Source organism: Streptomyces tauricus, from assembly GCF_014650955.1.
Lineage (GTDB): Bacteria > Actinomycetota > Actinomycetes > Streptomycetales > Streptomycetaceae > Streptomyces > Streptomyces tauricus.
Genome location: NZ_BMVY01000007.1, coordinates 157,504 through 214,536, shown reverse-complemented (window position 1 = coordinate 214,536; position 57,033 = coordinate 157,504). Strand labels below are relative to the sequence as shown.

The window sequence follows — 57,033 nt, the reverse complement described above, 5'->3', positions numbered from 1 at the left end:
CAGCGGGTGAGGTCGCCGCCGACCCCGAGCACCCCGGCCATCGCGCTCACGAACCGGAAGCGCAGCGAGCTGACACGTCCGTTGAGCTGCGTGTTCGGGCTGTCGGTGACCCACGCGGCCATGGCCCGCGCGGGATGCACCTGGCTGAAGCCGTACTGGATGGCGAGCCGGTCGAGCGGGTCCGTGTTGTCCGAGGTCCACACCTGGTCCGTACGGGCCATGATCCCGAGGTCGATCCGGCCGCCGCCGCCCGAGCAGGACTCGAAGGCGACGGTCGGGTGGGCCGCCCGCAGCCGGTCCAACAGCTTGTACAGGGCGTGCACATGGTCCACCCACAGCCGCTGCGGGTACGCCTCGCCGGGCCATCCCGCGTCCGTGAAGCAGCGGTTGAAGTCCCACTTCACGTAGTCGATCGGCGCGCTGGAGAGCAGCGCGTCGAGCTGTTCCCACAGGTACTCCTGGACGTCCTCGCGTGCGAGGTTCAGTACGAGCTGGTTGCGCAGCTCCGTCCTCTTTCGTCCCGGCTGGAACTGCACCCAGTCCGGGTGCGCGCGGTACAGCTCGCTGTCCGGGTTGACCATCTCGGGCTCGACCCAGATGCCGAACTGCATCCCGAGCCCGTGCACGTAGTCGCTCAGCGGCTTGAGGCCGCCGGGGAAGCGGTCCCGGTTGACCGTCCAGTCGCCGAGGCCGGCCCGGTCGCTGGTGCGCGCCCCGAACCAGCCGTCGTCGACCACGAACAGCTCGACCCCTGCCTCGGCGGCCCGGCGGGCGAGCGCCCGCTGCTGCTCCTCGGAGATGTCGAACTCCGTGGCCTCCCAGGAGTTGTAGAGCACGGGCCGGTCCTGCTCCGCGTCCGGGATCACATACGCGCGCTGGTACGCGTGCCAGGCGCGGCTCGCCCCGCCGAAGCCGCCGTCGCTCCACAGCCCCGCGAAGACGGGAGTGACGAAGGTCTCCCCCGGTTCCAGCCGCAGCAGGCCCGAGTCGTCGTACCCGGCCCCGCCGGTGATCTGCACGCGCGCGTCCGGCAGTTGGGCCACCGCGATCCGCCAGGTCCCCGACCAGGCGAGCGCGCAGCCGTAGACCTCGCCCAGCTCCTCGGTCGCCGTGCCGTCCGCGTCCAGGGCGACCCACGGCAGGTGCTGGTGCCCGGTGTGTCCACGCCGGCTGCCGATGATCTTCTCGCCGTAGGTGAGTTCGGAGCGCACCAGCCGGGACTCGGCCGCCCACCGTCCGTGCAGCTGGGACAGCCGCCACCCGTCGCGCAGCGGCAGCGTCCAGGTCGCGGAGTCGGCGCGCAGCACCTCCAGGGCGGGCCCTTCGTTGGAGAGGGTCACCCAGCGCTCGACGACGTCCGTGCCCTCCCGCATCCGGTAGTGCAGCGTGATGCCGAGCCCGGAGTCGGAGAACCGCAGCCGCAGCTCGTCGCCCTCGCTCTCGTACGCCTCGAAGCGCCACTCGGTGCCGCGCCGGTCCGGCGTACGCACGGACAGCGCGGGCCGTACGAAGCGGGGGCCGCCCTCGACCGGGTACTCCTCATGGCCGTCGAGGGTCGCCTCGAACGCCCAGTACTCGGGGCCCGGGCCCGCGGCGAGCGCCTCGGCGTCGGCGAGTGCGATCCTGGGGCCCCAGTGCAGATGAAGCAGCTCGTCCTCGTCACCGAGCCGCAGGCCGTAACTGCTCGTGGGTCCCGAAAGAAGCCACGTACGGCCGTCTGCGCCGATCTCTACCATCAAGCCCTCACATATTCGAACAGGCACGCTCAAGCCCCAACATCATCAGGGCCGACCTGCCCTTCGGGCAACGCCTGTGGACAACTCATTGGCCCACGAACCGATGTCGTATCGTCGGATACGCACCTCGCCGACGAGCCGCGTCGGTGGCCGAGGGGAGGAGCCCCCGTGACGCAGCAGGTCCCGTCGACCGAGCCCGAACTGGCCGGTGTACGCAACTTCCGCGATGTGGGCGGCCTGCCGACGGTGGACGGCCGGCGGGTGGCGTACGGACGGCTGTTCCGCAGCGGCCACCTCGCGCACGCGACGCCCTCGGACGCCGCGTTCCTCGCCTCGCTGGGACTGCACACGATCTTCGACTTCCGCAACGCGGCCGACCAGCGCCTGGAGGGCGCCGACGTCGAGCTGCCCGGGGTGCGCAATGTGAACCTGCCGCTGACGGACCCCGCCGACGGCGCCGAGTTCTGGAAGATGGTCCGCGACGGCAATCTGGACGAGCTGCGTGAGCTGCTCGCGGACGGCCGGGCGGCGAACCGCATGATCGCGTCCTACCGCACGATCATCAAGGAGCGCACGGCCGAGCACCGTCAGGTGCTGCACGCGCTGGCCGAGGACAGTGTCCCGGCCCTGATGCACTGCGCCGCCGGCAAGGACCGCGCCGGTCTCTCCGTCGCCGTGACGCTCCTCGCCATCGGCGTCGAGCGTGAGGCCATCGTGGCGGACTACCTGGAGTCGAACGCGGCGCACCGCCGCTACAAGGTGCACCGCAGCAGCTCCGCCTCCTCGGCGTACACCCCCGAGGTGATGGAGCTGCTCAGCCCGCTCTTCGACGCACGCGCCGAGTACCTGGCGGCGGCGTTCGACACGATCGAGGAGACCTGGGGCGGGGTCGACGCGTACCTGGAGCAGGCGCTCGGCGTGACCCCCGGGATACGGGAGCGGCTGCGGGCGCGTTTCCTCGACTGACCGCTCCGGGGGCTGGGCGCCGGGCTACTGGTTCTGGGCCCCGAGGGTGAACAGCAGGTAGATGAAGGCGGCGAAGACGTGCCCGACCGCCACATAGATGATGAGCCGGACCCACAGCGCGCGCGGGAACTTCTCCTCCAAGTCCTTCATGAGCCTTCTCCTGGAATCGTCGTCGGTCCGAGGCACAGGGCGGCCGTCGGACTCTGCAGCAGGGTGTGTACGAAGAGGAGTTCGGCCCCGTCCCGGTCCGCGGCGGCGATCCGGTGCGGGGTCAGCGAGTCGAAGTGGGCGCTGTCGCCGGGTTCGAGGACGTGCGCGGTGTCCCCGAGGCGCAGGCGCAGCCGCCCCTGGAGGACGTACAGCCACTCCTCACCGGGGTGGACCCGCACGATGTCGCCCTGCGCCCCGTAGGGGACGTGCACGCGCAGGGACTGCATGCCGCGGCCGGCGGCGCCGGCCGGCCAGTACGTCCAGCCGCCGGCCTTCGTGGGCTCCATGTCGGCGGAGCGGACCACGGCGTCCCGCTCGGTGACCGTCTCGCCGAGCAGGTCGGAGACGGTCGTGCCGTAGATGCGGGCCAGCGCGAGGAGCATGGGCAGCGAGGGCTGGCGCCGGCCGGTCTCCAGCCGGGAGAGGTGGGCGGGCGAGAGTCCGGCCGCGGCGGCGGCGGACTCCAGGGTGAGGGTTGCGCGGCGGCGCAGTGCGCGGAGCTGGGGGGCGACGGTGGGAAGCGGCGCCTCAGCCTCCGGCTCGGGCTCGGGTCTCGTACCCTGGTCAGGGTTCATGCATCCCATTGAGCCGCACTCTTGCCTGAGAGGCAAATAACTTGCCCGAGAGGCAAAAGCTCCGGCCAACGGGGGCGGGCTGCGCAGTTCCCCGCGCCCCTATCGGGGCGAAGGCGCAGCCGAGCCCTCAGGGGCGCGGGGAACGGCGCAATCTTTTAGGGGCGCGGGGAACGGCGCAGTCCTTTGGGGGCGCGGGGAACTGCGCGAACGGCCCGCAGGGGGCCCGGCCCCGCTACCGCCCGGCGACCGCCTGCTTCACCAGCGTCTTTCCGAAGTCCCACATCAGCCCACCCCCACTGTGTGCGTCATCCATGACGGCAGTGAACGCCTCCACGAACCGATCCACGTCCCGCTCCCCGATCACCAGCGGCGGGATCAGCTTGATCACCTCCAGGTGGTCGCCGGAGACCTGCGTGAGGATCCGGTGCCGCTGCAGCAACGGCACGACCACCATCTGCGCGAACAGCCCCTTGCGCGCCGCCTGCAGCATCGTCCACCGGCTGCGCAGCTTCAGCGAGGTCGGTCGGCCGAACTCGAGGCCGATCATCAGCCCCCGGCCGCGTACGTCGCTCAGCAGCTCGTACCGGTCGACGAGCTCCGTGAGCCGGGACTTGAGCCGCTCCCCCGTGGCGCGGGCGTTCGCCACGATCTGCTCGTTCTCCATGACCGACAGGACCGCGAGGCCGGCCGCCATGGCCTGCGCGTTGGATCCGAAGCTCGCGGAGTGCACGAGGACCCGGTCCATGGACGAGTAGACCTTCTTGAAGATCCAGTCCTTGCCGAGGGTGGCGCTCACGGGCACGTACCCGCCCGACAGCGCCTTCGCCACACAGACCAGGTCGGGTTCGACCCCGTCCTCGTGCTGGTAGGCGTAGAAGTCCCCGGTGCGGCCGAGCCCGGTCTGCACCTCGTCCGCGATGAGCAGCGCCTTGTACTTGTGCAGCAGTTCCTGGGCGTCGCGCAGATAGCCGGGCGGCGACTCGTGCACGCCCTTGCCCTGGATCGGTTCGACGATCAGCGCGGCGACGTCGCCCTTCTTGAGCTCCGCCGCCAGGGCGTCGAGGTCACCGAGCGGGACCGCCGTGTCGGGCAGCAGCGGGGCGAAGCCGTCCCGGAAGCCGTCCTCGCCGTTGACGGACAGGGATCCGGTGGTCAGCCCGTGGAAGGCGTGCGCGCAGTACAGGACGCGCGGCCTGCCGGTGGCGTACCGGGCGAACTTCAGGGCGGTCTCGACGGCCTCCGTCCCGCTGTTGCCGAAGAACACCCGGTCCAGGTGCGGGCTGTGCGCCAGCAGCTTCTCCGCCAGCAGGCCGGGCAGGGGCTGGCAGTCGAAGCGGGTGAGGTCGGCGAGCCGGGCGTCCAGGACGTCGTGCAGTGCCTTGCGGACGACGGGGTGATGGCGACCGAGGCCCATCACCCCGAACCCGGCGAGCATGTCCAGGTAGTCGTTGTCGTCCGCGTCCCAGAAGTGGGCGCCCTCGGCGCGCTCGTAGACCTTGTCGAAGCCGATGGTGCGCAGCATGCGCGGCAGCTGGTGGTTCAGATACTTGGCGTGCAGCTCGTAGCGCTCGGCTCCGCGCTCGGCGAGGAGACTGCCGAGGTCGAACTCCTGGGCCTTGCTGGTGGTCATTGCGGTTTCTCCTTGGGCATGGTGGTCTCCCGCACCGCGAGGCTCGCGCTGATCCGGCCCGCGATCTCGACGGGGGTCAGGCCGATGTCGGCCAGTACCTCGCCCCGTTTGGCGTGTGCGAGGAACTGTTCGGGGATGCCGAACCGCCGTACCGGCACGTCGACTTCGGCGTCCCCGAGGGCGAGCGCGACGGCCGCGCCCACTCCGGCGGCCCGGCTGTTGTCCTCGACGACGGCGACCAGTCGGTGGTCGGCGGCGAGGCCGGGCAGGGCGGGGTCGACGGGTTTGACCCAGCGCGGGTCCACCACCGTGCAGCCGATGCCCCGCGCCTCGAGGAGTTCGGCCGCGTGGAGGCACACCGGTGCCATGACGCCGACGGCGACGAGCAGCACGTCGGACCGCTCGCCGCGGTGCAGCACGTCCACTCCGCCCACCCGGTCGACCGCCGGGACCCGGGGTCCCACCGACTCCTTCGGAAAGCGGACCAGCGTGGGGGCGTCGTCGACGGCGACGGCCTCGCGCAGCTGGGCGCGGAGCTGGTCGGCGTCACGCGGCGCGGCGATGCGAAGTCCGGGCACGACCTGGAGGATGGACATGTCCCACATGCCGTTGTGGGACGCTCCGTCGGCTCCGGTGATGCCGGCCCGGTCCAGTACGAAGGTCACGCCGCAGCGGTGCAGCGCGACATCCATGAGGAGCTGGTCGAAGGCCCGGTTGAGGAAGGTCGCGTACACGGCGACGACCGGGTGCAGTCCGCCGGTCGCGAGTCCGGCCGCGGACACCGCGGCGTGCTGCTCGGCGATGCCGACGTCCCACACCCGGTCGGGGAACCTCTCGGCGAACTTCGCGAGGCCCACCGGGTGCAGCATGGCCGCCGTGATCGCCACGACGTCCTCGCGTTCCTCGCCGATGCGGACGATCTCGTCGCCGAACACCGAGGTCCAGGAGGGGCCGTTGGACGGTGCGAGCGGCTCGCAGGTGAGCGGGTCCATCACGCCGACCGTGTGGAAACGGTCCTCCTCGTGCGCGAGCGCGGGCTCGTATCCGCGCCCCTTCTCCGTCAGGCAGTGGATGAGTACGGGTCCGTGGAAGCGTTTCGCGCGCCGCAGGGCCGACTCGACCGCGCCCGTGTCGTGCCCGTCGATCGGCCCGACGTACTTCAGCCCCAGGTCCTCGAACATGCCCTGCGGGGCGAACGCGTCCTTGAAGCCCTTCTTCGCGCCGTGCAGCGACTCGTAGAGGGTGCCGCCGACGACGGGGGTGCGCAGCAGGACGTCCTTGCCCCAGGCCAGGACCTTCTCGTAGCTGTCGGTGGTGCGCAGGGTCGCGAGGTGGTTGGCGAGGCCGCCGATGGTCGGCGAGTACGAGCGTTCGTTGTCGTTGACGACGATGATCAGCGGGCGGTCCTTGGCGGCGGCGATGTTGTTCAGCGCCTCCCATGCCATGCCGCCGGTGAGCGCGCCGTCCCCGATGACCGCGACGACGTGCCCTTTCTCGCCCTGCACCTGGCGGGCCTTGGCGAGCCCGTCGGCCCAGCCGAGCGCGGTGGACGCGTGGCTGTTCTCGATGATGTCGTGCTCGGACTCCTCGCGCGAGGGGTAGCCGGAGAGGCCGCCCTTGCCGCGCAGCTTGGAGAAGTCCTGACGGCCGGTCAGGAGCTTGTGCACATAGCTCTGGTGGCCGGTGTCCCACAGGATGCGGTCGGTCGGCGACTCGAAGACCCGGTGGAGCGCGATGGACAGTTCCACCACTCCCAGGTTGGGTCCCAGATGCCCCCCGGTCCTGGCGACCGCGTGCACCAGGAACTCCCTGATCTCTTCGGCCACTTGGCCTATCTCGGTCTCGGACAGCGCCTTCAGGTCGCGTGGTCCCCGGATGGTCTCCAGAATCGTCACGCTCGGCCCCCTCTCGGTCCGTGCTGCAGCTAACTAGCGGTGCCGCCCGGTTGCCCCGGCACCGTGACCTCCGGCTCGCCCGATGCGACGCCGTCCGCCTCCATCTGCTCGGCGATCTTCATCGCCTCGTCGATGAGGGTCTCCACGATCTTCGACTCGGGGACGGTCCTGATGACCTCGCCCCGGACGAAGATCTGTCCCTTGCCGTTGCCGGAGGCGACCCCCAGGTCCGCCTCCCGTGCTTCTCCCGGCCCGTTGACGACGCAGCCCATGACCGCGACGCGCAGGGGCACCTCCATACCCTCCAGACCGGCCGTGACCTCGTCGGCGAGCTTGTAGACGTCGACCTGGGCCCGCCCGCAGGACGGACAGGACACGATCTCCAGGCGCCGCTGCCGCAGCCCCAGCGACTCCAGGATCTGGATGCCGACCTTGCACTCCTCGGCGGGCGGGGCGCTCAGGGACACCCGGATGGTGTCGCCGATGCCCTCGCTGAGCAGCGCCCCGAAGGCCACCGCCGACTTGATCGTGCCCTGGAAGGCGGGCCCCGCCTCGGTCACGCCGAGGTGCAGCGGGTAGTCGCACTGGGCCGCCAGTTGCCGGTAGGCGTTGACCATGACCACGGGGTCGTTGTGCTTGACCGAGATCTTGATGTCCCGGAAGCCGTGCTCCTCGAAGAGGGACGCCTCCCACAGGGCCGACTCGACCAGCGCCTCCGGGGTCGCCTTCCCGTACTTCTGGAGGAGGCGCCGGTCCAGCGAACCGGCGTTGACCCCGATCCGGATCGGCGTGCCGTGGTCCTTCGCGGCCCGCGCGATCTCCTTCACCTTGTCGTCGAACTGCTTGATGTTGCCGGGGTTGACCCGGACCGCCGCGCAGCCCGCCTCGATCGCGGCGAACACGTACTTCGGCTGGAAGTGGATGTCCGCGATCACCGGGATCTGCGACTTGCGCGCGATGGTGGCCAGCGCGTCCGCGTCGTCCTGCGTGGGGCAGGCGACGCGGACGATCTGGCAGCCGGACGCGGTGAGTTCGGCGATCTGCTGGAGCGTGGCGCCGATGTCCGACGTACGGGTCGTCGTCATCGACTGCACCGACACGGGCGCCCCGCCTCCGACCGCCACCGGCCCGACCTGGATCCGCCGTGAGACACGGCGTTCCGCGATCGGCCGGACCGGTACCTCGGGGAGGCCCAAGGAGATGGCGGTCATCACGTCACCCGCGGTTTCCCGAGACGGTCTCGCGGGCGGCCCGCAGCGACTCCTTGAGGGAGCCCATGGTGGCCATGACCGCCGTCGGCTCGTAGCCGCAGTGCGCCATGCAGTTGGCGCACCGCGGGTCCTTGCCGCGGCCGTAGGCGTCCCAGTCGGTCTTCTCGATGAGGTCCTTGTACGTCGTGACGTACCCGTCGCTCATCAGGTAGCAGGGTTTCTGCCAGCCGAAGAGCGAGTAGTTGGGGATCGCCCACGCCGTGCAGGGGAAGTCGACCTTGCCCTCCAGGAAGTCCAGGAAGAGCGGGGAGTGGTTGAGCCGCCAGCGCAACCGGTTGCCGCCCGCGAAGGCCTTCTTGAACAGTTCGCGGGTCTGCTCCACGCCCAGGAAGTGCTCCTGGTCGGGCGCCTTCTCGTAGGCGTAGGCGGGCGAGATCATCATCTCGTCCACCTTCAGGTCGTCATTGAGGTAGTTGAGCACCTCGATGATCGTCTGCGGGGTGTCGGTGTTGAAGAAGGTCGAGTTGGTGGTCACCCGGAAGCCGCGCCGCTTGGCCTCCTTGATGGCCGCCACCGCCTCGTCGAACACCCCCTCCTTGGCGACGGACTCGTCGTGCCGCTCCCGCAGCCCGTCGATGTGCACGGCGAACGCGAAGTACGGCGAGGGCGTGAACTTGTCCATCTTCTTGCGCAGCAGCATGGCGTTGGTGCACAGGAAGATGTACTTCTTCCTGGCCACCAACTGCCGCACGATCTCGTCGATATGAGGGTGCATCAACGGTTCGCCACCGGCGATGGAGACCATCGGCGCACCCGATTCGAGCACCGCCCCCACGGCCTGCGCCACCGGCATGCGCTGCTTGAGCACTCCGGCCGGGTGCTGGATCTTGCCGCAGCCCTCGCACGCGAGATTGCAGGCGTACAGCGGTTCCAGTTCGACGATCAGCGGAAACTTGTCCCGCTTGCGGAGTTTCTGTTCCATGAGATACGTCGCGACCTTGATGGTCTGGCGGAGCGGCATGGCCATCTGGCTCACCTCCTGGGGAGCAGCGAAGAACGGTGCCATTCATAGAAAACAGGGAGAACGGCACGAAGAACACGGAAGGCTGATATTCCACCGCGTACCGTGCCGATCCGGACGAGTTCATGTTCCGGGGCGTCCACGACCACCCGTACGGCGGCAACGGGGCGCTCCCCCGCGCGGACCGCGCTGCGGAGCGTCGCCGCCGACTCCATGTCGACCGCGATCGCCCCGGTCGCGAACAGCTCCGACCGTTCGGGACCGCGGACCACGTGATCGGAACCGGCGAGCGGTCCCGTGTGCACGGCGCGCCCGGGCACGGCACGCCGCAGTTCCCCGACGAGCAGGCCGGTTCCCACGCACGGCGTGCTGCCGCGCGGGTCCCGGGTCTCCTCGGCGACGACCAGGTCCCCGGGATGCATCCCGGGGGCGAGCCCGGCACAGAAGCCCGTGGCCAGGACGGCCGCCGAGCGCATCGCGGGATCGGCCAGCACCTTGCCGACCGCCCGCTCGGCGGCCGCCGGCCCCATGCCGGTACGCAGCACGGTGACCGGTCCTTCGGCGCCGCCCCGGTCGCCGCCCGTGCACAGGGCGAACCGCTCGATGCCCAGCGCGCAGGCGATCAGCAGCGGGGCGGCGTCCGGTTTCGCGCTCATCAGCTCGCCCTGCCGAAGGAGCCCTGGGTGCCCTGGGATGTGCGGGCGCCCTGGGCACTCTGCAGTTCGGCGAACGGTTCGCCGTTGACGTACCGGCCGAGCGCGGTGAGCGGGAACACCTGCCGGTAGAGGTGGTAGTTGATGGAGAAGTCCCACGGGAACCCGGTGCCGGTGAAGTACGGCTCGTCCCAGGAGCCGTCCGGCAGCTGGGTCTGCGCGAGCCAGGCGACACCGCGCTCGACGGCCTTGGACTCCCGCTCCCCGGCCGCGAGCAGCGCCAGCAGCGCCCACGCGGTCTGGGAGGCGGTCGAGGCGCCGCGCCCGCTCCACTCGGCGACGTCGTGGTAGGAGCGCAGGTCCTCGCCCCAGCCCCCGTCGTCGTTCTGCACGGTCTCCAGCCAGGCCACCGCCCGCCGGATCGCGGGATGCGAGCCGGGCAGTCCGGCGGCGACCAGCGCGGGCACCACCGACCCTGTGCCGTAGACGTAGTTGACGCCCCAGCGGCCGAACCAGGAGCCGTTCGCCTCCTGTTCGGCGAGCAGCCACTCGACGCCCCGGCGGGTGCGGGGATCGTGGGCCAGGCCCTCGACGGCGAGCATCTCCACGACGTGCGCGGTGACGTCGGCGGACGGCGGGTCGATGACCTCGCCGAAGTCGCAGAACGGCAGCCGGTTGGGGAAGGGGCTGGTGTTGTCGACGTCGAAGGCGCCCCACGCGCCGTTCTTCGACTGCATGCCGAGGTTCCAGCGCACCCCCCGCCCGATGGCCTTCTCCACGCGCTCCGGGTCGTGGTGCCTCACCCGGCGCAGCGCGAGGACGACTTCGGCGGTGTCGTCGATGTCGGGGTAGTTGTCGTTGTGGAACTCGAACGCCCAGCCGCCGGGCGGGAGTTCGGGCCTCTTGACCGCCCAGTCGCCGGGGCGGACGATCTCCTCCCCGAGCATCCAGTCCGCCGCCCGCACCATCTGCGGGTGGTCAGCCGGAACGCCCGCGTCGGCGAGCGCGATGGTCGCCAGGCAGGTGTCCCAGACGGGTGACTGACAGGCCTCGATCATCCGGGCGCCGTCCTCGCGCCACACGGCGAAGCGGTCCAGGGAGGCCAGTCCCTCGCGCATCACCGGATGTTCGAGGTCGTAGCCGAGCAGGTACAGGGCGATGACCGAGTACACGGCGGGCGGCTGGATGCCGCCCCAGCACCCGTCGTTCTCCTGGCGCTCGATGATCCAGCGGGCCGCGGTGTTCATCGCGGCCCTGCGCAGCCTGCGCGGCGCCACCTTGCGGTAGGCGTGCAGGGCCCGGTCCAGCCGCTGGAACGCCCCGTCCCAACTCGCCACCGGTGCGAAGGGTTTGACCGGGTTGGGGTTGCGGGGGTCGGCGTGCAGCTCGTCCAGCGCGAAGGGCGCCGGACGGACCGGGCGCTTCGCGGAGACCACGGTGAGCGGCACGATGGTCTGCCGGGCCCAGCAGCCGAAGTCGTAGATGTTGAGCGGCATCCACTTCGGGAAGTAGATGAGTTCCGGGGGCAGTTCGGGGAGGTCGTCCCACTTCCACCAGCCGAACAGCGCGAGCCAGATCCGGGTGAAGACCCGGGCCGCCGCGATACCGCCCTGCTCCCGGATCCACGCGGACGCCCGCGCCATGTGCGGGTCGTCCGGCGCGTCACCGGCCAGTCGCAGGGCCACGTACGCCTCGACGGTGGTGGAGAGTTCGCCCGGTCCGCCGTAGAAGGAGGCCCAGGTGCCGTCCTCGCGCTGCTCGCCGCGGATGAACAGCGCGGCGGCCCGCGTGGTCTTCTCGTCGTCGATGCCGAGGAACTGACGGAGCAGGAGGTCTTCGGCGTCCATGGTGACGTTGGTCTCCAGGTCGCCCTTCCACCAGCCCTCGGCGTCCTGCGTGGTCAGCAGGAAGTCGGTGGCACGCTGTATCGCGTGCGTGGCGGTCTCTCGGATATCGGCTGTCCCGGCCGCCGCGGGAGTCGATTCTGTCCGGATGTCGCTGGCCGAGGCTGCGCGGGGCGGGAGGGCCCCGGTGCTTCCGTCGGTCGTCGCTGTCATGGCTTCCCCTTCGTGCAGTGGCATGTCTCTGCTGGGTCCGCCGTCGGCCGGTGCTCGTTCTTCCGCAGCACCGGCCGGCGACTACGCGAGGGCTATTCGACCGATAGTGATCATCTCTTTCGTACGACGACGAAGTCGGCGAGCTCCACGAACTGAGCACGCACCTGGTCCGGCATGTGGATCGTGTCGAGCGCCTCGATGGCGACGGTGTGCTGGCGGCGGGCCTCCTGGGCGGTCCACTCGCGGCCGCCCGCCTCCTCGATGAGCGCGGCGCGCACGGCGAACTCCTCCTCGGAGAAGTTCTCGAAGTCGCTGCTCCTGGCGTCCGCGGCGAGCAGTTCGCCCAGGCGCTCGGAGGCGGGTCCGCCGGCCGCGAGCGCGGCCACGACGGGCAGGGACTTCTTGCGCTGGCGCAGGTCGCTCCAGGTCTGCTTGCCGGTGGCCACCGGGTCGCCCCAGATGCCGAGCAGGTCGTCGACGGCCTGGAAGGCGAGGCCGAGGTGGTAGCCGTACTTCTCCAGCGTGTCCGCCGTGCGGTCGTCGGCGCCGCCGAGGACCGCGCCGATGGAGCAGGCGCAGGCGAGCAGGGCGCCCGTCTTGTTGCCCTCCATCTCCAGGCACTCCTCGACGCTGACGCGGTCGCGGTGCTCGTAGGAGATGTCCTGGGCCTGGCCGTCGATCAGCGCGCGCGTGGCGGTGGTCAGCCGGCGGGTGGCGCGGCCCGCCTCGACGGTGCCGAGTTCCAGGAGCAGTTCGTTGGCCAGCGCGAACAGGGCGTCGCCGACGAGGATCGCCTGGGCGGGGCCGTGCACCTTCCAGACGGTGTCGCGGTGGCGGCGCTGCTCGTCGCCGTCCATCAGGTCGTCGTGCAGGAGGGAGAAGTTGTGCACCAGCTCGACGGCGACCGCGCCCGGCACGCCCACCTCCGGGGCGGCGCCGGCGGCCTCGGCGGACAGGACGGCGAGGGCGGGGCGTACGGCCTTGCCGCCGTCGCCCTCGGCGGGGTTGCCCTCGGCGTCGATCCAGCCGAAGTGGTAGGCGGCGACGGTGTCCATGGGAGGGGCGAGGCGGTCGATGGCCGCCCGCAGTACAGGTGAGGCCAGGGTCCGGCCGCGCTCCAGGAGCGCGGTCACGTCCACCGCGTCGGCAGCCTTCGATGCCGGGGGCACAGTGGGCACAGTCTCTCCTCTATTCGCGATACGGGGTGTGCGGGAGCCAGCCGCGCTCTGCTGGAGCGTCACGCCGCCTCCTCGAAGAGCTCGAAGAGATGGTCGCGGGGCCGGCCCAAAGCGGTGAGGGCGGCATCCGCCGCGCTCACGCCGCTGCGGACCGCACTCTCCATGGTCGCGGGCCACCCGGTGGCGGTCCACGCGCCGGCCAGGTACAGGCCGGGTGCCTTGGTGCGGGCGCCGGGCCGCAGCCGTCCGACGCCGGGGGTCGGGGCGAACGTCGCCGTGCGCTCCCTGGTCACGAAGAAGTCCCGGACCTCGGCGTCCCTGGTGTGCGGCAGCAACCGCTCCAGCTCCGGCAGGTAGCGCTCGCGCAGCGCCGCGACGGGTGTGTCGATCTCGTCCTGCGCGGCCGACTGGGACAGCGCGAGGTACTGGCCCTCCTTGAGGCCGGACGCCTCGGTCCGGTCGAAGACCCACTGCACCGGGGAGCCGAGCGCGGCGAAGAAGGGCCGGCTGAGCACCTTGCGGTCGTACACGACGTGGATGTTGAGGATGGGCGCCGTACCGATCTCCAGCAGCCGTTCCGGGGCGTCGAGGGCGCCCGCCGGCAGGAGGTCGTGGGCCTCGCGCTGCGGCACGGCGAGGACGACCGTGTCGGCGTCGAGCGTCTCGCCGGGAACCTGAACGCTCCAACGCCCGTTCTCGTGTTGGGAGATGGAGGTGACTCGTGTACGGACCTCGGTACGGACTCCCGCGGAGTCGAGCGCCTTGCGGGCCAGCCGGTCGTGCAGTTCACCCAGCGGGACGCGCGCCCAGCCGATGTCGGCGGCGCCCGGGTCGGACAGCAGACCGGTCTTGAACACCATCGCGGCGAGCCCGAGCGAGGAGTCGCCGGCCACCGCGTTGAGGGTGGCGACCCCCACCAGGTCCCACAGTGCCTCGATGGTCCGCTCGGACTGACCGTGCGCGGCCAGCCAGCTGCCGAAGCTCTGCGCGTCGAGCGCCGGATCGGCGAGGTCGAGTCCCTTGAGCGCCAGTGCGGCACGGCCGACCTTGGCGCGCTCGGCGAGTGAGAGATGCGGGTAGGTCGCGAGGCTGCGCGCCAGATGCAGCGGGACGGGCAGCGCCGTCCGGCCGATTCTGCCGAGCCGTCGTCCGGCCGGGGCCTCGGCGTCGAGGACGGGCACGTCCAGGCGGTCCTGCAGCGGGGCGAGCGCCGCGCCTTCGACACGGTCGAGGAACCAGCGGTACGCCGTGCAGCAGCGCAGATACACATGCTGGCCGTTGTCCACGGTGAGTCCGTCGCGCTGGAAGGAGAAGGCGAGCCCGCCCAGCCGGGGCCTGCCTTCGAGCAGCGTCACGCGGATGCCCGCGTCGGCCAGCGCGAGCGCCGCGGTCGTTCCCGCGAGCCCCCCGCCGACCACTACGGCCGTCGTGGGGCGGCCCTGCGAGCCGGCGTCGGGCCCCTCGTCCTGCGTGGTGTCGTTCATCGTGCACCTTCCCCCGCGGCCTCGCCGCGCCGGTGGAGCGGGGCACGGGCGGCCGATGCAGTCAGGGACGCCGTCCCCGGCCGGAGGGTTGCGCGCCGTTTCCAGGTACTTGCGTCATCCTGGGCCGGAGTGTCCATCAAGCGCGCCTCCTGACGGTTCGGCGGGAGACGTGCCGGGCGTCGAGACCGGAGAGGCCGCGCACGGCGACGTACGCCTTCTCGCGTCCGGGGAGCGAGACCCGGCCGCGCAGGACGGCCTCCGGTTCGCGCTCGATACGGTCCAGGAGGCGGCGGTAGATGCCTGCCATCGCGGCGACACAGGCGCCGCTGCGGCGGTCCAGCATGGGCAGCAGCCGGTAGCCCTCCGCGAAGAGCGCGCGGGCCCGGCGCACCTCGAAGTGCACGAGGCCCGCGAAGTCGGAGCCCTCCGGCGGGCGCGGTCCGTCGAACCCGGCCGAGCAGCCGAACTTCGCGAGGTCGTCCGCGGGCAGATACGTCCGCCCGTTCTCGGCGTCCTCACGAACGTCCCTGAGGATGTTGGTGAGTTGCAGCGCGAGCCCGAGGGTGTCCGCGTACTCCGGCGCACGCTCGGCGCCGCGCGCCCCCGGTTCCGTACCGAAGACGCCGAGCGAGAGCCGGCCGATGGCGCCGGCGACACAGCGGCAGTAGACCTTCAGGTCGTCCCAGGTCTCGTACGTCTCGCCGCGGACGTCCATGAGCACGCCGTCGATGAGTTCGTCCAGGCCGTCGAGCGGGACCGGGAAGTGGTCCGCGGTGTGCCGCAGGGCGACGGCGACCGGATCGGTGTCGTCCTCGTCCACCGAGCGGTCGCGGATCCGGGCGAGCAGCGCCCGGGTCTCCTCCAGCCGCTTCGCCTTGACCTCGGGGGCGAGCACTCCGTCACCGATGTCGTCGACGCGCCGTGAGAACGCGTACAGCGCCGACATCGCCCGCCGCTTGGGCGCCGGCAGCAGCCGGATGCCGTACGCGAAATTCCGGGCCTGCTGCCCGGTGACCGCCTCGCAGTAGCCGTAAGCGGCGAGTACCGGTGCGGACATGTGTGGTTCCGACTCCACGGTCCGGATCACCCCTCTCCTCGCAGAGTCACTCCCACCTCGCGCAGCAACTGGATCTTGCCGGGCTTCGGCGGGCCGGGAAGTACGTCGTATTCGGCGGCGGCGATCGCCCGGATCGCCGCCCTTCCTCCTGCCACGAACCCCGCGAGCAGCAGCTTCAGCCTGCCGTGGACGCTACCCACGAGGGGGGTGCCTTCATTCAGGAGGTTCCGGGCGCGTTCTGCTTCGTATGCAACCAGTGCGCGCGCCGATGCGCCTGCCGTGGGCGCCGCGAGATCCGCTTCCTGGACGTGAAAGCGTTTCATGTCCTCGGCGGGGAGGTAGACGCGGTCGCGGCCGAGGTCCTCGGCGACGTCCTGGAGGTGCTCGACGATCTGCAGGGCCGTGCAGACGGCGTCGGAGAGGCGGACCCGCTCGGGGGTCGAGGTGCCGGTGACGGCGAGGACCAGTCGGCCGACCGGATTGGCGGACAGCTCGCAGTAGGCCAGGAGATCGTCGTAGGTCTCGTACCGCTTGACGACCTGGTCCTGGCGGTTCGCGGCGATCAGGCCGAGGAAGGGTTCGGGGGGCAGGCCGGTGCGGCGGACCGTCGGCTGCAGGCGGCGCAGGAGCGGGTGGCCCGGAGTCGAGTCGAAGACCTTGCGCAGGTCCGCCTCGAAGGCGTCGAGCAGGACGAGCCGGTCCTTCGCCTCTTCGGGGGACACACCGAGGAGGCGGGCGTCCGCGCCGCCGGGGGCCAGGTCCCCGTCACCGATGTCGTCGACGAGCCGGGCGAAGCCGTAGACGGCCATGAGGTCGTCCCGCCAGGCCTTGGGCAGGAAGAACGGGGCCACGGGAAAGTTCTCGTCCGCCGCTTTGTCGAGGGTGCTGCGCTCCGGGTCACCGGCGCGCGCCGTTTCGGCCGGCGTCATCGCCCGCCGCCCGGGCCGGCAGGGGCACCCGCACGGACGGCACACGCGCAGCGGAGCTGGAGAGTTTCCGTAGCCATTGCCGTCACATCTCCCGTTCTACACTGCTGACCCAATGGTGACTATTTCGGACACGCCGCCCGGCCGTCCGCGCGACAGACCCTATGCCTGGTGTCGCGCAGTATCGCCCCACTTGCCGCGAATCAGCACCGGTACAGCTTACGTTGTACAACCCGCCATGCTCCGCCGGGGTGTCCTGCGCATCACAAGAACACACCGATTGACGCCAAGATTCCTACGGGCGCCCGGAGTTGGCGTTTCCTTTGCAGACGCAGGGCCCCGCCGAACCGTTCCGGCGGGGCCCTGCGTGCTTCTTCTACGACTCGGGCTACTTGCCCGTGAACTTCTCGTACTCCTTGAGGACCTCGTCGGTGGGGCCGTCCAGGCGGAGCTCGCCGCGCTCCAGCCACAGGACGCGGTCGCACGTGTCACGGATGGACTTGTTGTTGTGGCTGACGAGGAACACCGTGCCGGCCTCCTTGCGGAGCTCCCGGATCCGGGCCTCGGAGCGCTTCTGGAACTTGCGGTCGCCGGTCGCCAGGGCCTCGTCGATCATGAGGACGTCGTGGTCCTTGGCGGCCGCGATGGAGAAGCGCAGCCGGGCGGCCATGCCGGAGGAGTAGGTGCGCATGGGCAGGGTGATGAAGTCGCCCTTCTCGTTGATGCCCGAGAAGTCGACGATGTCCTGGTAGCGCTCCCTGATCTGCTCGCGGGTCATGCCCATGGCCAGTCCGCCGAGGATGACGTTCCGCTCGCCGGTCAGGTCGTTCATCAGGGCCGCGTTGACGCCGAGGAGCGAGGGCTGGCCGTCGGTGTAGACGTGGCCCTTCTCCGCGGGGAGCAGTCCGGCGATGGCCCGCAGCAGGGTGGACTTGCCGGAGCCGTTGGATCCGATGAGGCCGATGGCCTCACCGCGGTAGGACTTGAAGGAGACGCCGCGGACGGCGTGCACCTTGCGGACGCCTCGCTCCTCGCCGCGCCGGAGTATGCGGCTGAGGGCGGAGGTGGCGCTGCCCTTGCCGGTCTTGGCGCCGTTGACGCGGTAGACGATGTGCAGCTCGTCCGCGATGACGGTCGGGATCTGGGGGGTCCTGTCGTTCTGCTCAGCCACGGCCGTAACGCTCCTCAGCCTTCCAGAAGTACACGAAGCCGCCGACGGCGACGAGGACGGCCCAGCCGCCCGCGACCGCCCACACGTGCGGCGGCAGGTTCTCGGAGCCGTAGCCGTCGATGAGCGCGAAGCGCATCAGGTCCATGTAGATGGCGGCCGGGTTCCACTGGAGGATGTCGGCGATCCACTCGGGGTGCTCCTCGAGCATCACGGGGATCGAGAACATGACACCGGACGCGTACATCCACGTACGCATCACGAACGGCATGAGCTGGGCCAGGTCCGGGGTCTTGGCGCCCATCCTGGCCATGATCATCGCGAGGCCGGTGTTGAAGAGGAACTGCAGCACCAGGACCGGCACGATCAGCAGCCAGGACAGCCGGGGGTAGCTGCCGAAGCCGACCGCCACGACGAACAGCACGATCATCGAGAAGAGCAGCTGCTGGAGCTGCTGCAGCGAGAACGAGATCGGCAGCGCGGCGCGCGGGAAGTGCAGCGCCCGCACGAGTCCGAGGTTCCCGGAGATCGCGCGCACGCCCGCCATCACCGAGCTCTGGGTGAAGGTGAAGACGAAGACGCCCGTCACCAGGAACGGGATGTAGACCTCCCGGTCCATGCCGCGGTCGGCCTTCAGGATCAGGCCGAAGATCAGGAAGTACACGGCCGCGTTCAGCAGCGGTGTGGCCACCTGCCACAGCTGGCCGAGCTTGGCCTGGCTGTACTGGGCGGTGAGCTTCGCCTGCGAGAAGGCGAGGATGAAGTGACGCCGTCCCACGAGCTGGCGGACGTACTCGACGAGTCCGGGCCGGGCGCCGCTGACGGCCAGCCCGTACTTGGCGGCGAGGTCCGCCGCGGAGAGCCCTTCATCGGGGGACGGGGGGGCGCTCACCGCGACGCCGCCGTCATGCGTTGTCTCACTCACAGGGAAACTTTCGTCCTCAAGGTGCGCGGCCTGGTAGGGCGTAGGCCAAAGACAGGGACCGGGGTACGGCCCGAATGCTCTCAGATATCGAGCGTGTCAGATGACGGGTGGTCGGCCCAGTCGGGTCAGGCGCCATACCGTACGCCACTTCATGGGGCGCCGGGGGCCGCACGGGCTGGTCCAGCCCTCCTTGAAACCGCCGAACCAGGCCTTCAGGGCCGGGCGCGAGGGCCGACGGGCGAGCGTGAGCAGCATCCATACGCCGAGGTACACGGGGACCAGCGGCGCGGGCAGGTTGCGACGGGCCAGCCAGACACGGTTGCGGGCGACCATCCGGTGGTAGACCGCGTGCCGCGAGGGCGCCGTCGTGGGGTGGTTGAGCACCATGTCCGAGCGGTAGTCGATCATCCAGCCCGCGTCGAGGGCCCGCCAGGCGAGGTCGGTCTCCTCATGGGCGTAGAAGAACTCCTCGGGCAGCCCGCCGACCTCGGCGAGCACCTTCGTACGGACGGCGTTGGCGCCGCCGAGGAACGTGGTGACGCGGGAGTCGCGCATCGGGTCGGAGGCGCGCAGCCGCGGTACGTGGCGGCGCTGGGTGATCCCGGTCTCCGGGTCGGCGATACGGAAGCTGATGATGCCGAGTTCCGGGTCGGCCGCGAAGGCCTGCCGGCACAGCTCGGCGGTGTCGTTCCGGGCCAGGAGGCCGTCGTCGTCCAGGAAGAGCAGGACGTCCACGTCGGTGCCGCCGGGGCCGAACGCCTCGATGCCGACGTTGCGGCCGCCGGGGATGCCGAGGTTCTCCGGCAGCTCGACCGTACGGACACCCGGTATGGAGCCGGTGACGTCCGGGACGGGCGAGCCGTTGCCGACCACGACCACCTCGACCGGGTCGCCGTCCTGCTTGGCGACCGAGTCGAGGAGGGCGCGGAGTTCGTCGGGGCGGTTGCCCATGGTGATGATCACCGCGCCGACCTTCGTGGGCGTGCTCACTTCAGCCTGCTCGAAGCGAGGATGGACACCAGGTGCAGCACGGTCTGCAGCATCGCGATGCCGGCCAGTACCGCGACACCGAGCCGCGAGAAGAACAGGTCGTCGCGGACCGTGTCCAGGACCGCGAGGACCAGGATCAGCAGGGACGCCTCGATACCGAGGACGAGCCGGTGGAACTTGAGCGCGCCCGCGGCCCGGCGGGCCAGCGCCATGCCGGAGGAGCGCGGCTCGGACGCCGACTCCTTGACCGGCTCCTTGCCGGTCTGGTGCCGGGCGACCCCCACGAGGTCGGTCTCCGACTTGATCAGGACGGCGCCGAGTGCGGCGAGCGTGCCGAGGAACGCCCACAGCCAGTCGATCCGCCCGGTGCCCCACAGGTCCGCGGCGCGCAGGCCGAAGCCCACCAGGACCGCCGCGTCGCACAGGTAGGCGGCGACACGGTCGACGTACACGCCGGTCATCGAGTACTGCTTGCGCCAGCGGGCGATCTCGCCGTCGACGCAGTCGAACAGCAGGTACAGCTGGACCATCAGTACGCCCAGCAGGGCGCCCGGGATGCCGGGCACCAGCAGGGCCGGGGCGGCGAGCACGCCGAAGACGGTCATCACGTAGGTCAGCTGGTTGGGCGTGACCTTGGTGTTCACCAGGTGCCGGTCGATGCGCAGCGAGATCTCGCGCATGTAGAGCCGGCCTCCCCAGTGCTCGCCGCTCCGCCGGTCCTTCACACCCGGGGGGTGCACGACCGGGCGGAGCTCAGCTACCGATGGCTTTTGCATAGTCGGCGTATGCGTCCCTGATCTGGTCGGTGGAGAGGTCGAGGTGTTCGAGGATCGTGAAGCGGCCCGGCCTGGTCGACGGAGCGAACTCCACGACCTGGACGAACTCCTCCGGGGTGAAGCCGATCTCCTCCGGCAGCACGGGCAGTCCGTGGCGCTGCAGGACCTCGGCCATGTACGCCGACTCCTCGCGTGCTCCGCGCAGATGCATCGCGAAGGCCGCGCCCAGACCGCACTGCTCGCCGTGGCTGGCGGCGCGCTTGGGGAAGAGCAGGTCGAAGGCGTGGTTGATCTCGTGGCAGGCGCCGGACGCCGGACGGGAGTCGCCCGCGACCGACATGGAGATACCGGTGAGAACCAGGCCCTCGGCGAGCACCTGGAGGAAGCCGTCTTCGCCGACGCCGCCCGGGTGCCGCAGCACGGCCTCGCCGGCCTGGCGGGCCATCGCGGCCGCTAGGCCGTCGATCTGCTCGCCCTTCTCCCGGTTGGCCAGCTCCCAGTCCGCGACCGCGGAGATGTTGGACAGGGCGTCGCCGATACCGGAGCGCACGAAGCGGACCGGGGCCTCCCGGATCACGTCGAGGTCGATGACCACGGCGATCGGGTTCGGCACACCGTACGAACCGCGGCCCGCGTCGTTGTCGAGGGTCGCGACCGGGGAGCACAGACCGTCGTGCGAGAGGTTCGTCGCGACGGCGACCAGCGGGAGGCCGATCCGGGCCGCGGCGAACTTCGCGCAGTCGATGATCTTGCCGCCGCCGAGGCCCACGACCGCGTCGTAGCGCCCCTTCTTCATGGCGTCGCCGAGCTTGATCGCCTCGTCCAGGGTGCCGCCGCCGACCTCGAACCAGTCGGCGCCCGGCATCGCCGGGGTCAGCCGCTCGCGCAGCTTGGCGCCCGAGCCGCCGCTGATCGCGACGGCCAGCTTGCCCGAGTGCGAGATGCGCTGGTCGGCGAGGACCGCGGAGAGGTCGTCCAGGGCACCCGGACGGATGTCGACGACGACCGGCGAGGGGATGAGCCTCGTCAGTACTGGCACGCGATCTCACGTCCCTTGGCGAGGTCCTCGTGGTTGTCGATCTCGACCCACTTGACGTCGCCGATGGGGGCCACGTCGATCCGGAAGCCGCGGTTCACGAGCTCCTGGTAGCCGTGCTCGTAGAACTGCTGCGGGTCCGTCTCGAAGACCGTCTTGAGCGCGTCGGCCAGCTCGTCGGCGGCGTCGCCCTCGATGAGGGTCACGCCGATGTACTCACCGGTCGCCTCGGCGGGGTCCATCAGCTTGGTGATCTTCGTCATGGAGCCCTCGGGACCCACGACGACCTTCATCTCCTCGTCGGCGAGGGACTTCACCGTGTCGAGGGCGAGGATGATCTTCTTGCCGTCGCCGCGGGCGGCGAGCAGGGTCTTCTCGACGGAGACCGGGTGCACGGTGTCGCCGTTGGCGAGGATCACCGAGTGCTTGATCGCGTCACGGCCGCACCACAGGGAGTAGGCGTTGTTCCACTCCTCGGCCTTGTCGTTGTCGATCAGGGTGATCTTGACGCCGTACTTCTGCTCCAGCGCCTCGCGGCGCTCATAGACGGCTTCCTTGCGGTAACCGACGATGACCGCGACCTCGGTCAGGCCGATCTCGGCGAAGTTGCCGAGGGTGAGGTCGAGCACGGTGATGCTGTCCTCGTTGCCTTCGGGTCCCACCGGCACCAGAGCCTTGGGCAGGGTGTCGGTGTAGGGGCGCAGACGCCGTCCGGCGCCGGCAGCCAGCACGAGGCCGATCATGCGGGTTCTCCTTCATCGTGTACGGCGGGTGCGCCGCGCCTGTGGGCGGTCACCCAGTAGCGGATGCTCTCGAAGAGCACCACCAGGGCCACGGCCACGGCGAGAGCCGTGAGCGCGACCTTGAAATCTTCTGCGGTGAGCAGCGCGGCCAGGACGGTGACCAGCAGCGTCCTGCCTTCGTGCCCGCCGATCGCCCGCACCAGCCAGTGCGGCGGCGCGCCGGCGTTGCCGCGGATGCGGTACACCGTGTCGTAATGATGGTAGGCGACGGCCGCCACCAGCCCGAAAGCCGCCGGAAGGGCGCCGTTCACGTCCGCTTTGGCCGCCAGTACCAGAACGGTCCCGTACTCGGCGGCGCGGAACAGCGGGGGCAGCAGCCAGTCGAGGGGGCCGGCGAGGGGGCGCTTGATGAGGTCCGCGGACACCAGGACGTACACGGCGGCGATCACGACGACCGACCAGCCCGGTCCGTCGCTCCAGGCCGTGTACATCAGGAGCACGGTGCACGCCAGGGCCAGGAGCCGCGTCACGGCGGGCTGGCCGCGCAGCGGGAGACGTGCCAGCAGCTCGGCCAGGGGTCCGCTGTCCGTGAGGTCCGCCAGCGCCCGCATGGCCCGGTCACTGCGCCGCGCCTTGCGGGTCACCGACCGCAGGACGCGGCCCGCGGTGGTGTAGCACGCGGCGAAGGCGCAGCCGATCAGCAGCACGTAGAAGGTGATGCGGGGCGTCGTGAGCGCGGTGAGTACGGCGATCATCGCCCAGCGCTCACCGATGGGCAGGACGATCATCCGGCGCAGCCAGACCGTCCAGCCGACGCTGTCGAGCTTGCCCGAAAGAGCCGCGGTGGGGCTGGTGTTGGCGGCCGTGCTGTCGACGTTCGCCTCGTTGAAGGAGAAGTCGACGACGTGCCGGCAGGTCTGCAGGACCATCGCGGCGAGGGCCAGCGCCCAGACGTCGTCGCCGCCGCGGGCCGCGCCGAGGGCGAGGCCCGCGTAGTACGCGTACTCCTTGGCGCGGTCGAAGGTGGCGTCGAGCCAGGCGCCGAGCGTGGAGTACTGCAGGGAGTAGCGGGCGAGCTGGCCGTCCGTGCAGTCGAGGACGAAGGAGAAGAGGAGCAGCAGCCCCGCGGCGACGAAACCGGCCCGGGTGCCCGTCGCCGCGCAGCCGGCCGCGATCAGCGCGGTGATCAGCGACGCGGTGGTGACCTGGTTCGGGGTCATGCCGCGGCGGGCGCACCAGCGGGCGAGGTAACGGGAGTACGGGCTGACGCAGTACGTGGTGAAGAAGCCGTCGCGGGACTTCACGGCGGTACGCAGCCGGATCGCCTCGTCGTCCACGGAGGCGACGGACTGGCGGGCCTCGTTGCGGGCCTGCGGGTCCCTCGGCACCTCGGCGACGAGTTCGCCCAGTTCGGGGCGGTGCAGATCGGTGTCGAGGGTCTCCGCGACCCGGTCGGCGACGATGCCGACCACCACGGAGCCGTTCGACGCGTCCGAGGAGGCGATGCGCAGCGCGCGGGCCAGCGCCGGACGCGCCCCGGACTTGGCGGTGACGGCGCCGGGGATCGCGGCAGCCTCGAAGCGGGGGTCGGTCAGGCCGAGCCGCAGCGCGTGGACGTGCCCCACGAAGCGGGCGTCGACGACGGCCACCCGCTGGTCCGCGGGGACGGCGGCGAGGAGCGTCTCGGCGTCGGCCGCGTCGGTGGCGGCCCGCACGTCGAAGCCGAGGGACCGCAGATCGCCTTCGAGCGACGACCCGGGGACCGGCTGACCGGTGAGGATGGCGGTCGACAGACGAACTCACTCCTCTGGGTTCCGGCGTGCACGACGCCGGGCAGGTGCGTGGTGGGGGTGCGCCTCTGGCCGGGTACGGCCGGGCGGCATGTCGGCAGAGGCTATCGGATGATGGGAAGCGGCCGTTCACCGCCCGTTCACGGTCCGATCAACACGTTCTGATCGGTACGTCCTCGACGATCATCATCGTGGATCCGGGCCCCGGCCCACAAACCACGGCCTATTCCGGCGCAATTCAGGGCACGGCCCACGCCCTGTGGCCGGAGCACATGTGGGTTCCGACCGGAGCGGACCGGCATAGGGTGGGCGTCCATGACATGGCTGATCACAGGTGGGGCTGGATACATCGGGGCGCACGTGGCGCGTGCCATGGCCGAGGCCGGGGAGCGCGTGCTCGTGCTCGACGACCTCTCGGCCGGGGTTCCCGCGCGGCTGCCCGACGGCATCCCGCTCGTTCAGGGTTCGTCGCTGGACGGGGAGTTGCTCAAGCGGGTCCTCGCCGAGCACGCGGTGACGGGTGTGGTGCACCTGGCCGCGCGCAAGCAGGTCGGTGAGTCCGTGGCCCAGCCCACGCGCTACTACCAGGAGAACGTGGGAGGGCTCGCCACACTGCTGGACGCGGTGGCCGGGGCGGGTGTGCGGCGGTTCCTCTTCTCCTCCTCCGCGGCCGTGTACGGCAACCCGGATGTGGACCTCATCACGGAGGACACCCCGCGTGCCCCGCTGAGCCCCTACGGCGAGACGAAGCTCGCGGGTGAGTGGCTGGTGCGGGCCGCCGGCCGCGCGCACGGCATCGACACCGTGTGCCTGCGCTACTTCAACGTGGCGGGCGCCGCCGCCCCCGAGCTGGCGGACACCGGTGTCTTCAACGTGGTCCCGATGGTCTTCGACCGGCTCACCCGCGACGAGGCCCCCCGGATCTTCGGCGACGACTACCCGACGCCGGACGGCACCTGTGTACGCGACTACATCCACGTCGCCGACCTCGCCGAGGCGCATCTCGCGGCGGCCCGCCGGCTGGCCTCCTCCGACGCCCCGGGCAGTACGTCCGGTGCGGGCGGTGCGGGCGATCTGACGGTGAACATCGGCCGCGGCGAGGGTGTCTCGGTGCGTGAACTGCTGACGCTCATCGGCGAGGTCACCGGCGACACCCGTCCCGTGCTCGTCGAGCCGCGCCGCCCGGGCGACGCGCCGCGCGCGGTCGCCTCGGCCGCGCTGGCCGCCGAGGAACTGGGCTGGAGCGCGCGGCGCTCGGTGCGCGAGATGGTCGAGTCGGCGTGGCGGGGCTGGCAGCTGCATCACGCGTGACGTGCGTACGCCCGGTGGTGGAGGCGTCCCTCACGGGTGAGGGCAGGTCGGCGGGCGCACCGCACCGACGTGGGGTTACGGCGTACGGCCCGGTTTCCCGCAGCGGGTGAGGAGCCGGGGAAGTGCTGATGAATCCCGTTCTGGACGGTTCCATGCCGGTAGCGGCGGGAACGATGAGGTGTCCGGCCCCTTTCGGCGTCCGGCCGTTACTGGGCGCGATGTCCGGTTCGGCCGCGCGGCGGAACCGGACGTGCGGGACCCCGCGTGGTGCCGGGAGTGCCGGTTCGGTACGGCAGACTTGGGGCTTGAAGACCGATGCGAAGGATGGGTATGCCGATCACTCCTGCCACCGCGACGCACAGTTCGTCGAACGGCAACGCTGAAGCCATCTTGCTCGAACTGGTCGACGAGGACGGCGCCACGATCGGCACGGCGGAGAAGCTCACGGCCCATCAGCCACCCGGGCAGCTGCACCGGGCGTTCTCCGTCTTCCTCTTCGACGAGCGGGGCCGGCTGCTGCTGCAGCAGCGGGCGCTGGGCAAGTACCACTCCCCCGGTGTCTGGTCCAACACGTGCTGTGGTCACCCGTACCCCGGCGAGGCGCCCTTCGCGGCGGCCGCGCGCCGGACGTACGAGGAGCTGGGGGTCTCTCCGTCGCTCCTCGCCGAGGCGGGCACGGTCCGCTACAACCACCCCGACCCGCACTCGGGACTGGTGGAGCAGGAGTTCAACCACCTGTTCGTCGGGATGGTGCAGTCGGCTCTGCGGCCCGACCCCGAGGAGGTCGGGTCGACGGTCTTCGTGAGCGCGGGCGAGCTGGCCGAGCGGCATGCGAAGGACCCGTTCTCGGCGTGGTTCATGACCGTGCTGGACTCGGCCCGGCCGGCGATCCGGGAACTGACGGGCGACTCCGCGGGCTGGTGACCCTCAGACCGCCCGGGCGACGGTGAGGGGCAGCGCCGACCAGATCACCTTGCCCCCCGTCGCCGTGTGCTCCACGTCGCACACCCCGCCCGCCTCGCGGGTGATCTCCCGCACGAGGAGGAGGCCGCGGCCACCGGTCTGGCCGTGGTCGGCCTCCAGGGCCGTGGGACGGTAGGGGTGGTTGTCCTCGACGGAGACCCGCACCCACTCCGCTCCGACGGCGACCTCGACGCCGAGCATCGGGGAGAGCAGGGCCGCGTGCCGGACCGCGTTGGTCACCAGCTCGGAGACGATCAGCAGGAGCCCCTCGACGATGTCGTCCGAGACCGGTACGCCCTGGCGGGCCAGCAGGTCGCGGACCGCGTGCCGTGCCTGCGGTACGGAGGAGTCGACGGCGGGAGCGGTGAACCGCCAGACTCCCTCGTACGGCAGTGGGCCGGGCGGTCTTCCGGGGGGCGCCTCCCCTCCGCCTTCAGGACGTGGGCCGGGCCCCCGCCCCTGGTCGTCCATCGTCCGGTCGCCACCCTTGCGCTCGATTGTCACCACACGTCGAGTGTTGATAACGCGCTGGTCCGTACCGGATAACTGAACAGAAGTCAGCGACTATCGACGTTTTCTGATCGCCGACGCGTGTAATCGTCAGCCAGTTGACCGATCCTGTCCGCCCTGTGCCGAATCCGGAACTCTTCGGGTTGTACGGGTTTGGCCCGGCACCAGGCCGACCACGTAGCATCCGGCCATGGAGCCGCAGCTGTCGCACAGGGTCGCCGACGGGGTCGCCACCGTCGTCATCCACCACCCCGCCAAGCGCAACGCCATGACGGCCGACATGTGGCGGGCGCTGCCGCCCCTGCTCGACACCCTGGCCGACGACCCCGCCGTACGCGTGCTCGTGCTCACCGGCGAGGGCGGGACGTTCTGCGCCGGGGCCGACATCTCCTCGCTGCGGGGTTCGGCCACGCAGGCGCAGGCGCTCGCCGTACGCGCGGAGGAGGCGCTGGCCGCCTTCCCCAAGCCGACGATCGCCGCCGTACGCGGCTACTGCGTGGGCGGCGGGTGCCAGCTGGCCGCGGCGTGCGATCTGCGGTTCACGGAGGAGCATGCCTCGTTCGGGATCACTCCGGCGAAGCTGGGGATCGTCTACGCGGCCTCCTCCACCCGGCGGTTGGTGTCCCTGGTGGGACCCTCGACCGCCAAGTACCTGCTGTTCTCCGGCGAGTTGATCGACGCGGCGCGGGCGCTGCGCACCGGTCTGGTGGACGAGGTGCTGCCCGACGGCGAACTGGAGCGACGCGTGGCGGAGTTCGCGCGGATCCTGGTGTCCCGCTCACAGCTGACGCAGGCCGCGGCGAAGGAGTTCGCCGACGGCCGCACCGACCGGGACGGCTACTGGGCGCGGCAGGCGCGCGAGGGCGACGACACCGCGGAGGGGGTCGCCGCCTTCCTGGAACGCCGGCCGCCCGCCTTCACCTGGACCACGTCGGTCCCCGGAGAGCTCAGCCGCTAGGCAGTGTCTTCAAATGATCATCGCTGGTGGATCATGGTGTCGTGATACGTCGCCATGAACTGTCCGATGCTGAGTGGGAGTTCGTCCGGCCGTTGCTGCCCGTGTCGTTGCGGGGGCGGAAGCGGCTGGACGACCGCAGGGTCCTGAACGGGATCGTGTGGAAGTTCCGGACCGGGACGGCCTGGCGGGACGTGCCCGAGCGCTATGGTCCGTGGGCCACGCTGCATACCCGTTTCCGCAGGTGGGCGGCGGACGGGACGTTCGACCGAATGCTGCGGGCCGCCCAGGCGAAAGCGGACGCGGCGGGCGACATCGAGTGGCTGGTGTCGGTCGATTCCACGATCGTCCGGGCCCACCAGCATGGGGCGGGGGCTCGAAAAGGGGGCTCCGCGACCCGGCCCTCGGGCGGTCCAGGGGCGGCCTGACCAGCAAGATTCATCTTGCCTGTGACGGCAGAGGCCGTCCGCTCGGCTTCGTCGTCACGGGCGGCAACACCAACGACTGCACCCGGTTCACCGCCGTGATGGAAGCGATCCGGGTGCCCCGGATCGGACCGGGGCGACCCCGCACCCGGCCCGATCACGTCCTGGGCGACAAGGGCTACAGCTCGAAAGCGATCCGCGCCTGGCTCCGCCGCCGCGGCATCCCTCACACGATTCCCGAGCGTGCCGACCAGGTCGGCAACCGGGCCAGGCGGGGCAGTCGCGGTGGCCGCCCGCCAGCCTTCGACCGCGAGGCCTACAAGCACCGCAACGTCGTGGAACGGTGCTTCAACCGCCTGAAGCAGTGGCGCGGCATCGCCACCCGCTACGACAAAACCGCCCAGTCCTACGAAGCGGCCGTCACGCTCGCGTCACTCCTGATGTGGGCGTGACATTTGACGACAGAACCTAGGGCCGGCCGCCGGGTCGGCCGTCGAGCGCCGCCGGATCACTCCTTGGAGCGGGATCGCTCCTAGGAGAGGAGGAAGCGGCTCTGCGAGCGGAGCTGCTCGACGAGGTGCGTGGGGGCCTTCTGCGGGGACCCCGCGTCGTAGGGCGGCCGGGGGTCGTACTCCACCGCGAGTTGCACCGTCTGGGCGTGCTCGTCGCCCGCGATCCTGCCGAGCAGCGTGAGCCCCATGTCGATGCCGGACGAGACACCGGCGGCCGTGACGTACTTGCCGTCGGTCACGACCCGCTCCCCCGTCGGCTCGGCGCCGAAGCGCTCCAGGTGGTCGAGGGCCAGCCAGTGGGAGGTCGCGCGGCGGCCCCGGAGCAGTCCGGCCGCGGCCAGCAGGAGTGAGCCCGTGCACACGGACGTCGTCCAGGTGCTGGTGGCGTCGGCCGTGCGCAGCCAGTCGAGGAGTACCCCGTTCTCCATCTGCGGGGTCTGTCCGGGGCCGCCCGAGACCACCACGATGTCCGGGTGCGGGACCTCCGCGAGGGCCTTGTCCGCCGTGATGGCGAGGTTGCCGGTGTCGGTGCGGACGGGGCCGGCGTGCTCGGCGACGAAGACCGTCTCCGCGTCGGGGAGGCGGCCGAGGGTTTCGTAGGGGCCGACCGCGTCCAGGGCGGTGAAGCGGTCGAAGATGACGATGGCGATCTGCATGGGTGCCTTTCGTTTGTACGGCTCGTTTGTACGGCTCGTCTGTGCGGCTTTTTCCGGGGCCGGGCTCGGGGTGTGGTGACGTGCGGGTCCGGTGAGGGCTGGGCGCGCAGTTCCCCGCGCCCCTGACGGGGCGACCGTGCGCGTCCGCCTCAGGGGGCGGTCGCCGGGTAGAAGCGGCGGCGGTACTCCGTCGGGGCCGTGCCCAGGGTTTTCACGAAGGCTCGGCGCATGGCTTCCGGGGTGCCGTAGCCGCTGGTCCGGGCGATCTCCTCGACGCCGTCGGTGGTGTCCTCCAGGAGGCGGCGGGCGTGTTCGAGGCGGACCGAGTCGACATAGCGCCCGGGAGTCGTACCGGTCTCGGCCTGGAAGGCCCGGGCGAAGTGGCGGGGCGACAGCCGGGCGCGGGCCGCGAGCTTCTCCACGCACAGGTCGTCGCCCGGATGCTCGGTGATCCACTGCTGGACGTCCCTCAGGGGCGCGCGCCGGGCCGTCTGGGCGGACAGCTGGGCGCTGAACTGGGCCTGGTTCCCCGGACGCCTGAGGAAGACCACCAGATGGCGGGCCACGGCGAGCGCCGTCTCCCGGCCGACGTCCTCCTCGACCAGCGCGAGGGCGAGGTCGATCCCGGCGGTGACCCCGGCCGAGGTGGCGATCCTGCCGTCGCGTACGTAGATCGGATCGGGGTCCACCTCCACGGCCGGGTGGTCGCGGGCGAGGCGCTCGCAGTAGGCCCAGTGGGTCGTCACCCGGTGCCCGTCCAGGAGGCCGGCCTCGGCGAGCAGGATCGCCCCGGTGCAGACGGAGACCAGCCGTTCGGCGCGCGGACCGTGCTCGCGCAGCCAGTCGAGCACGCGCGGATCCGGGCCGCGTGAGCCCCGCCCGCCCGGGACGAGCAGGGTGTGCGGTGCCGGGGCGTCGACGAGCGCGTGGTCGGGGACCAGGGTCAGCCCGCTGGAGGTGCGCACCGGCCAGCCGTCCAGGGAGGCGGTGCGCACGCGGTACGTCTCCCCTGGCGCGCCGACCTGGAGGTCCGCGCCCGCGAAGACCTCCACGGGGCCGGTGACGTCGAGGCTCTGGACGCCGTCGAAGAGGACGAGGAGGACGGTTCGGTGCGCCATGTGCCCGATTCTTCGCGGGTGCACGGATGGCCGCAATGACGAGTACCCCACCTTTTCTGCCATCCGGCGAACCCGTCGCCTCCGCCCTCGGCCGCCGCTCCCTGGGCCGGTTGGGCGCCCCACCGTTCCCTACGTACCAACCAGTCGGTAACGTGCGGAGCATGACGACAGCCCTGCCGGAGCGTGCCGGACGCCGATGCCACAACGTCCTCAACCCGCTGCACTCGTGCCAGTACTTCTCCCCCGACCTCGGTACGGAGCTGGCCGCGGTCGGGGTGACGGACCGCAGCGCCGCCTACTTCGCGGTGCGCGCCGCGGCCATGGGGGCGGTGGGCGCGGGCACGGTCACGGCCACCTTCTACAACTTCCGCCATGAGCTGGTGGCACGGCATGTGCCCGAAGTGTGGCGGACCGCCTCTCCGGAGGTGGTGCTCGCGGCACGTGAGCGTGCCGCGGACACGACGCTGCGACGGCTGCTCGGGGACGAGGTCATCGCCTCCAAGGAGGTCGCCGAGGCGGCGGCGCTCGCCCTGCGCGCCGCAGAGGCGTGCACCAGGACCGCGCGCCCCCTCTACGCCGCCCACGCCGATCTGCCGGTGCCCGACGCACCGCACCTCGCGCTCTGGCACGCGGCCACGCTGCTGCGCGAGCACCGGGGCGACGGGCACCTCGCGGTGCTGCTCGGCGCGGAACTCGATCCCATGGAGGCGCTGGTGAGCCACACCGCCACCGGCAAGGGCATGGCGCCGAAGTGGGTCATGTCCACCCGTGGCTGGCACCGTGAGGACTGGGACGCGGCCTGCGACCGGCTCCGGGAGCGGGGGCTGCTCACCGCCGAGGGCGAACTGACGCCGGAAGGTGTCACCCTCCGTAAGGAGATCGAGGCGAGCACGGACCGCCTGGACTCGGCTCCCTACGAACATCTGGGCGCCGCCGGTGTCGAGCGCCTCACGGCACTGGGTACGGGGCTGACCTCGACGGCGCTGGCCGCCGGCGCGTTCCCCCAGAGCGCGTTCGGCAAGGGCTGAACTCCCGCGCGCGCAGAGGATTCTGAAAGTCCGTGGGGTTCGGAAGCGGTATCCGAGGTACCCGTGAGTCTCCCGGCCGTACCGATCGGGAGACGAAAGGGGTAGCTCGTGTTCCGTGCCATCGCAGACGTGTTCCGGCAGATCGGCGGGGCCGTCGCCACAGTGGTGACGCTTCCGTTCCGGGCAGTGGCCCGGCTGTTCGGCGGCGCCTCCAGCTCCACGCGCCGCGGCGGACGTACACGCAGGGCCTGACCGAAGACCGCTTCGGGAGCCGGACATGCCAAGGGCGTGTCCGGCTCCTCGCATGTCCGGGCACGTCCGGCCCGCATGTCCGGCCTGCGCGCTCACAGGCCCTGGCACGTCCGGTGCGCCCTTGATCCCCCGTTGTCGGTGCCACCTGCCACAATTGCCGCGCAACCTCAGTCAAGAAGGCGGTACGGGATCGTGACGACACCCCTCGTAGGGTCCATCGAAGGCAGGATCGCCGAGGAACTCGGCGTACGGGAGCGGCAGGTCAAGGCGGCCGTCGACTTGCTCGACGGCGGCTCGACGGTGCCTTTCATCGCCCGCTACCGCAAGGAAGCGACCGAGATGCTCGACGACGAGCAGCTGCGCACGCTGGAAGAGCGGCTGCGCTATCTCCGGGAGCTGGAGGAGCGGCGCTCGGCGATCCTCGACTCGGTGCGTGAGCAGGGCAAGCTCACCGAGGAGCTGGCGGCCCGGATCCAGGGCGCGGAGACCAAGGCGCGGCTGGAGGACATCTACCTGCCGTTCAAGCCGAAGCGGCGCACGAAGGCGCAGATCGCCCGTGAGGCGGGCCTTGAGCCGCTCGCCGAAGGGCTTCTCAAGGACCCGTCCGTCGATCCGGTCGCCGCGGCCACCGCCTTCGTCGACGCCGACAAGGGCGTCGCGGACCCGCAAGCCGCCCTGGACGGCGCCCGCTCGATCCTCACCGAGCGGTTCTCGGAGGACGCCGACCTGATCGGCGAGCTGCGCGAACGCATGTGGGTGCGCGGCCGGCTGGCCGCCAAGGTCAAGGACGGCAAGGAGGAGGCGGGCGCCAAGTTCGCCGACTACTTCGACTTCAGCGAGCCCTTCAAGGCGCTGCCCTCGCACCGCGTCCTCGCCATGCTCCGCGGCGAGAAGGAGGACGTCCTGGACCTCGTCCTGGAGCCCGAGGAGCCGTCCGAGCAGCCCGGCCCGTCCTCGTACGAGGGGATCGTCGCGCAGCGCTTCGGGATCGCCGACCGGGGCCGGCCTGGCGACAAGTGGCTGACGGACACGGTCCGCTGGGCCTGGCGCACCCGGCTCCTGGTCCACCTGGGCATCGACCTGCGGTTGCGGCTGCGCACGGCCGCCGAGGACGAGGCGGTCAACGTCTTCGCGACGAACCTGCGCGACCTGCTGCTCGCCGCCCCGGCGGGCACGCGCTCGACACTCGGGCTCGACCCGGGCTTCCGTACGGGGGTGAAGGTCGCCGTGGTCGACGCCACCGGCAAGGCCGTCGCCACGGACGTCATCCACCCGCACGTCCCGGCGAACCGGTGGGACGAGGCCATCGCCAAGCTGGCCCGCCTCGCCAAGGAGCACGCGGTCGAGCTGATCGCCATCGGCAACGGCACGGCGTCCCGCGAGACGGACAAGCTCGCGGGGGAGCTGATCGCCAAGCACCCGGAGCTGAACCTCACCAAGGTGATGGTGTCCGAGGCCGGGGCGTCCGTGTACTCGGCGTCGGCGTTCGCGTCGCAGGAGCTGCCCGGCATGGACGTGTCGCTGCGCGGCGCCGTCTCCATCGCCCGGCGTCTGCAGGACCCGCTCGCCGAGCTGGTGAAGATCGACCCGAAGTCGATCGGTGTCGGCCAGTACCAGCACGACCTGTCCGAGGTGAAGCTCTCGCGCTCCCTCGACGCGGTCGTCGAGGACTGTGTGAACGGCGTCGGCGTGGACGTGAACACGGCGTCCACTCCCCTGCTCACCCGGGTCTCCGGCATCACCTCCGGGCTCGCCGAGAACATCGTGGCGCACCGCGATGCCAACGGCCCGTTCACCTCACGCACCGCGCTGAAGAAGGTGGCCAGGCTCGGCCCCAAGGCGTACGAGCAGTGCGCGGGCTTCCTGCGGATCCGCGGCGGCGACGACCCGCTGGACGCGTCGAGCGTGCACCCCGAGGCGTACCCCGTGGTGCGGCGGATGGTGAAGACGGCGGGCAGCGGGGTCGGGTCGCTGATCGGCAACACGGGGGCGCTGCGCTCGCTGAAGCCGACCGACTTCGTGGACGAGAAGTTCGGGCTGCCCACCGTGACGGACATCCTGCGGGAGCTGGAGAAGCCGGGGCGCGACCCGCGGCCCGCCTTCAAGACGGCGACCTTCAAGGACGGGGTCGAGAAGATCGCCGACCTGGAGCCGGGGATGGTGCTGGAGGGGGTCGTCACGAACGTGGCCGCGTTCGGGGCGTTCGTCGATGTGGGCGTGCATCAGGACGGGCTCGTGCACGTCTCCGCGATGTCCAAGACGTTCGTCAAGGATCCGCGGGACGTGGTGAAGTCCGGGGACATCGTGAAGGTGAAGGTGCTTGAGGTCGATATTCCGCGCAAGCGGATCTCTTTGACCTTGCGGTTGGACGACGACGCGTCGGCGGCGGGGCAGGAGGGTGGCTCCGGGCGGCCTCAGCGGGGTGGGGGCGGGCGGGCGCCTCAGCAGCGGGGCCGTGCCGGCGGCGGGGGCGGGGGTGGTCGGGGGGCGCGTCAGGCGGGGTCCGCGTCTGCGCCCGCGCCTGGGAACAGTGCGATGGCTGATGCCTTGCGGCGGGCGGGGCTTGGTGAGCCGAAGGGGCGTGCGGGGCGGGGGTGAGTTTTGGCCCTGCCGGGCCCGGGCCGTTGTGCGGTGCGGGTTCGGCGGGGCCGGTCGCGCAGTTCCCCGCGCCCCTAAAGGCGAAAGACTGCGCCGTTCCCCGCGCCCCTGAAAGCGAAAGACTGCGCCGTTCCCCGCGCCCCTGAAAGCAAAGGACTGCGCCGTTCCCGCGCCCCAAAGACAAAGGATTGCGCCGTTCCCCGCGCCCCTTACGGGGCTAGAGCTCAGCTACCTTTCCCGCTGTTACCTCCAGGCGGCGGGTGGTGCGGACCGCGTTCAGCATGCGGCGGTCGTGGGTTACCAGGAGGAGCGTGCCCTCGTAGGTGTCCAGGGCTGATTCGAGTTGTTCGATCGCCGGGAGGTCCAGGTGGTTGGTCGGTTCGTCCAGGACCAGGAGGTTGACGCCTCGGCCCTGGAGCAGGGCCAGGGCTGAGCGGGTACGTTCGCCCGGCGAGAGGCCGGCCGCCGGGCGCAGGACGTGTTCCGCCTTGAGGCCGAACTTGGCCAGGAGCGTACGCACCTCGGCCGGCTCGGTGTCGGGGACGGCCGCGCAGAACGCGTCGAGCAGGGCCTCCGTGCCGTGGAACAGCTTGCGGGCCTGGTCGACCTCGCCGACGATCACGCCCGAGCCGAGCGTGGCGTGCCCCGAGTCCAGCGGTACCCGGCCGAGCAGGGCGCCGAGCAGCGTGGACTTGCCGGCGCCGTTCACGCCGGTGACGGCGACCCGGTCCGCCCAGTCGATCTGGAGCGTGGCGGGGCCGAAGGTGAAGTCGCCCCGCCGGACCTCGGCGTCGCGCAGGGTGGCGACCACGGAACCGGAGCGCGGGGCCGCCGCGATCTCCATCCGCAGCTCCCACTCCTTGCGCGGCTCCTCCACCACGTCGAGGCGCTCGATCATGCGCTGGGTCTGCCGGGCCTTCGCGGCCTGCTTCTCGCTGGCCTCGCTGCGGAACTTGCGGCCGATCTTGTCGTTGTCGTTGTTCGCCTTGCGCCGGGCGTTCTTGACGCCCTTGTCCATCCAGGAGCGCTGCATCTGAGCACGGCCCTCCAGGGCGGACCGTTTGTCGGCGTACTCCTCGAAGCCCTCGCGGGCGTGCCGGCGGGCCACGTCCCGCTCTTCGAGATAGGCCTCGTAGCCGCCGCCGTACAGGGTGATCTGCTGCTGGGCCAGGTCGAGTTCGAGGACCTTGGTGACCGTGCGGGTGAGGAACTCGCGGTCGTGGCTGACGACGACCGTGCCCGCGCGCAGCCCGGAGACGAAGCGTTCAAGGCGCTCCAGACCGTCCAGGTCGAGGTCGTTGGTCGGCTCGTCGAGCAGGAACACGTCGTAACGGGAGAGGAGGAGCGAGGCGAGTCCGGCGCGGGCCGCCTGGCCGCCGGAGAGCGAGGTCATCGGCTGGTCCAGGCCGACGGCGAGGCCGAGCGAGTCGGCGACCTCCTCGGCCCGCTCGTCCAGGTCGGCGCCGCCGAGCGCGAGCCACCGCTCCAGGCTGTCCGCGTACGCGTCGTCCGCGCCCGGTGCCCCGTCGACGAGCGCCTGCGTGGCCTCGTCCATCACCCGCTGGGCCTCGGCCACGCCGGTGCGGCGCGCCAGGAACTCCCGTACGGACTCGCCGGGCCTGCGCTCCGGTTCCTGCGGCAGATGGCCGACGGCCGCCGACGGCGGGGAGAGCCGCAGCTCGCCCTCCTCGGGCTTGTCGAGACCGGCGAGCATCCGGAGCAGGGTGGACTTGCCCGCGCCGTTGGCACCGACGAGACCGATCACGTCGCCGGGCGCGACGACGAGGTCGAGTTCGGCGAAGAGGGTGCGGTCGCCGTGGCCGGCGGCGAGGTTCTTGGCGACGAGGGTGGCAGTCATCAGGGTGCCGATCCTAATCGCCGGGGCCGGGCGCCCGCGCCCGGGCTTCCCCGCACGCCCGCGCCCGGGCCGTCAGTGGGCCATCGCCTCCACCAGTACGCTGCCGGAGGTCCGCGCCACGATGAAGGACTCCCCTCTGGTCGCCTTCGTGTCCAGCGGAAGCCGGTGGCGGCCCGCTTCCAGGACGCCGTCGAACACCTCGTGCATATGGGTGCGGTAGAGGCGGTCCAGCCGGTACGCGGTCAGCTGGACCCGGCAGGGTGAGGTGACCTCGACGCCCGCCTCACCGTCGGCGGCGACCAGCCGCGTCAGCCGGCGCTGTTCCCGGGGGCTGCGGTCCAGGGCGTTCTCTATCTGGGCGACCAGGAGCGGGACGATGGGGGCCAGCCCCTCGACGTACGCGACGTCGACACCGGCCTGCTCGAAGGAGCGCCGGACGTCGGCACGTTGCTGCTCGGTGACGGCCCGCCCGAAGGCGACCGCTCCGTAGGTGCGCAGTTCGTCGGGGGGCACGCCGGCGGCGTCCCGGGTGATGTCGGCGCCGATGCCGATGATGCGCAGGGCGGCGGCGAGCTTGGCCAGGACGGCGGCCCGCGTACCGATGAGCAGGACCCGGCGGCGCGCGCCCCCTGCGTCGGCGAGCAGGGAGCCCAGGGCGGCACGGTATTCGTCGCCGTGGAAACGGAAGGGGCCGAGGCCGTGATAGCCGTTCCGTTCGAGGTCCGGGTGTTCGTCGGTCTGCCACGCGAAGTCGCGCCAGACGTAGTCGTCGCCGTGCCGGTCGATCACGGCGGTCACGGCACCGCAGGCGAGGTCCTCGCACTCCGGGCAGCCGTATATGACGTACCGGCCGCCCTCCAGCGGAGGGTCGGCTTCCAGCAGCAGGCTCTGCACCTGGGCGATGAAGATCGCGGGTGGTACGTCGGAGGCGAGGGGGGACACGGCGTCGAGGTCGGAGAGCTGGTACAGCAGCGGGCGTCCGTCGACGATGAAGTCGACGAAGTCCCGGTGCGCCTGGTAGTCACCGTTGGCAAGTACCCCACCGGCACGCATCGCCGGTGCCAGGCCGAAGGTCGCGTACTCGGCAGACATGCTGTGAGTATTCCCGGACTGGGCCAACTCTGAGCACGGCATGACATATTCCGCTAACGTCCCCGCGTGGCGGAAGATCGAAGCGGTGACGTGATCGTGGTCGGCAGCGGGGTCATAGGGCTCACGACGGCCCTCGTACTCGCCGAGAGCGGCAGACGCGTACGGATCTGGACGCGGGAGCCCGCCGAGCGGACCACCTCGGCCGTTGCGGGCGCGCTGTGGTGGCCGTACGCCATCGAGCCGCAGGATCTCGCGCGGACGTGGGCCTTGCGATCACTGTCCGTGTACGAGGAGTTGGCGGCGCGGCCCGACGAGACGGGCGTACGCCTGGTCGAAGGGGTCATGGGCGAGACGCGGCTTGACGAACACGGGTCCTGGGCCGCGGCCCGGCTGCCGGGGCTGCGGGCGTCCACGGCCGAGGAGTACGGCGGTTCGGGGCTGTGGGCCCGGCTGCCGCTGATCGACATGCCGGTGCATCTGGGGTGGCTGCGGGCGCGGTTCCTGCGGGCGGGCGGGGTGGTCGAGTCACGGACGGTGACGGACCTGGCGGAGGCTCGGGCGGCGGCCCCTGTGGTCGTCAACTGCGCGGGGCTGGGGGCGCGGGAGCTTGTGGGGGATCCGGCGGTCCGGCCCGTGCGGGGGCAGTTGGTGATCGTGGAGAACCCGGGGATACGGACATGGCTGGTGTCGACGGACGCGGTGGCGGGGACGACCACGTATCTCTTTCCGCAGCCGGGGCGGTTGGTGCTGGGCGGGACCACGGATGCCGGGGAGTCGTCCCTTGAGCCTGATCCCGCGGTGGCCGCGGGAATCGTCGCGCGGTGCGCGGTGCTCCGGCCGGAGGTGGCGGGGGCGCGGGTTCTGGGGCATCGGGTGGGGGTGCGGCCTGTGCGGTTCGCTGTGCGGCTCGAACGGGATGCCTGCGGGGGTGGGGTGCTGGTGCACAACTATGGGCACGGTGGGGGTGGGGTGACGGTGGCGTGGGGGTGTGCGGAGGTTGCCCTGGAGCTTGTGGAGGGCTCCGCCGGGGGCCGTGTACAGGCGCGGGTCCGCCGCGGCTGAGGTCGCGCAGTTCCCCGCGCCCCTCAAGACAAAAGATTGCGCAGTTCCCCGCGCCCCCAGGTACCTGGGGGCGCGGGGAACTGCGCAGGGCCGGCCGACGTGGGGCTACGTGTGGTCGTGGCCCAAGGGGTCGCCTCCCGTTTCCGTGCCCGCTCCCGGGCCGACCCGGATCTCGAAGTCGCCGTCATACTTCTTGTGGCCCTCGATCACGGCCAGTTCGACCGCCTCGGACCCCATCTCGTTGCGCACGATGACCGGGTCCCGCCGCAGATCGCGCATGAGGGCGATGCACATGCCGATCATCACGAGGACAAAGGGCGCGGCGGCCAGGATCGTGAGGTTCTGCAGACCGGTGAGCGCGTCACCGTTGCCGCTGCCGACGAGCAGCATGATCGCGGCCACGGCGCCGGTCACCACACCCCAGAACACCACGACGAAACGGCCGGGTTCGAGCGCGCCCTTCTGGGAGAGCGTGCCCATGACGATGGACGCGGCGTCGGCTCCGGAGACGAAGAAGATGCCGACGAGGATCATCACGAGCAGGCTGGTGACCGTCGCGATGGGGAACTCCTGGAGGACACCGAAGAGCTGGCCCTCAGGGGTGGACTCGCCCGCGAGCGCGCCGCCCTCCTTCAGCTTCATCGCCGTACCGCCGAAGATCGCGAACCAGACGAGGCTGACCGTGCTGGGCACGAGGATGACGCCGCCGACGAACTGCCGGATGGTGCGGCCACGGCTGATGCGGGCGATGAACATGCCGACGAAGGGCGTCCAGGAGATCCACCACGCCCAGTAGAAGACGGTCCAGCTGCCGAGCCAGTCGGCGACGCCCTTGCCGCCGCTGGCCTCGGTGCGGCCGGCGAGCTGGGGCAGGTCACCGAGGTAGGAGAAGATCGAGGTGGGCAGCAGGTCGAGCACGATGATCGTGGGGCCCGCGATGAACACGAAGACCGCGAGCACCAGGGCCAGCACCATGTTGATGTTGGACAGCCACTGGATGCCCTTCTCCACACCGGAGACGGCCGAGGCGACGAACGCCACGGTCAGCACGGCGATGATGGAGACGAGCAGTCCGTTGCTCACCTTGTCCAGCCAGTCCAGCTCGGTGAAGCCGGAGCCGATCTGGAGGGCGCCGAGGCCCAGCGAGGCGGCCGATCCGAAGACGGTGGCGATGATGGCGAGGATGTCGATCGCGCGGCCGGCCGAGCCGTTCGCGTGCTTCTCGCCGATGAGCGGGGTGAAGACGGCGCTGATGGTCTGGCGCCGGCGTTTGCGGTAGGTGCTGTAGGCGATGGCGAGGCCGACCACCGCGTAGATCGCCCACGGGTGCAGGGTCCAGTGGAAGAGGGTGGTGGCCATCGCCGTCTCCATGCGTTCCGCGGAGTCGGCGGGCGTGGTGCCCGGCGGGGGTGTCGTGTAGTGCGAGAGCGGCTCGCTCACGCCGTAGAACATGAGCCCGATGCCCATGCCGGCGCTGAACATCATCGCCACCCAGGAGACGGTTCGGAACTCGGGCTCCTCGCCCTCGGCACCGAGGTGGATTCTTCCGTAGCGGCTGATCGCGAGCCACAGCGCGAAGACCACGAAACAGGAGGCCGCGAGCATGAACGCCCAGCCGCCGTTGTGAATCAGGCCGTTGAGCATGGTCGTGGAGGCGCTCTCCAGGGAGTCGGTGGCCACCGCTCCCCAGACCACGAACGCCACGGTGAGCGCGGCCGTGACGCCGAACACCACCCGGTCTGTCTGGGGGCGGGCGCCCCGGCCCGTCGAGTCCGGTCCGCCGGGGACGCCCGACGGATCGCCCCGGCCTCCTCTGTCCTTCAGATCTTCGGTCATCGGCGGCACCTTCCCTGGAAAGCTTTAGGACACACATTCCTGTTCGTGTGCCTACGACCTACCACAGGTGCCGCCGATCCCAACCGCCTCAGCAGCGGGTGTCGGGCTCCGCGACCGTCAGGTGGTACGGCGCACGCTCGTCGAGCAGCAGCGGGACGAGGGCACGCAGGGACTGGCGCAGTGGTACGCGGGCTCCTGCGCCGTCGGAGTCCCGGCGCGCCGTGACGCCGTGCAGGGCCAGTTCGTCCTTGATGTCCGCGTACTGGTCCGCCGTCAGCCGGTAGGCGCAGGGCGGGTCCGCGATGGTCTCGGACGGTTCGGCCGGGTCGTTGTCGGCGCCTCCCGTGTAGACCGGTCCGGTGTCCCGGTAGCCGGCCAGCCGCGCCGCCGACGTGGCCGCCCCGAGCCGGCCGCGCCGTTCGTCGGTGAAGTCGAACAGGCCTCCCAGCGCGGCCAGTTGGGAGTGCACGCGGCGCCGGTTGTTGAGCGCCTCGTCGGCCTTCTCGGCGTCCGTGAGGGGGTCGACCCGGCTCTCGATGAGCAGTCCGACGCCGTGCTTGACGCCGGACATGTTCCGCAGGATCCGCTCCTGTCCGTCACCGGCCACCTGCTGGATCGGGTCGCCGGTCACCGGGTCGGTCCAGATGCCGTACGTCCCGGTCGAGTAGCCGGCGGCCTGCGCGGCGGGCCGTACGTACGTCTGCGAGAGGGTCTGTGCCTCGTCGTGCACGGCCGGGTCGGTGTTGAGGTTGCGCGGCCAGAGGTCGAAGAGGTCCTTGTCGTAGTAGGGGGGTGTGGCTCCGTACTCGTGCAGGTCGTAGACCACGTCGGGCCGCCGGTCGCGGACGACGGCGGCCATCGCGCGCCCCTCGGCCGTCCGCAGCGCGAGGTGGTCGCGGTTGATGTCGACGCCGTCGCTGTTGCCGCGGGTGTCGGCGGCGCGGCCGTCCGGGTTGGCGGTGGGCACGACGAGCAGCGTGGTGCGGTCGAGGAACCGGCGGGTGCTCGTGTCCTTCGCGTACGCGAGGTCGCGGACGGTGGTGAGGCAGGCCTCGCGCCCGGAGGGTTCGTCGCCGTGCTGGCTGCAGACGAGGAGCACGGTGGTGGCGGCGTGCGGGTTGCCGACGCGTACGAGCTGGACGGGCCGGTTCTGTTTCGTGGTGCCGATCCGGCTGAGCGAGACCCGCTCGCTCGCCCGGTCGACGGCGGCGAGGAAGGTCTGCTCCTCGAGCTGGGTGGTCCAGCGTGCTCCGTCGGTCTGCTCGAATCCGGTGAGCGGCGGGCGTTCGGCCGCGTGGGCCGGCGCCGCCAGGAGGGGTGCGGTGAGCGCCGCCGCCGTGAGGGCCAGGACCGCGGTTCGGCGGGCCGTCGTCGGTCGCTGTCGTGTCATCGGTCGCTGTCGTGTCATCGGTCGGTGCCTCCGGGGACGTCTCCGGGGACGCGGTGGGTGGCGCGGGGTTCGCCGACTCCGTCGAGGATCGCGCCGGGCGTGATGTACGAGGATCCCGAGGTGGCGCGGGCGAAGGCGGCGGCGCCTCCGACGAGCGGCACACCGGCCGACGTACGGGACAGGTCGAGCGTGAGCGTCGGGGTGGTCGACGGCGGGTCGATGAGGCCCTGGTCGGTGCCGGCGACGATCAGTGCGAGCCGGTGCCCCTTGGGGACGACGTGGTCGCTCGCGTGCAGGTCGAGGGTGATGGTGTAGGCCTTGCCCGGGGTGAGCGGCTCGCCCTTCGTGGCGGAGGAGTGGTTGCCGAGGTCGGCCCAGCCACGACTGAACACCGTGTACTCGACGTCGGTGTTCCTGGCCGCGGTCTCCCTGAAGCAGGAGCTGTCGCCCGTGGTGCTCGGCCCCCAGCAGGTGCGCTCGGTGAGTGTCGTGATGCCCTCGCCCGCGGCGGCGTAGTCGCGGATCGTGTCGGGGCCGAGGTCGACGAGGACCGCGGACAGATGGGCGCTCGTCGTGGTCGGCGTGGCGGTGACGGTCACCTTGGAGGAGCCGGACAGCCGCACGTCCCGGGTGAGCGGCCTGGTGGTGAAGCCGGCTTTGGCGGACGTGGAGCGGTCGATCTCGGCGGCCCAGTCGGTCTCGTCCTGGCCCGGGTCGTCGGTGAAGGTCTCGGTGCCCGATCCGGTACGCAGGGAGAGGGTGCCGACGCCCGCCTGCTCGCCCTTGCCCGGGCGCAGCTTCACGGTGTCGGTGCTCCGCGGCGGCCAGACGTTCGAGGTGACCCACTGGTCGGGGGCGCGCTCTATGTCGGCCATGGGCTCGTCGTCGACGCCGTTGTCGTAGCCGAGGAGTTCGTGGTCGAACCAGCGGTGCAGGGTGTCGGCCCAGGCGGCACGACGGAAGTCGAAGGGGTCGACGTGGCCGGTCTGGGACAGCCAGATCTTGCGGTCGACGCCGTTCTTGGCGAGGCCGTCCCACCACTGGCCGAAGTGCTTCGGGCGGACGTTGAGGTCCTGCATGCCGTGGATGACGAAGACGCTGGCGTCGACCTTGCGGACGTCCTTCACGTAGTCGCGCTCGGTCCAGAACGTCGTCCAGTCTCCGGTGCGCGGGGCCCCGTCGACGATCTTCTGCTGGACGGCGGCGCACCTGGCGCGGGCCTCGGGGCTCTCGACGTAGTCCGACAGCCATTCGGGGCCGGAGTCGTAGAGGGGGGCGCCCTTGGCGAAGTAGTAGTCGTACCAGGAGGAGATGGCGGCGATCGGGACGATCGTCTCCAGGCCCTCGACCCCGGTGGCGGCGACGCCGTTGGCGATGGTGCCGTCGTAGCTCTTGCCGATCATGCCGGTTCTGCCGTTGGTCCAGCCGGCCTTGGCCTTCGTGGTCCCGGTCCGGGAGGTGTATCCCTTGCCGCGGCCGTTCAGCCAGTCGACGACGGCCTTGGCGGACTGGACGTCGGAGCGGCCTCCGACGTCCACGCAGCCGTCGGAGCGGTTGGTGCCGGCGAGGTCGACGGCGACGAAGGCGTAGCCGCGCGGTACGAAGTAGTTGTCGTAGTACAGCGGCATCTGGACGACGTTGCCGTCGGCGTCGTACGTCTTGCGCTGGCTCTCGTTGCCGCGGCCGCAGCAGGAGTAGTACGGGCTGGCGTCCATGATCACGGGAACCTTGCGGCCCTGCTGGGCGGGCTCGCTCGGGCGGACGATGTCGACGGCGACGCGGTCGGTCCTTCCGTCGCTGTCGCCGTCGAGCCCGGTGTCCACCCAGACGGACTCACGGACCGCGTTCTCGTACGAATAGACGGGGGTGCTCTCCCGCGGAGCGCTCTGGGCGGTGGCCGGGGTGAGGAGTGTGGCCATCAGGGCGGCGGTGGCCGCCGTCGCGAGCGATCTCCAGGTGATGGGGCGCATGTAGCGCGCAGGTGTCCGCATGCGCGGAAGGTACTCCGGTCAACTCCTGTGCAAAAGGGGGCCGATTGGGGTGTCGGCCTGCTAATTGTGTGTGGCTTGAAAGGTGCGTCGGGCCGGATCGCGTGTGTTGGCGGCACACATGTCGGCCGAATGGCGATCGTGTGACAGGAGCGGCCGTGGACAGGGGTGGGCCCACAGCGCGTGAATAGGCTCCGGACAGACTCCGTGCTCCCGACGACTTGGAGCTTGACGTGCATCGCAGACTCATCGCCCCGGGCGCGTTCGTGGCCTCCCTGCTGCTGGCGGTCCCGGCGTCCGCCGCGAGCTGGTCTCCCGGGGCGCCGGGCATCGGCGACCCCTACTACCCGGCGTACGGCAACGGCGGATACGACGTCTCCCACTACGACCTGCGGCTCACCTACCAGCCGCGGACGGACCGTCTCGAAGGCACGGCGACCCTGCTGGCGAGGACCACCCAGGATCTCTCGCGCTTCGATCTGGACTTCCTGCTCGATGTGAGCGAGGTGCGGGTCAACGGCGCCAAGGCGTCGTTCACGGCATCGGGCGAGCACGAACTGGAGATCACGCCGAAGAACCCGCTGCCCGCCGGTACGGCCGTCACGGTCGTGGTGCGCTACAGCGGGGTGCCGTCCACGAAGTCGGCGTACGGGTTCACCAGCTGGCACCGCACCCCGGACGGCGGGGTCGGCGCGAACGAGCCCGAGGCGGCCTGGTGGTGGTTCCCCAGCAACGACCATCCGCTGGACAAGGCCACGTACGACGTGTCGGTCGCCGTGCCGGACGGTTCCCAGGCCATCTCCAACGGCACGCTGCAGTCGACCACCTCGCGGGCGGGCTGGACCCGCTACAGCTGGCGTTCCGACAAGCCGCAGGCCACGTACCTCGCCACGCTGGCCGTCGGGAAGTTCGACGTCACGACCGGCACGTCGGAGAGCGGCATCCCGATCGTCAACGCGTACAGCAAGGACCTGGGCGGCAACTACGGGGCCGCGCGGGCGAGCATCGAGCGGACCGGGGAGGTCGCCGACTGGCTGGCCGAGTACTTCGGGCCTTATCCGTTCAACGCTTTGGGTGGGTATGTCCCCAACACGAACACCGGGTACGCGCTGGAGACGCAGACCCGGCCGTTCTACAGCCCGCGGCAGTTCGCGAGCGGCACGAACGTGTCCGTGGTCGTCCATGAGCTGGCCCACCAGTGGTACGGCGACTCCGTCTCGGTCGACGGCTGGAAGGACATCTGGATCAACGAGGGCTTCGCGCGGTACGCGCAGTGGCTGTGGTCGGAGCACGAGGGCGAGGGCACGGCGCAGGAGATCGCGGACTACGTGTACGCGTCGCGGCCCGCGGAGGACCCGTTCTGGACCGTGAGGCCCGGGGACCCGGGGCCGGAGAACCAGTTCCACATCGCGGTGTACGACCGTGGGGCGCTGGCGTTGCAGGCGCTGCGGAACGAGGTCGGGGACGAGGTGTTCTTCGCCGTTCTGAAGGGCTGGCCGAAGCGGTACGCGTACGGCAACGCGACCGTGGGTGACTTCGTGCGGTACGCCGAGTCGGTGTCGGGGCAGCCGCTCACGGCGCTGTTCGACACGTGGTTGTACCAGCCGTCGAAGCCGGGGGCACCCGCTGCGCGGGCTGCTTCCATCGCGCCGGGGGCAGAGGGGGGTTCGGGGTCGGCTCCTGTGCGGCCGAAGTCGTGGAAGAAGATCGCCGCGACCAATTCCGTGCACGAGCACTGAGTGTTCCGGTGCGTGCGGCTCCGCCGGGGGGGGGCAGGGGGTGGGGGGCCTGCGCCCGGTGGGGCCGTGCGGGTTGGCTGCGGCTGGTCGCGCAGTTCCCCGCGCCCCTTACGGGGCCCCGCGGTCCTTACGGGGTGCGCCTGTTTCTGTGGGGGCCGTCCGCCGCCAGGTTCGAGGCCAGTTCCGAGACGGAGATACGGAGCTGGGTCTCGGCGGCGGCGCAGTGGGCCGCCCGGCGGGCCCGGCCCTCGGCCAGGATGGCGTCGCGCACACGGTGGCCCTCGGCGCGGGTGGCCGCGAGCGCCACGGCGTCCTCCTCGGGGGCCGGCGGACCGACCACGGCCGCCTCTTCGCGCGGCTCGTCGAACGTCTCCTCGCCCGCGTCGAGCGCGTCGAGCGCCTGCCGTATTCGGGGCAGCACCCGGCGGTAGAACAGCACGGCGACGACGAACAGCGGCAACGCCACGGGGACCATGGCCATGACTTACCCGATCATGTGTGCGCAGCAACGTGGATCTGCGCCACTATTGACCGGAACTCACCGTTTGGCGAACGCCTCTCAGCCCACGTGGGTGACAACGGGGGGTGCCGGCGGAGCCGGCCGTGTCATCGGTGGCGTTGCCGCGGGGAGCTTTCACAACGTAGGTGAGACAGCAATACTGTTTCACCGCGTCCGGTGGTGGGCGCCGTACGCGAAGGAGCAGGCATGGCGACGGACATCGGGGAGCCGGCACTCACCGTCGACGAGCTGGCCGCGCGGGCGGGTGTGACGGTGCGGACGGTGCGCTTCTACAGCACCAGAGGGCTGCTGCCGCCGCCCGTGATCGGGCCGCGCCGCGTGGGGCACTACAGCCAGGAGCATCTGGCACGGCTCGCGCTCATCGAGGAGCTGCAGCAGCAGGGGATGACCCTGGCCGGGATCGAGCGCTATCTGCAGCAGCTGCCGGACGGGCTCAGCGCCCAGGACCTGGCCATCCAGCGGGCCGTGGTGGCCTCCTGGGCGCCCGACACGGCGGAGGAGCTGAACCGGGCGGAGCTGGAGCGCCGGGCGGGGCGCTCACTCGGCCCGGAGGACCTGGACCGGCTCGCCGCGATGGGCGTCCTCAGGGAGACGGCGGGCCCGGACACGTACTACGTGGATCTCGGGCTGCTGCGGCTCGGTGTCCAGTTGCTCGACGTACCGCTGGCGCACGAGGCGATCCTGGCCGCGCGCACGGTCATGGTGAAGCACACGCGTGCCGCGGCCCATGAACTGTCCGTGCTGTTCCGGGACGAGGTGTCCGAGCACGAGTCCGTCGAGGCCGTGCGGGACCTGTCCGCGTACATGCAACCCCTGGTGGTGCAGGCCCTGCTGACGACCTTTCAGCGGTCGCTCAACGAGGAGCTGCGGGAATGGCTCAGGAACTCCTGACCCTCACAGGTAGGCCGAGCCGCCGGCCACGTTGAGGGTCTGGCCGGTCAGGAACCCGCTGCCCTCGTCGACCACGTACAGCAGGGTGGAGACGAGGTCGCACGGCTCCTGGGTCCTGGGGACGGCCTGCTGGGCGCGGACGTGCTCGAACCCGCCGTCCGCGCCGACCGTGCGCTCGGCGGTCCGCGTGCGGACCATGCTCGGCGCGATCGCGTTGACGGTGATGTCGTACGGCCCGAGCGCCGAGGCGAGCGCGCGGGTGAAGCCGATCAGCCCGGCCTTCGAGGCGGTGTACGCCACCATCGTGGGCGGCGCGGTGAGGACGGCGGCCGAGGCGATGTTCACGATGCGGCCCCAGCCCGCCGCCTTCAGGTACGGCAGCACCGCGCGGGCCATCAGGAACGGCGCCTCCACATTGACCCGCATCACCCGCCGCCACTCCTCGGGCGTGATGTCCTCGAAGTCCGACTCCGGGTAGACCCCCGCGTTGTTGACCAGGACGTGCAGGGTGCCGAACTGCTCCAGCACCTGCTCCAGGGCCCCGCCGATCTGCGTCTCGTCCGTGACGTCGGCGACCAGCTCCACATAGTCCAGAATGCGGTCGGCCGTCTCCGGCTGCGGAACCAGGTCGAGCCCCGCGACCCGGTAGCCACGGCCCGCGAGTGCGACGGCGAACTCCTGCCCGAGGCCCTGTGCCGCGCCGGTCACCAGGGCGGTACGCGTCTCCATGCGGCGAGTGTGATGACCCGTCAGGCGGCCTGCAAGGGGGCGTTTCCGGTCTGCGGAACGCACCCCGGAACAGTCGCCGACCGGGCCCCGGTGCCGGTCACTGTTCCATTCGCCGGAACGTCCTGGTTGCCGCGTACGCCCCGCGGGCCGACGCTGCGGGGCGGACCCAGCCGCCAGCGCTCCGGAGCCGTGCCCCATGACCGAGACCCACCGTGCCGTGGACGACGCCGAGCGCGCCCGCGCACAGGGCGGAAGAGGAGGACGGCGGTTCGGGCTGCCCGCGAACGGCCCTTGGGCGGCCCGGCTCTCGCCACGACGGCTCCCCGACGAACTCGGCGTCCTGGTCGTCCTCACGCTGCTCGTCGCCGGCATCGGCATCCCGTACCCCGACTTCCTCGACAGCGACAACCTGCTCACCACCGCCCACAACTCCGTCTACATCTCACTGATGGCGTGCGGCATGGTCTTCGCGCTGGCCATGCGCGAGGTCGACCTGTCCGTCGGCGGCAGCTACGCGATGTGCCTGGTCGTCGGAGCGCTGCTGATACGGGAAGGCGTGGAGCCCTGGCTGGCGGTCCCGGCGGTGCTGCTCACCGGGACCGCGCTGGGCGTCTTCAACGCGCTGGTCACCACCCTGCTGGCGCTGCCCTCGTTCATCGTCACGCTCGGCACCCTGATGCTGTTCCGGGGCGTCGGGCTCGCGCTCGCCGACGGCAAGCAGATCACCGATCTGCCGCTCGACGACTCGTTCTTCACCCTCGCGGGCGGCGACGCGGGCGGCGTGCCGTTCGCGCTGTGGGTGCTGCTCGCGGTGACGGCCGTCCTGACCGTGGTGCTCGCCCGTACCCGTTTCGGGTCCCGGGTACGGGCCATCGGGTCCAACCCCGACGCGGCCGCGTTCAGCGGCATCCCCGTCGTCCGTACGCGCGTCCAGGCCCTCGCGCTGTCCGGACTCACCACGGCCTGCGCGTCGGTGCTCGCGCTCGCGTACTACGGCGCAGGGGACCCGACGCTCGGCCAGGGGTACGAGCTGCAGGCCATCGCCGCCTGCATCATCGGCGGCACACCGCTGGCGGGCGGTCGCGGCTCGGTCGTCGGGGCGGTGGCCGGCGCGCTGATCCTGTCCGTCGTCGCGTCCGGCCTCGTGTTCTTCGAAGTACCCATCAACTGGACGTCGTTCGCGACCGGCGCGGTGATCCTCGTCGCGGTCGCGGCGGACAGCGTTCTGCGCCGCACAGGACGCCGCCGAGAAAGCCGCAGACACTGACGTCACCGCACCTGGAGGCCCTGATGCACCCCCGATTCCGTACCCTGTCCGGCGCCCTCGGCGCGCTGGTGCTCCTCTGCGCCACCGGCTGCGGCAACGACGACGACTCCGGCGGCGGGAGCGGCGGGAAGCTCGACATGGGGATCGCGGTGGCCAACATCAGTCTCAACTTCGCGCACGAGATGGTGCTCGGCGCCGAGAGCGCCGCCGACCACGCGGGGAACGTGAACTTCAAGGCCGTCGGACCGCCCAACACGGACGGCCCGGCGGAGGTCCAGCTCTTCCAGAACCTCACCACCGTCGCCGAGGACGGCATCGTCCTGGAGAACCTGGACCCGCCGATCTTCACCCGGCCCGCCGCCCGCGCCGTCGACAAGGGCATCCCGGTCGTCGCCCTGGACACCTCCCCCACCGACGGCAGCAAGGTCACCTTCTACGTGGGCAACGACAACTACGCGCTGGGCGAGCTGATGGCCCAGGAGGCGCTGAAGCGGCTGGGCGACGACCCCGAGGGGGAGATCGTCGTCGGGGTGCCGAACCCCGGGACTCCGGTGCTCGACAACCGGGCCGAGGGCATCGCCGACACGTTCGAGAAGGAGGCGCCGGGCGTGAAGGTGCTCGGCCCCTTCCAGACGTACAGCGATCCCGGTCAGAACCACAGTTCCTGGGCCTCGCAGGTCGCCGCGCACCCCGAGGCGCTCGCCTTCCTCGGTGTCGGGGACGCCGACAGCTACAACCTCGCGAAGATCAAGAAGGAGAAGAACGGGAAGTGGCTGACGGCCGGCTTCGACGTCGACCCCAAGACCCTCGACGCGGTCGAGGACGGCTCGAACTTCGTCACCATCGACCCCCAGCACTTCCTCAAGGGCTATCTCTCCACGGCGATACTGATCGAGTCCGTGCGGGAGAACGACGGGAAGCTGCCCGACGGCTGGTTCCTGTCCCCCGGCGGTGTCGTGGACTCCTCCAACATCGACGCGGTCACGGCACGGCAGAAGTCCCCCAAGGCCGCGTACGACTGGTACGAGCCGGTGATCGACAAGCTGCTCGGCGACCAGGAGGCACAGCTCAAGCCGTTGCGGGACGCGCGCTGAGATGCGTCACGAGGACATGCTGACCGCGCGGTCACTGGTCAAGTCGTACGGCGGGGTACGGGCCCTGGACGGGGCGGACATCCGGCTGCGGGGCGGCGAGGTGCACGCTCTGGTCGGGGAGAACGGGGCGGGCAAGTCGACCCTCGTGCGGATCCTGTCGGGCACGCTGGCGGCGGACGAGGGATCGGTGCGGCTCGCGGACCGGGCGAGGGAGGGCGGGATCGCCGTCGTCTCCCAGGAGTTGAGCCTCTTCCCCGATCTGACCGTCCGGGAGAACCTCTTCCCGCACCGCCCGCCGCGCCGCTTCGGACTGCTCGACCGGGGCGCGATGGACCGCGCGGCCCGGCCCGTCCTGGCCGAGCTGGGGCTCGACGTCGCCCCTGGCGCCCTGCTCGGCGAACTGCCGCTGGCCGACCAGCAGTTGACGGAGGTCGCGCGGGCGCTGCTGCGCCGGCCGCGCGTCCTGGTCCTCGACGAGCCCACCTCCGCGCTGCCGGCCGCTGCCGTGAACCGCCTCGAACAGGTCCTGCGCACCCTCACCGGGCGGGGCATCGCGGTCCTGTACGTCACCCACTTCCTGGAGGAGGTGATGCGCTTCGCCCACCGCGTGACGGTACTGCGGGACGGCCGGGTCACCCTGGCCGGTGTACGGGGCGAGGAGATCGGCGTACCCGACCTGGTGAAGGCGATGCTGGGCGCCGCGCCACCGCCTCCGGTACGCCGTGAGCGCGCCCCGGCCGACGGGCCGCCGCCGGTCGTGCTCTCCCAGGTGTGCGTCCCGGGACGGCTGACGGACGTGACGTTCACCGTGCGCGCGGGCGAGGTGGTGGGGGTGGCCGGGCTGCAAGGGGCGGGCCATCTCGACGCGCTGGCGGTGGTGTGCGGGCGTACGGCCATCTCGGCGGGCCGGGTCGGCGTCGGCGACCGGGGCCTCCCGCGCTCCCTGCGCGACGCGATCCGGGCGGGGGTGGCCTTCGTGCCGAGCGACCGGAAACGGTTCGGGCTGATGACCGACCGTACGGTGTGGGAGAACACCACGGCGGTGAGCTGGCTGGCGCTCGGCCGGGGCGGTGTCATACCGTCCCGCGCCGAACTCGTACGCCGGACGGCCGACTTGACGGGACGGTTACGGCTGCGGGGCGGCCCGCACGACGTGGTGGCCCAGTTGTCGGGCGGCAACCAGCAGAAGGTCGTCTTCGCCAAATGGCTGGCCACGGACCCGCGCATCGTCGTCCTGGACGACCCCACGCGCGGTGTCGACGTGGGGGTGCGGGCCGAAATGCACGCGATCGTGGGCGAGTTGGCGGCGGGCGGTGCGGCGGTCCTGGTCGCGTCGACCGACCTGGCCGAACTGACCGAGGTCTGCGACCGCGTACTGGTCTTCGTGCGGGGGCGGATCACCGCGGAGGTGAGCGGCGGACGGCTCACCGAACACGGGCTGGCGGCGGCGATGCAGTCGGGGGCGGATGCGCGGAGCGACGGGTCCGGAGGGCCCGGGACTCCCGAGATTGCCGGGGATCCCGGGAGTTGACCCCCGGGACCGGGAGCCCCGGGACTGCCGGGACTACCGGGAATCCCGCGAGTTGACGCCCCCGCGTTCGTACGCCCGACCCGACCGGTCCGTCCGGTCGGCCGGGTCGGCCGTCACGCGGACAGTTTCCGGGTCAGGGCGCGGGCCGCCGCGCACACCCGTGCACCGACGCGGTCCACGTCGAGACGGCGGGTGCCACCGGTCACGGAGAGGGCGGCGACCGGACGGGGGTCCCGCGCGTACACCGGGGCCGCCACGGCCGAGACACCGACCTCGGCCTCCTCCAGATTGACGCCGAAACCCCGGGCACGCGTGCGGGCGAGATCGCGGGCGAGCTGGCCCGGCAGGACGAGGGAGCGAGGCGTGAGGCGCGCCAGGGACGGGCCGGGCGGCCGGGGGTCGTGGGCCAGGAAGACCTTCCCCGTGGCGGTGCAGTGGGCCGGCAGGCGGCCCCCGGTGCGCGAGACGATCGGTGTGGCACGGCGGCCGGTGAGCTTTTCCACGAAGAGCGTGTCGGGTCCGTCGGGGACGGCCAGGTGCACGTTCTCGCCCGTCGCCTCGTACAGGTCGCCGAGGAACGGCAGTGCCACGTCCCGCAGTTCGCGCGCGGAGGGCGCCGACTGGCCGAGGACGAAGAGCGCGAGCCCGATGCGGTAACGGCCGTCCGGGGCGCGTTCCATGAGTCCCAGCCGGACCAGCTCGGCCAGCATCCGGTGCGCGGTCGGCTTGGGCAGCCCCGTGCACAGCGACAGCTCGGCCAGGCTCCGCGAGCCCTCCGACTCGCCGCAGGCGCGCAGCAGCGCCGCACCGCGCGCGAGCACCGACTTCGGCACCTGACCTTCCGTCATGGACCGATGGTCGGGCCCCGGCAGGCGGGTGACAAGGTGCGGGTCCCTGTGAGTAGCCGCCGGCCGGCTCCCTGCGAGGGGTGCGCCGTCACGCGGCGGCCCGCGCGCACCTACCGCAGGGGTACGTCGACGAGCATCGGCCGGGTCAACTCACCGGCGCCCGCGACGAGTTCGCGGAGCTGGTCCGCGCTGCCCACCCGCACGGCGTCGACCCCGAAGAACCGGGCCGCCTGGGTGAAGTCGAGCCGCCCCAGCTCGGTGCCGGGGCAGGTCCCGGTGCCGCCTCTGGCCTCGTAGGTGTCCTGGAGGGTCCGGTAGGCGCCGTTGCTCATCACCACGAACAGCACGGGAGCGGCGTACCGTGCCGCGCTCCACAGGCCCTGGAGGCCGAAGAGGGCGCAGCCGTCGCCGAGGACGGCGACCACGGGCCGGCCCGGTTCGGCCAGGGCCCGGCCGACCGCGGCGCCGATCCCCCAGCCGAGGCCACCGCCGACGGTGTGCGTATAGCTGCCGGGCCGGTCGAGGTGGACGAGTCTGCGGAGCAGCAGGCCCACCGTGATGGCCTCTTCGACGACGGCCGTGCCGGGTGGCAGTCCGCGCGCCACGGCGTGTGCGGCGGCCCAGGGAGCCAGCGGTGCCGGGGAGTACGCGGCGCGCGCGGCGGCCTCCGTACGCTTGCGTTCGGCCGTGTGCCGGTCGCCGGCGCGCAGCACTCTTGTCTTCGCCGTGTGTTCGGGGATCTGCTCGGGCAGCAGTTCGGCGAGCCGGTCGAGGGAGGGCCCGAGTGCGCCCACGAGGCCGTGGTCGGCGGGGAAGTTGCGGCCGATCTCGTCCGGGTCCGAGTCGAGCTGGACGACGGTGATGCCGGGCGGCAGGGCGGGGCCGGGGGTGTAGTGGTGCGGCGTGAAGGCGTGCGCCCCCACGATGAGCAGGGTGTCGTACGGGTCGAGCGCGGCCCGGATCGCGTCGTGCCGCGGTGGCAGCATCCCCGCGTACAGGGGGTGGGTGGTCGGGAAGTTCAGGAAGTCCGCCATCGGCTGGTGGTGCACGGGTGCCCCGCAGGCCTCGGCGGTGCGCACCAGCGCGGTCGTGGCGCTCTCGCGGCCCACGCCGTCCCCCGCGACGATCACGGGCCGCGCCCCGCCGCCGAGGAGGACGGCGGCCCGGTCGAGTCCGCCGGCCGGCGCGGGTCTGGGTGTCGGCGTACGGGCGGGGACCTCGACCTCGGTGTCCTCCATCAGCAGGTCCATGGGCACGGACACGAGCACGGGTCCGGCGGGCGGCCGGGTGGCCAGCGCGAAGGCGCGGCGCAGCGCGAGGGGCAGGTCGTGGGCGTGCTGGATGTCGTACGCGGCTTTCACGGCGGGTGCGGCGAGCATGACGAGGTCGGCGCTGAGCATGGGGTCCTGCTGGAGGTGGCGGCGGTCCTGCTGGCCGGCCATCACCACGAGGGGGGTGCGCGAGCGGCGGGCGTTGAGCAGGCCGACGAGTCCGTTGGCGAGGCCGGCCGCGATGTGCAGGGTGACGAAGGCGGTCCTGCCGGTGGCGCGGGCGTAGCCGTCGGCCATGGAGACGACCGCGCCCTCGTGGACACCGAGGATGTACTCGGGTGCCTGTTCGGTGTCCACGAGGGCTGCCAGGAACGGCAGTTCGGTGGTGCCGGGGTTGCCGAAGACGCGGTCCACGCCCTCGCCGCGCAGGATGTCGAGCAGGGCGGGGGCGGGGCGGCGACCCATCGGTGGCTCCTCGTGGGGGACGGGGACCGGTCGCCGGTCAGCGTGAGGGAAATGTCCCCCGGGGGGCAAGAGTCGCGTACCACTCAGCGATACTCGGTGCTCCCGCCGCTCGGCCGTGTTCGTCGGCGGCGCCCTCGTGGCTGGTCGCGTCCACGCGGAGGAGCCGCACAGGTCACGGCCCCGCGCCCCTGAGGGCGAAAAGCCGGGCAGCAGCCCCGCTTTTCAGGGGCGCGGGGAACTGCGCACCCGGCCACGACGGACCCGCGGACGACAACGCCCCCGCCCCTGGGAGAGGCCCGTCACCGGTCGGTGAAGCGCTCCCCCTTCTCCGCCTTGGCGACGAGCAACGCGGGCGGCGCGAACCGCTCCCCGTACCGCTCGGCCAGCTCCCGCGCGCGGGCCACGAACGCGGGCAGCCCGGTGCCGGACCCGTCACCGCTCTCGTAGCCGTTGATGTACTGCAGGACGCCGCCCGTCCAGCCGGGGAAGCCGATCCCGAAGATGGACCCGATGTTGGCGTCGGCGACCGAGGTCAGGACGCCCTCCTCCAGGAGGCGGACGGTGTCCAGTGCCTCGGAGAAGAGCATGCGCTCCTGCATGTCCTTGAACGGCACGGTCTCGGCGGAGGTACCGGCACCCTCGCGGGTGAAGTGCTCCCGCAGTCCGGGCCACAGCCCCGCCCGCTTGCCGTCCGGCCCGTACTCGTAGAAGCCCGCGCCGCCGCTGCGCCCGGTGCGGCCGAACTCGTCGACCATGCGGTCGATGACGACGTCGGCGGGGTGCGTCACCCATGTGCCGCCCGCCTCCTCGACGGCCCGCTTCGACTCGGCGCGGATCTTGCGGGGCAGGGTGAGCGTCAGCTCGTCCATCAGGGAGAGCACCTTGGCCGGGTAGCCGGCCTGGGCGGCGGCCTGCTCGACGGAGGCGGGCTCGATGCCCTCGCCGACCATCGCCACGCCCTCGTTGATGAAGTGCCCGATGACCCGGGAGGTGAAGAAGCCCCGTGAGTCGTTGACGACGATCGGGGTCTTCCTGATCTGCCGTACGAGGTCGAAGGCGCGCGCCAGGGCCTCGTCGCCCGTCCGCTCGCCCTTGATGATCTCGACGAGCGGCATCTTGTCGACGGGCGAGAAGAAGTGCAGTCCGACGAAGTCGCCCTGCCGCTCGACGCCCTCGGCGAGCGCGGTGATCGGCAGGGTGGAGGTGTTGGAGCAGAGCAGCGCGTCGGGCTCGACGATGTGCTGGATCTCCTGGAACACCTTGTGCTTGAGCGCCGGGTCCTCGAAGACGGCCTCGATGACGGCGTCGCAGCCCGCCACGTCCTGCGGGTCGGCGGTGGGCGTGATGCGGGCGAGCAGCGCGTCCGCCTTCTCCTGGCTCGTACGGCCGCGGGAGACGGCCTTGGCGCAGAGCTTCTCGGAGTAGTTCTTGCCCTTCGCGGCGGCCTCGGCGGACACGTCCTTGAGGACGACGTCGATGCCCGCGCGGGCGCACGAGTACGCGATGCCGGCGCCCATCATCCCGGCCCCGAGGACGGCGACCTTGCGGACCTGGCGGGGCTCGACGCCCTTGGGCCGGTTGGCGCCGGAGTTGACGGCCTGGAGGTCGAAGAAGAACGCCTGGATCATGTTCTTGGAGGTCTGGCCCGCGGCCAGTTCCACGAAGTAGCGCGCCTCGATGACCTGCGCGGTCTCGAAGTCGACCTGGGAGCCCTCGACGGCCGCCGCGAGGATGTTGCGCGGCGCCGGGTAGGGCGCGCCGCCGGTCTGCTTGCGCAGGTTGGCGGGGAAGGCGGGCAGGTTCGCCGCGAACTTCGGGTTGGACGGGGTGCCGCCCGGGATGCGGTAGCCGGGCTTGTCCCAGGGCTGGCTCGACTCGGGGTTGGCGTCGATGAAGGCGCGGGCCTTGGCCAGCATCTCCTCCTGGGTGGCCGCCACTTCGTGGACGAGGCCGTTCTCCAGGGCGCGCCGCGGGCTGTACTGGGTGCCCTGGAGGAGCACCTTGAGGAGCGCGTCGGCGATACCGAGGAGGCGTACGGTCCTGACGACACCGCCGCCTCCGGGCAGCAGGCCGAGCGTGACCTCGGGGCAGCCGATCTTGGAGCCGGGCGCGTCCAGGGCGACCCGGTGGTGGCAGGCCAGCGCGATCTCGTAACCGCCGCCCAGGGCCGCGCCGTTCATGGCGGCGACGACGGGCTTGCCGAGCGTCTCGATGCGGCGCAGATCGCGCTTGATGGCGAGGCCGCCGTCGAGGAGCTGCTGGGCGGTCTCGGGGGTGACCCGGATGAGGTCGCGCAGGTCGCCGCCCGCGAAGAAGGTCTTCTTGGCGGAGGTGAAGACGATGCCGCGGATGGCCGCGGGGTCGGCCCGCACCTCGGCTTCCAGGCGGTCGGCGATCGCGGTGAGCGACTGCCGGAACGCCTGGTTCATGGTGTTCGCGGACTGGCTGGGATCGTCGAGTACCAGGGTGACGACACCGGTGTCGTCCTGTTCCCAGCGGATGGTGGTGCTCTCGGTCATGAGGGTTTTCTCCGTAGAAGTCCGGGGCTCACTGAAGTCCGGGGGCCGCTGAAGTCCGGGGCCGCTGGGGAGTTACAGGCGCTCGACGATCGTCGCGATGCCCATGCCGCCGCCCACGCACAGCGTGGCGAGGCCGAACCGCTTGTCCTGGCGCTCCAGTTCGTCGACGAGCGTGCCGAGGATCATCGCGCCGGTGGCGCCGAGCGGGTGGCCCAGCGCGATCGCGCCGCCGTTGACGTTGACCTTGTCCAGGGACAGGCCCATGTCCCGGGCGAACCGCAGGACGACCGCCGCGAAGGCCTCGTTGATCTCGACGAGGTCGATGTCGTCGATGGTCAGCCCGGCCTTGGCGAGCGCCTTGCGGGTGGCGGGCGCGGGCCCGGTCAGCATGATGGTGGGCTCGGAGCCGGAGACGGCCGCGGAGACGATCCGCGCGCGCGGGGTGAGCCCGTACCGCTCGCCGACCTCCTTGGAGCCGACGGCGACCAGGGAGGCGCCGTCCACGATCCCGGAGGAGTTGCCGGCGTGGTGGACGTGGTCGATCTTCTCCACCCAGTGGTACTTCTGCAGCGCCACGG

49 protein-coding genes (2 of these 49 cut by a window edge) are annotated in these 57,033 nt (G+C 71.3%); 14 read left to right on the top strand and 35 right to left on the bottom strand.

Features of this window, described 5'->3' with window-relative positions; all coding sequences use genetic code 11:
• Window positions 1–1,736, bottom strand: partial view of an alpha-galactosidase gene (locus IE278_RS14495; protein WP_189772447.1) — the 5' portion only. Its footprint begins 346 nt before the window's first position; only the first 1,736 of its 2,082 coding nucleotides appear in the window; its start codon is at window positions 1,734–1,736; its stop codon lies beyond the left edge, outside the window.
• Between the two features lie 168 nt (window positions 1,737–1,904).
• Here IE278_RS14495 and IE278_RS14490 point away from each other — a divergent pair, with 168 nt between their 5' ends.
• Window positions 1,905–2,702 (top strand): tyrosine-protein phosphatase, encoded by a 798-nt coding sequence (locus IE278_RS14490; RefSeq protein ID WP_189772336.1) that lies wholly within the window; start codon window positions 1,905–1,907, stop codon window positions 2,700–2,702.
• Between the two features lie 24 nt (window positions 2,703–2,726).
• Here the strand turns inward: IE278_RS14490 and IE278_RS14485 are convergent, their stop codons facing one another.
• The 20 genes from IE278_RS14485 to IE278_RS14395 form a co-directional block, all read right to left on the bottom strand.
• Window positions 2,727–2,852, bottom strand: coding sequence for a DUF6126 family protein (locus IE278_RS14485; protein WP_149511185.1), 126 nt, complete (start codon window positions 2,850–2,852; stop codon window positions 2,727–2,729).
• Entirely contained in the window at window positions 2,849–3,487 is a 639-nt protein-coding gene (locus IE278_RS14480) for a helix-turn-helix domain-containing protein (RefSeq protein ID WP_189772334.1), read from the bottom strand. Before IE278_RS14480 ends, IE278_RS14485 begins: the two co-directional genes overlap by 4 nt.
• 232 nt (window positions 3,488–3,719) lie before the next feature.
• Window positions 3,720–5,117 (bottom strand): aspartate aminotransferase family protein, encoded by a 1,398-nt coding sequence (locus tag IE278_RS14475; RefSeq protein WP_189772332.1) that lies wholly within the window; start codon window positions 5,115–5,117, stop codon window positions 3,720–3,722.
• Entirely contained in the window at window positions 5,114–7,012 is a 1,899-nt protein-coding gene (gene dxs, locus IE278_RS14470; protein WP_189772330.1) for a 1-deoxy-D-xylulose-5-phosphate synthase, read from the bottom strand. The genes IE278_RS14475 and dxs overlap by 4 nt, the downstream gene beginning before the upstream one ends.
• A gap of 29 nt (window positions 7,013–7,041) precedes the next feature.
• The gene (gene ispG / locus IE278_RS14465; protein ID WP_189772328.1) at window positions 7,042–8,223 is read right to left on the bottom strand and encodes a flavodoxin-dependent (E)-4-hydroxy-3-methylbut-2-enyl-diphosphate synthase; all 1,182 of its coding nucleotides are present in this window, start codon (window positions 8,221–8,223) and stop codon (window positions 7,042–7,044) included.
• A 4-nt stretch (window positions 8,224–8,227) separates the two neighbouring features.
• A complete protein-coding gene (gene hpnH, locus IE278_RS14460) occupies window positions 8,228–9,250 on the bottom strand; it encodes an adenosyl-hopene transferase HpnH (protein ID WP_189772326.1) in 1,023 nt (340 codons plus the stop codon).
• A gap of 5 nt (window positions 9,251–9,255) precedes the next feature.
• Complete coding sequence (locus IE278_RS14455; protein WP_189772324.1) at window positions 9,256–9,900, bottom strand: phosphorylase family protein; 645 nt, start codon at window positions 9,898–9,900, stop codon at window positions 9,256–9,258.
• Window positions 9,900–11,954: a squalene--hopene cyclase gene (gene shc / locus IE278_RS14450; RefSeq protein WP_189772322.1), complete on the bottom strand. Its 2,055-nt coding sequence runs from the start codon at window positions 11,952–11,954 to the stop codon at window positions 9,900–9,902. Before shc ends, IE278_RS14455 begins: the two co-directional genes overlap by 1 nt.
• A 110-nt stretch (window positions 11,955–12,064) precedes the next feature.
• Entirely contained in the window at window positions 12,065–13,132 is a 1,068-nt protein-coding gene (locus IE278_RS14445; protein ID WP_189772320.1) for a polyprenyl synthetase family protein, read from the bottom strand.
• Between the two features lie 59 nt (window positions 13,133–13,191).
• Window positions 13,192–14,616: a hydroxysqualene dehydroxylase HpnE gene (hpnE, locus tag IE278_RS14440; RefSeq protein WP_189772318.1), complete on the bottom strand. Its 1,425-nt coding sequence runs from the start codon at window positions 14,614–14,616 to the stop codon at window positions 13,192–13,194.
• Window positions 14,613–14,753, bottom strand: coding sequence for a DUF6380 family protein (locus tag IE278_RS43175; RefSeq protein WP_220451676.1), 141 nt, complete (start codon window positions 14,751–14,753; stop codon window positions 14,613–14,615). The genes hpnE and IE278_RS43175 overlap by 4 nt, the downstream gene beginning before the upstream one ends.
• Window positions 14,753–15,703 carry a presqualene diphosphate synthase HpnD gene (gene hpnD / locus IE278_RS14435; protein ID WP_189772316.1) on the bottom strand — a complete coding sequence of 317 codons (951 nt, stop codon included), beginning with the start codon at window positions 15,701–15,703 and terminating at the stop codon, window positions 14,753–14,755. Before hpnD ends, IE278_RS43175 begins: the two co-directional genes overlap by 1 nt.
• Entirely contained in the window at window positions 15,700–16,602 is a 903-nt protein-coding gene (gene hpnC, locus IE278_RS14430) for a squalene synthase HpnC (protein WP_189772314.1), read from the bottom strand. Before hpnC ends, hpnD begins: the two co-directional genes overlap by 4 nt.
• 385 nt (window positions 16,603–16,987) lie before the next feature.
• On the bottom strand, window positions 16,988–17,770 hold the full coding sequence (locus tag IE278_RS14425) for an ABC transporter ATP-binding protein (RefSeq protein ID WP_189772313.1): 783 nt from the start codon (window positions 17,768–17,770) through the stop codon (window positions 16,988–16,990).
• Window positions 17,763–18,692 carry an ABC transporter permease gene (locus IE278_RS14420; protein WP_189772312.1) on the bottom strand — a complete coding sequence of 310 codons (930 nt, stop codon included), beginning with the start codon at window positions 18,690–18,692 and terminating at the stop codon, window positions 17,763–17,765. The genes IE278_RS14425 and IE278_RS14420 overlap by 8 nt, the downstream gene beginning before the upstream one ends.
• A 96-nt stretch (window positions 18,693–18,788) precedes the next feature.
• Window positions 18,789–19,643: a glycosyltransferase family 2 protein gene (locus IE278_RS14415; RefSeq protein WP_189772445.1), complete on the bottom strand. Its 855-nt coding sequence runs from the start codon at window positions 19,641–19,643 to the stop codon at window positions 18,789–18,791.
• Window positions 19,644–19,678: 35 nt separating this feature from the next.
• Complete coding sequence (locus IE278_RS14410; protein WP_189772311.1) at window positions 19,679–20,458, bottom strand: CDP-alcohol phosphatidyltransferase family protein; 780 nt, start codon at window positions 20,456–20,458, stop codon at window positions 19,679–19,681.
• Window positions 20,436–21,497: an iron-containing alcohol dehydrogenase family protein gene (locus tag IE278_RS14405; RefSeq protein ID WP_189772310.1), complete on the bottom strand. Its 1,062-nt coding sequence runs from the start codon at window positions 21,495–21,497 to the stop codon at window positions 20,436–20,438. The genes IE278_RS14410 and IE278_RS14405 overlap by 23 nt, the downstream gene beginning before the upstream one ends.
• Window positions 21,485–22,237: a phosphocholine cytidylyltransferase family protein gene (locus IE278_RS14400; RefSeq protein ID WP_189772309.1), complete on the bottom strand. Its 753-nt coding sequence runs from the start codon at window positions 22,235–22,237 to the stop codon at window positions 21,485–21,487. Before IE278_RS14400 ends, IE278_RS14405 begins: the two co-directional genes overlap by 13 nt.
• The gene (locus tag IE278_RS14395; RefSeq protein ID WP_189772443.1) at window positions 22,234–24,030 is read right to left on the bottom strand and encodes a DUF5941 domain-containing protein; all 1,797 of its coding nucleotides are present in this window, start codon (window positions 24,028–24,030) and stop codon (window positions 22,234–22,236) included. Before IE278_RS14395 ends, IE278_RS14400 begins: the two co-directional genes overlap by 4 nt.
• A 312-nt stretch (window positions 24,031–24,342) precedes the next feature.
• Between IE278_RS14395 and galE the strand changes: the two genes are divergently transcribed.
• Window positions 24,343–25,338 (top strand): UDP-glucose 4-epimerase GalE, encoded by a 996-nt coding sequence (galE, locus tag IE278_RS14390; RefSeq protein WP_189772308.1) that lies wholly within the window; start codon window positions 24,343–24,345, stop codon window positions 25,336–25,338.
• A gap of 330 nt (window positions 25,339–25,668) precedes the next feature.
• On the top strand, window positions 25,669–26,262 hold the full coding sequence (idi, locus tag IE278_RS14385) for an isopentenyl-diphosphate Delta-isomerase (protein WP_189772307.1): 594 nt from the start codon (window positions 25,669–25,671) through the stop codon (window positions 26,260–26,262).
• A gap of 3 nt (window positions 26,263–26,265) precedes the next feature.
• Here the strand turns inward: idi and IE278_RS14380 are convergent, their stop codons facing one another.
• A complete protein-coding gene (locus tag IE278_RS14380) occupies window positions 26,266–26,772 on the bottom strand; it encodes an ATP-binding protein (RefSeq protein WP_189772441.1) in 507 nt (168 codons plus the stop codon).
• 229 nt (window positions 26,773–27,001) lie between these two features.
• On the opposite strand from IE278_RS14380, the gene IE278_RS14375 reads away from it, so the two are divergent.
• Window positions 27,002–27,769 carry an enoyl-CoA hydratase/isomerase family protein gene (locus IE278_RS14375; protein WP_189772305.1) on the top strand — a complete coding sequence of 256 codons (768 nt, stop codon included), beginning with the start codon at window positions 27,002–27,004 and terminating at the stop codon, window positions 27,767–27,769.
• Between the two features lie 44 nt (window positions 27,770–27,813).
• Window positions 27,814–28,643 (top strand): IS5 family transposase gene (locus IE278_RS14370; protein ID WP_246570322.1). Its coding sequence is split into 2 segments (ribosomal slippage): window positions 27,814–28,153 and window positions 28,153–28,643, totalling 831 coding nucleotides; the frame shifts between segments, so codons are not numbered across the junction.
• An 80-nt stretch (window positions 28,644–28,723) separates the two neighbouring features.
• On the opposite strand, the gene IE278_RS14365 is transcribed toward IE278_RS14370, so the two are convergent.
• A complete protein-coding gene (locus IE278_RS14365) occupies window positions 28,724–29,359 on the bottom strand; it encodes a DJ-1/PfpI family protein (RefSeq protein WP_189772303.1) in 636 nt (211 codons plus the stop codon).
• Between the two features lie 149 nt (window positions 29,360–29,508).
• On the bottom strand, window positions 29,509–30,477 hold the full coding sequence (locus tag IE278_RS14360; protein WP_189772301.1) for a GlxA family transcriptional regulator: 969 nt from the start codon (window positions 30,475–30,477) through the stop codon (window positions 29,509–29,511).
• A 161-nt stretch (window positions 30,478–30,638) separates the two neighbouring features.
• On the opposite strand from IE278_RS14360, the gene IE278_RS14355 reads away from it, so the two are divergent.
• The 3 genes from IE278_RS14355 (at window position 30,639) to IE278_RS14350 (ending at window position 34,355) form a co-directional block, all read left to right on the top strand.
• On the top strand, window positions 30,639–31,505 hold the full coding sequence (locus IE278_RS14355; protein WP_189772299.1) for an SCO6745 family protein: 867 nt from the start codon (window positions 30,639–30,641) through the stop codon (window positions 31,503–31,505).
• Between the two features lie 108 nt (window positions 31,506–31,613).
• Window positions 31,614–31,757 (top strand): LPFR motif small protein, encoded by a 144-nt coding sequence (locus IE278_RS42940; protein ID WP_248776454.1) that lies wholly within the window; start codon window positions 31,614–31,616, stop codon window positions 31,755–31,757.
• 192 nt (window positions 31,758–31,949) lie between these two features.
• Window positions 31,950–34,355, top strand: a complete 2,406-nt coding sequence (locus tag IE278_RS14350) for a Tex family protein (RefSeq protein ID WP_189772297.1) — start codon at window positions 31,950–31,952, stop codon at window positions 34,353–34,355.
• A 217-nt stretch (window positions 34,356–34,572) separates the two neighbouring features.
• Here the strand turns inward: IE278_RS14350 and IE278_RS14345 are convergent, their stop codons facing one another.
• Together IE278_RS14345 and IE278_RS14340 are read right to left on the bottom strand one after the other, a co-directional pair.
• Entirely contained in the window at window positions 34,573–36,213 is a 1,641-nt protein-coding gene (locus tag IE278_RS14345) for an ABC-F family ATP-binding cassette domain-containing protein (protein ID WP_189772295.1), read from the bottom strand.
• Between the two features lie 72 nt (window positions 36,214–36,285).
• A complete protein-coding gene (locus IE278_RS14340; RefSeq protein ID WP_189772294.1) occupies window positions 36,286–37,305 on the bottom strand; it encodes an oxidoreductase in 1,020 nt (339 codons plus the stop codon).
• Window positions 37,306–37,371: 66 nt separating this feature from the next.
• Here IE278_RS14340 and IE278_RS14335 point away from each other — a divergent pair, with 66 nt between their 5' ends.
• Entirely contained in the window at window positions 37,372–38,367 is a 996-nt protein-coding gene (locus IE278_RS14335) for an FAD-dependent oxidoreductase (RefSeq protein ID WP_189772292.1), read from the top strand.
• A gap of 105 nt (window positions 38,368–38,472) precedes the next feature.
• On the opposite strand, the gene IE278_RS14330 is transcribed toward IE278_RS14335, so the two are convergent.
• From IE278_RS14330 to IE278_RS14320, 3 genes are all read right to left on the bottom strand, one after another.
• A complete protein-coding gene (locus IE278_RS14330) occupies window positions 38,473–40,203 on the bottom strand; it encodes a BCCT family transporter (RefSeq protein ID WP_189772290.1) in 1,731 nt (576 codons plus the stop codon).
• Window positions 40,204–40,291: 88 nt separating this feature from the next.
• Window positions 40,292–41,593, bottom strand: a complete 1,302-nt coding sequence (locus IE278_RS14325; RefSeq protein WP_189772288.1) for a M14 family metallopeptidase — start codon at window positions 41,591–41,593, stop codon at window positions 40,292–40,294.
• 14 nt (window positions 41,594–41,607) lie between these two features.
• On the bottom strand, window positions 41,608–43,584 hold the full coding sequence (locus IE278_RS14320) for a Xaa-Pro dipeptidyl-peptidase (protein WP_246570314.1): 1,977 nt from the start codon (window positions 43,582–43,584) through the stop codon (window positions 41,608–41,610).
• Between the two features lie 230 nt (window positions 43,585–43,814).
• Here IE278_RS14320 and IE278_RS14315 point away from each other — a divergent pair, with 230 nt between their 5' ends.
• Entirely contained in the window at window positions 43,815–45,320 is a 1,506-nt protein-coding gene (locus tag IE278_RS14315; RefSeq protein ID WP_189772286.1) for a M1 family metallopeptidase, read from the top strand.
• A 127-nt stretch (window positions 45,321–45,447) separates the two neighbouring features.
• Here the strand turns inward: IE278_RS14315 and IE278_RS14310 are convergent, their stop codons facing one another.
• Window positions 45,448–45,801 carry a hypothetical protein gene (locus IE278_RS14310; protein ID WP_189772284.1) on the bottom strand — a complete coding sequence of 118 codons (354 nt, stop codon included), beginning with the start codon at window positions 45,799–45,801 and terminating at the stop codon, window positions 45,448–45,450.
• A gap of 225 nt (window positions 45,802–46,026) precedes the next feature.
• Here IE278_RS14310 and IE278_RS14305 point away from each other — a divergent pair, with 225 nt between their 5' ends.
• The gene (locus tag IE278_RS14305; RefSeq protein WP_189772283.1) at window positions 46,027–46,731 is read left to right on the top strand and encodes a MerR family transcriptional regulator; all 705 of its coding nucleotides are present in this window, start codon (window positions 46,027–46,029) and stop codon (window positions 46,729–46,731) included.
• A 3-nt stretch (window positions 46,732–46,734) separates the two neighbouring features.
• Here IE278_RS14305 and IE278_RS14300 read toward each other — a convergent pair whose 3' ends face one another.
• A complete protein-coding gene (locus IE278_RS14300) occupies window positions 46,735–47,460 on the bottom strand; it encodes an SDR family NAD(P)-dependent oxidoreductase (protein ID WP_189772281.1) in 726 nt (241 codons plus the stop codon).
• A 196-nt stretch (window positions 47,461–47,656) separates the two neighbouring features.
• Between IE278_RS14300 and IE278_RS14295 the strand changes: the two genes are divergently transcribed.
• From IE278_RS14295 to IE278_RS14285, 3 genes are read left to right on the top strand one after another with little or no spacing between them, the layout of a single operon-like run.
• Window positions 47,657–48,727: an ABC transporter permease gene (locus IE278_RS14295; RefSeq protein WP_189772279.1), complete on the top strand. Its 1,071-nt coding sequence runs from the start codon at window positions 47,657–47,659 to the stop codon at window positions 48,725–48,727.
• A gap of 23 nt (window positions 48,728–48,750) precedes the next feature.
• Window positions 48,751–49,821, top strand: a complete 1,071-nt coding sequence (locus IE278_RS14290; protein ID WP_189772277.1) for a sugar ABC transporter substrate-binding protein — start codon at window positions 48,751–48,753, stop codon at window positions 49,819–49,821.
• Window position 49,822: 1 nt separating this feature from the next.
• Window positions 49,823–51,352 carry a sugar ABC transporter ATP-binding protein gene (locus tag IE278_RS14285; RefSeq protein ID WP_189772275.1) on the top strand — a complete coding sequence of 510 codons (1,530 nt, stop codon included), beginning with the start codon at window positions 49,823–49,825 and terminating at the stop codon, window positions 51,350–51,352.
• Between the two features lie 113 nt (window positions 51,353–51,465).
• On the opposite strand, the gene IE278_RS14280 is transcribed toward IE278_RS14285, so the two are convergent.
• The 4 genes from IE278_RS14280 to IE278_RS14265 form a co-directional block, all read right to left on the bottom strand.
• Window positions 51,466–52,200, bottom strand: a complete 735-nt coding sequence (locus IE278_RS14280; RefSeq protein ID WP_189772273.1) for an IclR family transcriptional regulator — start codon at window positions 52,198–52,200, stop codon at window positions 51,466–51,468.
• 110 nt (window positions 52,201–52,310) lie between these two features.
• Window positions 52,311–53,936, bottom strand: a complete 1,626-nt coding sequence (locus tag IE278_RS14275) for a thiamine pyrophosphate-binding protein (RefSeq protein WP_189772271.1) — start codon at window positions 53,934–53,936, stop codon at window positions 52,311–52,313.
• Between the two features lie 299 nt (window positions 53,937–54,235).
• A complete protein-coding gene (locus tag IE278_RS14270) occupies window positions 54,236–56,455 on the bottom strand; it encodes a 3-hydroxyacyl-CoA dehydrogenase NAD-binding domain-containing protein (protein ID WP_189772269.1) in 2,220 nt (739 codons plus the stop codon).
• Window positions 56,456–56,527: 72 nt separating this feature from the next.
• Window positions 56,528–57,033: the 3' portion of an acetyl-CoA C-acetyltransferase gene (locus tag IE278_RS14265; protein WP_189772267.1), read on the bottom strand. 709 nt of this gene lie beyond the right edge of the window; only the last 506 of its 1,215 coding nucleotides appear in the window; its start codon lies off the right edge, out of view; its stop codon occupies window positions 56,528–56,530.

Bases quoted from the DNA above. Each gene is read 5' to 3' on its own strand.
- IE278_RS14485 (WP_149511185.1), bottom strand. From the start codon at position 2,852: ATGAAGGACTTGGAGGAGAAGTTCCCGCGCGCGCTGTGGGTCCGGCTC.
- IE278_RS14480 (WP_189772334.1), bottom strand. From the start codon at position 3,487: ATGAACCCTGACCAGGGTACGAGACCCGAGCCCGAGCCGGAGGCTGAG.
- IE278_RS14475 (WP_189772332.1), bottom strand. From the start codon at position 5,117: ATGACCACCAGCAAGGCCCAGGAGTTCGACCTCGGCAGTCTCCTCGCC.
- ispG (WP_189772328.1), bottom strand. From the start codon at position 8,223: ATGACCGCCATCTCCTTGGGCCTCCCCGAGGTACCGGTCCGGCCGATC.
- hpnH (WP_189772326.1), bottom strand. From the start codon at position 9,250: ATGGCCATGCCGCTCCGCCAGACCATCAAGGTCGCGACGTATCTCATG.
- IE278_RS14455 (WP_189772324.1), bottom strand. From the start codon at position 9,900: ATGAGCGCGAAACCGGACGCCGCCCCGCTGCTGATCGCCTGCGCGCTG.
- shc (WP_189772322.1), bottom strand. From the start codon at position 11,954: ATGACAGCGACGACCGACGGAAGCACCGGGGCCCTCCCGCCCCGCGCA.
- hpnE (WP_189772318.1), bottom strand. From the start codon at position 14,616: ATGAACGACACCACGCAGGACGAGGGGCCCGACGCCGGCTCGCAGGGC.
- IE278_RS43175 (WP_220451676.1), bottom strand. From the start codon at position 14,753: ATGGACACTCCGGCCCAGGATGACGCAAGTACCTGGAAACGGCGCGCA.
- hpnC (WP_189772314.1), bottom strand. From the start codon at position 16,602: ATGACGCCGGCCGAAACGGCGCGCGCCGGTGACCCGGAGCGCAGCACC.
- IE278_RS14415 (WP_189772445.1), bottom strand. From the start codon at position 19,643: ATGGGCAACCGCCCCGACGAACTCCGCGCCCTCCTCGACTCGGTCGCC.
- IE278_RS14410 (WP_189772311.1), bottom strand. From the start codon at position 20,458: ATGCAAAAGCCATCGGTAGCTGAGCTCCGCCCGGTCGTGCACCCCCCG.
- IE278_RS14400 (WP_189772309.1), bottom strand. From the start codon at position 22,237: ATGATCGGCCTCGTGCTGGCTGCCGGCGCCGGACGGCGTCTGCGCCCC.
- galE (WP_189772308.1), top strand. From the start codon at position 24,343: ATGACATGGCTGATCACAGGTGGGGCTGGATACATCGGGGCGCACGTG.
- idi (WP_189772307.1), top strand. From the start codon at position 25,669: ATGCCGATCACTCCTGCCACCGCGACGCACAGTTCGTCGAACGGCAAC.
- IE278_RS14380 (WP_189772441.1), bottom strand. From the start codon at position 26,772: ATGGACGACCAGGGGCGGGGGCCCGGCCCACGTCCTGAAGGCGGAGGG.
- IE278_RS14375 (WP_189772305.1), top strand. From the start codon at position 27,002: ATGGAGCCGCAGCTGTCGCACAGGGTCGCCGACGGGGTCGCCACCGTC.
- IE278_RS14365 (WP_189772303.1), bottom strand. From the start codon at position 29,359: ATGCAGATCGCCATCGTCATCTTCGACCGCTTCACCGCCCTGGACGCG.
- IE278_RS14360 (WP_189772301.1), bottom strand. From the start codon at position 30,477: ATGGCGCACCGAACCGTCCTCCTCGTCCTCTTCGACGGCGTCCAGAGC.
- IE278_RS14355 (WP_189772299.1), top strand. From the start codon at position 30,639: ATGACGACAGCCCTGCCGGAGCGTGCCGGACGCCGATGCCACAACGTC.
- IE278_RS14345 (WP_189772295.1), bottom strand. From the start codon at position 36,213: ATGACTGCCACCCTCGTCGCCAAGAACCTCGCCGCCGGCCACGGCGAC.
- IE278_RS14340 (WP_189772294.1), bottom strand. From the start codon at position 37,305: ATGTCTGCCGAGTACGCGACCTTCGGCCTGGCACCGGCGATGCGTGCC.
- IE278_RS14330 (WP_189772290.1), bottom strand. From the start codon at position 40,203: ATGACCGAAGATCTGAAGGACAGAGGAGGCCGGGGCGATCCGTCGGGC.
- IE278_RS14325 (WP_189772288.1), bottom strand. From the start codon at position 41,593: ATGACACGACAGCGACCGACGACGGCCCGCCGAACCGCGGTCCTGGCC.
- IE278_RS14320 (WP_246570314.1), bottom strand. From the start codon at position 43,584: ATGCGGACACCTGCGCGCTACATGCGCCCCATCACCTGGAGATCGCTC.
- IE278_RS14310 (WP_189772284.1), bottom strand. From the start codon at position 45,801: ATGGCCATGGTCCCCGTGGCGTTGCCGCTGTTCGTCGTCGCCGTGCTG.
- IE278_RS14305 (WP_189772283.1), top strand. From the start codon at position 46,027: ATGGCGACGGACATCGGGGAGCCGGCACTCACCGTCGACGAGCTGGCC.
- IE278_RS14300 (WP_189772281.1), bottom strand. From the start codon at position 47,460: ATGGAGACGCGTACCGCCCTGGTGACCGGCGCGGCACAGGGCCTCGGG.
- IE278_RS14295 (WP_189772279.1), top strand. From the start codon at position 47,657: ATGACCGAGACCCACCGTGCCGTGGACGACGCCGAGCGCGCCCGCGCA.
- IE278_RS14290 (WP_189772277.1), top strand. From the start codon at position 48,751: ATGCACCCCCGATTCCGTACCCTGTCCGGCGCCCTCGGCGCGCTGGTG.
- IE278_RS14285 (WP_189772275.1), top strand. From the start codon at position 49,823: ATGCGTCACGAGGACATGCTGACCGCGCGGTCACTGGTCAAGTCGTAC.
- IE278_RS14280 (WP_189772273.1), bottom strand. From the start codon at position 52,200: ATGACGGAAGGTCAGGTGCCGAAGTCGGTGCTCGCGCGCGGTGCGGCG.
- IE278_RS14275 (WP_189772271.1), bottom strand. From the start codon at position 53,936: ATGGGTCGCCGCCCCGCCCCCGCCCTGCTCGACATCCTGCGCGGCGAG.
- IE278_RS14270 (WP_189772269.1), bottom strand. From the start codon at position 56,455: ATGACCGAGAGCACCACCATCCGCTGGGAACAGGACGACACCGGTGTC.